The sequence below is a fragment of the Pseudomonas sp. PDM26 genome (assembly GCF_019219185.1).
In the GTDB taxonomy this organism is placed as follows: domain Bacteria; phylum Pseudomonadota; class Gammaproteobacteria; order Pseudomonadales; family Pseudomonadaceae; genus Aquipseudomonas.
Genome location: NZ_JAHUWC010000012.1, coordinates 112400 through 169802 on the forward strand (window position 1 = coordinate 112400; position 57403 = coordinate 169802).

Below are 57403 nucleotides of genomic sequence, written 5' to 3' on the forward strand. Positions count from 1 at the left end.
TGCAACAGCGCATGGCGCTGGACACCAGCCAGGTCGATGACGTGGTGCTCGGTTGCGTGACGCCGGTTGGCGATCAAGGCTCTGACATCGCCAAAACTGCTGCTCAGGTGGCCGATTGGGATGTCAGTGTGGCGGGGGTGCAGATCAACCGCTTCTGCGCTTCCGGGCTGGAGGCGGTCAACCTCGGCGCAATGAAAGTGCGCTCCGGCTTTGAAGACCTGGTGGTGGTCGGCGGTGTCGAGTCGATGTCGCGGGTGCCGATGGGCAGCGATGGCGGGGCCTGGGCGCTTGACCCGGCGACTAACCTGCACAGCCACTTCACGCCACAGGGTGTGGGCGCCGACCTGATCGCCACCCTTGAAGGCTTCAGCCGTCAGGACGTCGATGCCTATGCGCTGCATTCGCAGCAAAAGGCTGCGCGTGCGCGAGCCGACGGTTCGTTCAACAAGTCGCTGGTGCCGGTGCAGGACCAGAACGGCATCATCCTGCTCGATCACGATGAGTTCATCCGCGCCGAATCGACCCTGGAAGGCCTGGGCAAGCTCAAGCCAAGTTTCGAGATGATGGGGCAGATGGGCTTCGATGCCACCGCGCTGCGGGTCTACAGCCATGTCGAGCGGATCAACCATGTGCATACCCCCGGCAACAGTTCTGGAATCGTCGACGGCGCGGCGCTGATGCTCATCGGCTCCGAAGCCAAGGGCCGGGCGCTGGGCTTGCAGCCCCGGGCGCGGATTGTCGCCACGGCAGTCACCAGTACCGATCCAACCATCATGCTCACCGGCCCCGCGCCGGCAACCCGCAAGGCGCTGGCCAAGGCCGGGCTGCGGGTTGAAGACATCGATCTGTTCGAGGTCAACGAGGCGTTCGCGTCAGTGGTGTTGAAATTCATCAAGGACATGGCCGTCGACCCGGACAAGATCAATGTCAACGGTGGTTCCATCGCCATGGGCCACCCGCTGGGTGCCACCGGCTGCGCCATTCTCGGCACGCTGCTCGATGAACTGGAAGCCCGACGCCTGCGTTATGGCCTCGCGACCCTGTGTGTCGGCGGCGGCATGGGCATTGCCACCATCATCGAACGCCTCTGAGCCCGGACTTCAAGGAACCCAGTTATGAGCGAAGCCATTCGTTACGAAAAAGGCCAGGACCAGATCGTGGTCCTGACCATCGACATACCGGGCCAGAGCGCCAACACCATGAACGCGGTGTACCGCGAAGCCATGGCTGACTGCGTTGCGCGCCTGGTGGCCGACAAGGACAGCATCGTCGGTGTGATCATCACCTCGGCCAAGAAGACTTTCTTCGCTGGCGGCGACCTCAATGAACTGATCAAGGTCGGCAAGCCCGAAGCCAAAGCCTTCTACGACATGGTGCTGACCCTCAAGGGCCAGTTGCGCACCCTGGAAACCCTCGGCAAACCGGTAGTCGCGGCGATCAACGGCGCGGCACTCGGCGGCGGCTGGGAAATCTGTTTGGCCTGCCATCATCGCGTGGCGCTGGACAATCCTTCGGTGCAACTTGGCCTGCCGGAAGTCACCCTCGGCCTGCTGCCGGGCGGCGGTGGCGTGGTGCGCATGGTGCGCATGCTCGGCCTGGAAAAGGCCCTGCCGTATCTGCTCGAAGGCAAGCGGGTGCGGCCGCAACAGGCATTGCAGGCAGGGTTGATCGAGGAACTGGCGAGCGATCACGAAGACTTGCTGGCCAAGGCGAAGGCGTGGATTCTCGCTAACCCGACGGCGATACAACGCTGGGATGTGAAGGGCTACCAGATTCCGGGCGGTACACCGTCAAGCCCGAAAGTCGCCCAGATGCTGGCGATCGCGCCCTCGATCCTGCGCAGTAAAACCCAGGGCACGATGCCCGCGCCGGAGAAAATCCTCTGTGCGGCGGTCGAGGGTGCGCAGGTGGATTTCGACACGGCGCACCTGATCGAAACCCGCTATTTCACCGAACTGACCACCGGCCAGGTCTCGAAAAACCTGATTGGCACGTTCTGGTTCCAGCTCAACGAAATCAATGCCGGAGGCTCGCGGCCTCAAGGTTTTGAACCGTATGTCACTCGCAAAGTCGGCGTGCTCGGCGCCGGGATGATGGGCGCGGGGATTGCGTTTGTCAGCGCATCGGCAGGTATCGAAGTGGTGCTCAAGGACATCAACCTCGCCGCGGCAGAGAAGGGCAAGGCGCATTCGGCGGCGCTACTGGACAAGAAAGTCGCTCGCGGACAAATGAGCATCGAGCAACGCGACACCGTTCTGTCACGCATTCAAACCAGCGAAAGCGATGCCGACCTGGCCGGTTGCGACCTGATCATCGAGGCCGTGTTCGAGGACCGAGATTTGAAGGCCAAGGTTTCGTTGGCTGCGCAGAAGGTCGTCGGCGCGGACGCGGTTATCGCTTCCAACACCTCGACCTTGCCGATCAGCGGCCTGGCGTGCGCCGTGCCCGACCAGAGTAAGTTCATCGGCCTGCATTTTTTCAGCCCCGTGGAGAAAATGCCGCTGGTGGAAATCATCAAGGGCGCCAACACCAGCGACGAAACCCTGGCCCGCGGATTCGATTACGTCCTGCAAATCAGGAAAACCCCGATTGTGGTCAATGACAGCCGCGGTTTCTTCACGTCGCGGGTGTTCGGCACCTTCACCAACGAAGGCATCGCCATGCTGGGCGAAGGCGTGAGCGCGGCGATGATCGAGACTGAAGCGCGCAAGGCCGGCATGCCGGTAGGACCGCTGGCGATTTCTGACGAGGTTTCCCTCAACCTGATGAGCCATATCCGCCTGCAAACCGCCAAGGACCTGCAAGCAGAAGGGAAACCGCTGATAGAACATCCAGCATTTGCCGTGATTGACGTGCTGCTCAATGAGTTCAAGCGTCCAGGCAAGGCTGCCGGTGGAGGTTTCTACGAGTATCCGGTGGGCGGCCAGAAACACTTGTGGCCTGAATTGAAAACCCGCTTCGAGAAAGCTGACGGGCAGATTTCGCCCAAGGACGTGCGTGATCGGCTGCTGTTCGTACAAGCCATCGAAACCGTGCGCTGTGTGGAGGAGGGCGTTTTGACCTCGACGGCGGATGCCAACGTCGGCTCGATCTTCGGCATCGGGTTCGCCGCCTGGACCGGCGGTGCTCTGCAGTTCATCAATCAGTACGGCGTGCACGACTTTGTCGCCCGTGCCCAGTACCTGACCAGGCAATATGGAGAGCGGTTCGCGCCGCCTGCACTGTTGCTGGAAAAAGCGGCGAAAGGGGAGATCTTCTAAGGGCGCGATGACGCATTTCGGGGCTTGCCTTGTCACAGTGTTTCAAGGCAGGCTCTGGGGTGTGCATTATTCCCATCACGTGTCAGGTATTTTTTATGTCGTTACGCATCTGCATTCTGGAAACCGACCACCTGCGTCCGGAATTGGTTGACCAATATCAGGGCTACGGGCAGATGTTCAAACACCTGTTTTCGCAGCAACCGATTGCCGCCGAGTTTACGGTCTACAACGTGGTGCAGGGTGAATACCCAGGCGACGACCTGACATTCGACGCCTACCTGGTGACGGGCAGCAAGGCCGATTCCTTCGGCACCGACCCGTGGATCGAAACCCTCAAGAAGTATCTGCTGACCCGCTACGAGCGCGGCGACAAATTGCTGGGCGTCTGCTTCGGTCATCAGTTGCTGGCGTTGCTGCTCGGTGGCAAGAGCGAGCGTGCGACCCAAGGCTGGGGCGTCGGCACCCACAACTACAAATTGGCCGCCAAGGCGCCATGGATGAGTCCTGTGCGCGAAGAACTGACGTTGCTGATCAGCCACCAGGATCAGGTCACGTCGCTGCCGGAAAACGCCACGGTCATTGCTTCCAGCGATTTCTGTCCGTATGCCGCTTACCACATCAACGATCAGGTGTTGTGCTTCCAGGGGCATCCGGAATTCATCCACGACTACTCCCGCGCCCTGTTGGAGATTCGCCAGCAGGCACTGGGTGAGCAGGTCTACTCCAAAGGTATCGCGAGCCTGGAGCAGGAACACCACGGCGCCACGGTTGCCGAGTGGATGATGCGGTTTGTGGCGCACAAGCCGGCAGCTGTTTAAAACCTGTAGGAGCGAGCTCTGCTCGCGATGGTCGTGAACGATAACGCGCCAAACCTGACAGCCCACGGTGCTCTCAGGTTTTTCGCGAGCGAGCTCGCTCCTACAACCACCCCGACTTCTTGAAACTCGCCCACAACCCCAGACAACCCACCGTAATAAACCCCAGCACTCCGAAATACCCGTAGTGCCAGCTCAACTCCGGTATGTTCTGGAAATTCATTCCATAAATCCCCGCCACCGCCGTCGGGAAGGCCAGGATCGCCGCCCAGGCCGCAAACTTGCGCTGCACCACACTCTGGCGAGAGGCCTCCAGCAGCACCCCGACCTCAATCGTCTGGCTGGCAATATCAGCCAGGGTCGTCAGGTCTTCCATTTGCCGCGTGACATGGATCTGCACATCGCGGAAGTATGGGCGCATGTTTTTATCGATAAACGGGAAGCTCAGCCTCTGCAATTCCTCCCCGATCTCAATCATCGGTGCCACATAACGACGCAAGCGCAAAACATCACGACGCAGGCCATGCAGCTTCTGGATATCGTAGTCATTCAACGAGCCGCATAACACGTTGCGTTCCAGCTCATCGATTTCCCCGTGAATGGCTTCGCCCATCGGCTGGTAGTTCTCGATCACGAAATCGAGGATGGCATAGAGTACGAAATCTTCCCCGTGCTCAAGCAACAGCGGACGCGCCTCACAGCGTTGTCGGACATGGGCGTAGGACGCTGAGTGGCCGTTGCGCGCAGTAATGATGTAGCCATTGCCGGCAAAGATATGTGTCTCGATGAACTCGAGTTTGCCTTCATGGCGGATGGGCGAATAGGTCACGATGAACAGCGCATCACCGAAGGTTTCCAGCTTCGGCCGGCTGTGCTTTTCCAAGGCGTCTTCGATGGCCAGTTCGTGCAGGTTGAACTGGCGTTGCAGATTGTAGAGTTCCTCGGCGTTCGGCTCCTCAAGGCCGATCCAGACAAAGTGCCCTGGCTTTGCCGCCCAGGCTGCGCCTTCGTCGAGGGTGATATTGGTGACTCTCTTACCGGCGCTATAAACCGCTGAAGCAACAACTCTACCCATGATGGTGATTCACTTCTTTTGGCAGTTTTTAATTAGCAGCAAATGCAATGGCAGTGTTGATCAGCTTAGCCTTGTCAGTGTTTGAGAGTCAGTTAATTCTGCTGAGTTCGTCGGTAAAGACTTGCAGGCAAAAGAAAACCCGCACCAGGCGGGTTTTCTTTTTTCAGGCAGCTTGCAGTTGCCGGTCCATCGATTCGATGCATTCACGCATCTGTTCGCGGCACTGGGCAATCAGCAGGGGCATGTCGTCCAGGCTCAATCCGGCGGTGGGAATCGCCGGCAACGAACGAATCAGAATTTTCCCGCTGCGCCAACGGTTCAATCGCATGTGTTTGACGTAACTGCTGACACACACCGGCACGATCGGCACCCCGGCGGCAATGGCCATCTGGAAGGCGCCTTTCTTGAAGGGCAGCAAGTCCTCGCCCAGGTTGCGCGTGCCTTCCGGGAAAACCCAGATCGAGGTGTCTTTGTTTTGCAGGGTGTGGGTGGTGGTCAACATCGACTTGCGCGCCTTTTGTGCATTGCCGCGGTCGATCAGCACATTGCCGGCCAGCCAGAACAGTTGCCCGAACAGCGGTACCCATTTCAGGCTCTTTTTGCCGATGCACACGGTGCGGCGGGGCACCACGTTGCCAAACACAAACAGGTCGTAGTTGGACTGGTGATTGGCGATGATCACGCAACTGTCCGGTTTATCCATCAACGGCCCGACTTCGGCCTTCACCCGCAAACGCAAAATACACATGGCCGGCCATGCGTACAGGCGTGCGCACAGACGGCTGTTGTCCGGGTTGAATGGCCGGCACAGGCCGAGAATCACACCCAGCACACCCGCCACGATAAAGTGCAGGGCCATCAATGACATACGAAACAAAAACAGCATTTACAGGCCCCACCGGGACAAAAGGTGGCGCAGTGTACGGATGTGCACTGTTTTCGGCAATTACTGCCAGGGAAGTGGGAGATAGCCGATGTTTGTACTGATGTTTCCGACCAATCGGCCAGAAGCGATCTAGAGCGGTTACAGAGGTTTAACACAGATATGTATGAAAAAGCCCGACACGTCGGTCGGGCTTTTCGTTGTAGCAGATCCGGGCTTAACCCAAATGCTCCTGGTCCTGGATGATTGCGTTGTCCAGGGCCTCCAGCAGCGCTTTGCGTACTTTCAATTTGGTGTTCTTGTGCGCGGTCATGTTGATCTTCTTCAACTGGCGAGCCGCCGCCAGTGCTGCGCCTTGCAGTTCTTCAGCCGAGACCACGACATCAAGGAAACCGGCCGCCACGGCGCCTTGTGGACTGAACATCTCGCCGTTGACCACCGAACGCTGCAGCGCCACTTTGTTCAGGCGATCACGGGCGATCTCGATGCCTGCGTGGTGCATGGTCATGCCGATCTGCACTTCGTTCAGGCCAATGCTGAACGCACCGTCTACGCCAATGCGATAGTCGGCCGACAACAGCAGAAACGCGCCCTTGGCCACCGCATGCCCCGGGCACGCAACGATCACCGGGAAGGGGTGCGACAGCAGTCGGCGGGCCAGTGTCGAGCCGGAGGTCACCAGTGCCACGGCTTCTTTAGGGCCGGCCGTCATCACCTTCAGGTCATAACCACCGGAGAGAATGCCCGGCTGGCCAGTAATGATCACCACCGCACGATCAGTCACGGCCTGATCCAGCGCAGCGTTGAACTCGGCAATCACATCCGGGGAAATGGCATTGACCTTGCCATTGCTCAAGGTCAGGGTCGCGATACCGTCTTCGAGATGGTAGGAAATCAACTCACTCATGACGCTATTCCTTTCAATAAAGTTGGGCAGACGTTACCCACCGCCGCAGGCCAGGTAAAGCGCCGTGACTGACCCGCCAGTCACCCTTTGCCTGCCCGCCAGGCGTAGCCCGCCGTGCCTGCCGCGCATTCCCCTCTATATAGAAGAGGGCACGAAGCCGGAGATTGGCCGGTTTGCCATGGCCCCGAGCGACCGGAAACGCTGAATCGCGTTAACCGCATGAAAATTCTGAAAAAAATGTTTGCCATCGGAAAAGCTTTCGACTACATTAGCGCGCCTCGACAGACAGAACATGTTTGAAGAGATACGGTGAAGTGTCCGAGTGGCTTAAGGAGCACGCCTGGAAAGTGTGTATACAGGAAACTGTATCGAGAGTTCGAATCTCTCCTTCACCGCCACATTTATACGAAAAAGCCCTGATTATTCAGGGCTTTTTCGTTTCTGCGTTTCTGAAAAAACTCCAGCCCGGCAAATCATTCCATCAGGGATGAAATGGATTGTCGCCCCGTGCCCAATATTTGCCTCACATCCTGGTAGCGATCCGCGAGAATGTTTACCCTGGCATTGCCCAGGATTGCAGCGTGTAGCCCTCCTGGCTCAACTCGGCGCGTACCTCTTCCAGCAGGCTTTCCAGCTGTGCCGGGTCGGAATAGGTACTGGTTGGAATCTGTTTGCGACAAATGTGAGTGCTGGCCCGGTCGATGACAGTCAGACTCAGTTCACCATTACCGCCTTGCGCAGCCCAGGCGACGCATTGAAAAGGTTCGAATGCGTGGCCGGCAATCAGAAGTGCTTCGTTGATGCGCAACGCGGTGCTCATGGGGCCTCTCTCCTTGTACCGAAACAAATGATCCGCAGTTGACCTGCTGCATGAAGTCATGCAGCAGGGAATTTCAGTCTTTCATTGCTTTACATAACTGCCTGGCGCCGGCTCCAGCGGCGGGAATTTGTCATTCCCTATGTGCGCAACCGCTGGTTGGCGCTCGCCGGAGTGTCCCGCCAGCCAGTTGAACCAATCATTCCACCAGCTACCGGGTTGCTGCTCGGCATTCTTGAACCAGGTTTCCGGGTTTTTCGTGACCCGATTATTGGTCCAGTAATGGCGCTTCTGCTTGGCCGGTGGATTGATGACGCCGGCGATATGCCCTGAAGCTCCTAATACAAAACGCTTGGTCCCGGAGAGCAGGTTGGTGCTGGCGTAGGCGCTTTTCCAAGGCACGATGTGATCGTCATGGGTGGCGAGGATGTAAGCGGGAGCGTCAATAGCACGCAAATCAAGCTTGACCCCACAGCACTCCAGCTCGCCTGATTTCAAATCGTTCTGCAGATAGGTGTGGCGCAGATACCAGCAGTACATCGGCCCCGGAAGGTTGGTGCTGTCGTTGTTCCAGAACAGCAGATCAAGCGGGATCGGCTTCTGCCCCTTGAGGTATTTGTCGACGTTGTAGTTCCACCACAGCTCGTTGGGGCGCAGTAGGGAAAAGGTATTGCCCATGTCCTCACCGCGAAACAGGCCGATGGGACCATTCATGCCGCCGATGGTGCGCTCTCGATAGGCCACCAGTTCTTCGTCGACGAATATGTCGATGGGACCGGTATCCAGGTAGTCAAGGAACGTGGTGAACAGGCTCACGCTGGCGATCTCCCTGTCGCCGCGTGCAGCAAGTACCGCCAGTGCCGTGCTCAGCAGGGTGCCGCCGATGCAGAAGCCCACGCAATTGAGTCGCTGCTCGCCGCTGATTTCGCGGGTCACCTGCAAGGCGTCGATTACTCCGTGCTCAATCAGGTCATCCCAGGTGGTGCCAGCGTGTTCCTCGTCAAAGTTGCGCCAGGACATCAGGAATACGGGATGTCCCTGTTCCAGCAGGTGGCGGACCATCGAGTTGTCCGGGCGCAGATCAAGGATGTAGTACTTGTTGATCGACGGAGGTACGACGAATACCGGGTGTCGGTACTGGGTTTCGCTTTGCGGGTAGTACTGAATCAGCTGGAACAGGTGATTCTCAAAGACGATCTCGCCGGGGGTGTTGGCCAGATCGACGCCAACCTTGAAGGCGCCGCTATCACACTGGCGCATTTTGCCTTCGTTCATGTCGCTGGCCAGATGCTGCATACCTGTGAGCAGGCTGGCACCTTGAGTCTCAACCACACGCTGAAGCGCATCGGGGTTACTGACCAGGAAATTGCTTGGCGCACTGGCGGCAATGGCTTGCTCCACCAGATAGCGCAGGCGTTGGCGCGGTTTTTTTTCGTCGATCAGCAGCTTGTCGAGCAGTTTCAGAAGAAAGCTGGAATTGAGCAGATAAAACGCAGCGAGGGAGCCGAACAGTGGCTCGCTCCAGTTGCCGCTGGAGAAGCGTCGATCATCGAAGCTGAAGGGTTGGCCGGTCAGCAGTTTTTGGCCGAGTTGGACCCATTGAACCTGGTAGTCCGCTTGAAGGCTGTCCAGGGTTTCGCGAGGTAACTCGAACCAGGCGCCGTGCTCATGCCCGGAAAACCACGGATTGGTGCTGACCCATAGGCGTAATTGTTGCACTGCAAAGGAAGCGATGAACGGAACCTGGCCTGACCAATAGGTTTTGAATGTATGCGCGTTGTTGTCCATAAAGTTCCTTGCCCATACAGATGAGCCGGGCAGAAAAAAAGCCGCGCTTTGCCGGACTCCGGCGTAGCGACGGCAGGAATGCGGGCAGCGTTGTCTGGCGCCAACCTGACGCCAATCTGATGCGCGGAACAAGGGTCCCAAGTCCGCGCATGGGCTACCCGGATGCCGTTGGTTAGCGCTCGATAGCCAGGCCGACGCCTTGTCCGCCGCCGATGCACAAAGTGGCCAGCCCCTTCTTGCCGTCGCGACGGATCAGTTCGTGTACCAGCGACACCAGAATCCGTGCCCCCGACGCGCCGATCGGATGGCCAAGGGCGATTGCGCCGCCGTTGACGTTGACCTTGCTGGTGTCCCAACCCAACTCTTTACCAACCGCCAGCGACTGGGCGGCGAAGGCTTCATTGGCTTCAATCAGGTCCAGGTCCTCGACACTCCAGCCGGCCTTTTGCAGAGTCAGACGTGTAGCCGGGACTGGGCCGATGCCCATGATCGACGGATCCACGCCGGCGCTGGCATAGGCTTTGATTCGTGCCAGTACCGGAAGGCCCAGCGCTTGTGCTTTAGCGGCGCTGGCCAGCAACAGCACGGCCGCACCATCGTTGAGGGTCGAAGCGTTGCCGGCGGTCACGCTGCCGTCTTTCTGGAATGCCGGTTTGAGTTTCGCCAACGCTTGCGCAGTGCTGTCGATACGAGGCTGTTCGTCGGTGTCGAAGACCAGCGGTTCGCCCTTGCGCTGAGGAATCAGGATCGGGGTGATTTCGCTCTGGAAGCGCCCGCCCTCAATGGCTGCGGCGGCCTTCTGTTGCGAGGCGGCAGCGAAGGCATCCTGTGCTTCACGAGAGATCTCGTACTTCTGCGCCAGATTCTCGGCGGTGATACCCATGTGGTAGTCGTTGAAGGCGTCCCACAGGCCATCCTGGATCATGCTGTCTTGCAGTTGCGCATGGCCCATACGCAAGCCGGTGCGTGCCTTGGGCAGAACGTAGGGGGCCAGACTCATGTTTTCCTGACCGCCAGCGATGACCAGTTCCGCGTCGCCGCAACGGATTGCCTGGACGGCAAGATGGACCGCCTTGAGACCAGAGCCGCAGACCTTGTTCAAGGTCAGGGCAGGCGTGGTGTGTGGCAAGCCAGCCTTGATCGCGGTCTGGCGTGCCGGGTTCTGCCCAGCGCCGGCAGTGAGAACCTGGCCGAGAATCACTTCATCAATTTGAGCAGCATCGATACCCGTCTGCTCCAGCAAGCGGCGAATCACTGCGGCACCCAGTTCGGTTGCGGGAATTGCAGACAGAGCACCCTGGAAGCTGCCAATGGCGGTACGAGTAGCGGCAACGATTACGACTTCGTTCATGCGTGACCTCATCGAAAAGACAAAATTCGTCGAGCAAACCAGGGCATTCCTGCCCTGATCGGGGGTTATTGCATGTTCATGCCGCCGTTTACCGAGAAATCGGCACCGGTGCTGTAGGCGGACTCATCGGAAGCCAGCCAGGCTACGATTGAGGCGATCTCTTCGGGTTGGCCAAGGCGACCAACCGGAGTTGCTGCGATCATGCCTTCCAGAATGTCCGGGCGAATTGCCGCGGTCATGGAGGTCTGGATGTAGCCTGGGGATACGGTATTGACGGTCACGCCCTTGCCGGAGACTTCCCGGGCCAGTGCCATGGTGAAACCATGGATGCCAGCCTTGGCGGCGGAGTAGTTGGTCTGGCCGAACTGGCCACGCTGACCGTTGATCGAGGAGATGTTGATGATCCGCCCCCAGCCTTTGGACAACATGCCTTCAATGACCTGCTTGGTGGTGTTGAACAAGCCCGTCAGGTTGGTCCCGATCACGCTGTTCCAGTCTTCCGGGGTGAGCTTGCGAAAAGACGCGTCGCGGGTGATGCCGGCGTTGTTGACCAGCACATCGATCGGGCCGAATTGTTCACGGGCCATCTCGAAAGCCTTGCGGGTTGACTCCCAATCGGTGACGTCGCCATAGATGAACTCGAACTCGTAACCCGCCTCCAGTTGGCTGGCGCGCCAGTCGTTCTTGCGGCTGGAATCGGAGCTGCAGCCTACGATTACCTTGAATCCTTCCTTGTATAGACGTTGGCTGATTGCCGTACCGATACCGCCCATACCACCCGTTACCAAAGCAATGCGACTACGCGATTCCATACATCTACTCCATTTTTTTGCGCTGCAGGAGAGAGGATTGTTCGATATCGACGGGCCGTGCGGAAGTGTTTGAAGGTGACGTTCTCCTGTCCATCGGTGCCACGCGGGTGTTTTGGCCTGCTGGCAAAAAAATGAGGAGCACCCATACTTGGATCAACTCTTAAAACTCAATGGATAGTTAATATTCCTGAAACACTGTTGAAATATGTTCAGTGCATGTCAGTATCGGCTCCGGACAGGACGTTCGGTTCCATTGGTCAATGAGGACGCCATGTATAGAATGAGTTCGGGTTATGCCAGCATGCTGGCGAATACGTTTTTGGCCCAAGGACTGGATCTTGCCGGTCTGTGCCAGGAGGCGGGACTGGATGTCGGGTTCGTGGGTAGACCAGGGGCATTCTGCGAGCGAAGCATTATCTATAGTCTTTGGGACTTGGCTGCTCAGGCTTCGGATGATCTGAATATCGGTTTGAAAGCCTACGGGGAATTCCATCCCAGTAGTTTTCAGATCGTGGGCTACACGATGATGTCCAGTTCGAATCTGAAAAGAGCGCTTGAACGTCTGGTTCGTTTCAGCCCGTTGATTGGTACCGGATTCAGCCTTTTCCTTGTCAAGGAGCAGCAGCATTACCGATTGGCCAGTCTCGATCATCAGCAACATGGCTCGGTCAAACCCCGGCAATACACGGATGCAGCCTTGGCTTCGCTGCTGGGTTTCTGCCATTGGCTGGCAGGTGGCAAGTCACCGCAACCGTTGAGTGTGGAGTTCACTTATCCCGAACCTGAAGACACGTCGGAGCATCAGCGGCTTTTTGGCTGTCCGCTGAGTTTCGGGGCGGCTTATGACAGCATCTTGTTCGATGGCCAGGAGCTTCTGAGTCCGTTGAGCATGGCCAACGAGGCGTTGGCCACACTCCATGACAGTTTTGCCGAGGCTCAATTGGACCTGTTGTCCGGTTACTCTATGGTTGGCAGGATTCGCGCGCTGATTACCGAGCGCTTGAGCCAGGGGCAAGGCCAAGGGCAATGTGATATGGAATCGATTGCGGCGGCACTGAATATCAGCAAGCGAACGCTTCAACGAGGCCTTGAGAAGGATGGCACGCAATTCAAGGACGTCCTGAACGATGTGCGCCGGCAGATGGCTGACTTCTATTTGCGCCATTCTCATTTCAACTTGAAGCATGTGACTTGCCTGCTCGGCTTCCATGATCACAGCAGCTTCCATAAGGCATGCATCCGTTGGTTCGGTATGACCCCCGGTCAGTATCGAACCGACGAGTTGTCGCCTGTGGTCGAAAAAGTCGCGCGGGTCCGATCCATGAACCTTATCGGTCTGTCCAGAGATCATAAGGTCGCAGGCTTCACCGAACGGATTCACCGCTAATCCCTTGTGAAGTGTCATTGAGGCTTGGGGCCTGTTGTCCCTTTGCTCGCTTTGCGCTTCGGGGCTTTAACTACGATGGCGGGAGCGGGCAGTGGTGTAATCTGCGGCGCCGCAGGTGGCTGCGAAGGGGGCTCCTGCGCGATGACAACTGTTTCACTGGGTGGTTGAGTCAGGCTGAAACCTGGCAGGGGGACTTCGAGCAACGCGTGCAGTTCACGCCAGAATTCGCCTTCAGCTCCAACGGTCGCCAGCAGTTCAGGCATCAATTGCCCAACGGCTGTCAGGACCTGTTGGCGTTCCTTTGCCTCAGGCAGCAACAAGGGCAGGCTGCGCAAGCTTTCTTGCGGGTGGGCGAATACCAGCAGGTTCTGCAATCGGATGGCTTCGCGCAGGGCAGTGGGCTCATTGCTGTAATCCTGGACCAGCAGGTGCACCTGCTGGATCAGCTTCTCGATGCTTTCCTTGCCCGCCTTGTCGCTGTCGCGGCCCAGCAAAAACAGAATCCGCACCAATGCTTCCAGAGGGCCGCCATGAGGCAGCGCATCCTGCAGGCGTTCGATCAGGGCCTGGTCCAGCTGGTCGGCATGTGCCTGGAGATTTCGCACAGGCTTGTTACCGGTGAAGGCACTCAGTGCGCCGTAAATACCGTAAAAACACAGCTCCTGAGTGGCGTCACGCACATCGCGATAAGCATTCAGGGCGTCTTGCATCTGGTTGGAGAACAGCTCCTGCCAGGCCAGCAACGGGTTGTCTTTGCGTGCGGGACGACGATCGCTGCTCACTTGGGAGGCGGTCCCGGCTAACCACCACAGCGCCGGATTCAGGCTGCTCCATAGCACTTGCTGCTGATGGAAGGGGTGCGCCCTGCGCAACAGTTCGGCAATTGGCTCGTTGACGATCTGACGCAGCCACGGACGTATGAACCCGTCGTAAAACGCGCTGTTGATTTCAGAGGCGCGCTCCACCAGAGAAAACTCGCGATCGTCATCACGGGCCGGCTCGACGTCATCATGGATATCGGCGATTCGCCTTGATTCGAAACGCACTCGGTATTGCATGTCATCGCTGCCTGAGGAGGTTGGCAGATCGTCAATCAGCATTTCATACAGTCCCGCCGGCAGCGCCTTGATGGTTTCGACCGCGCCGAGCATCCCACGGTGTTCGCGCCGCGCCACCTTGCCGGAAACAAAAATGCCTAAATGGCCGATGCTGGCGTGCCGCAGGTAGACGATGGTACGTCCTGCGTCATGCAAAGCGAGATCGCTGGGATAGGCATCGGCGATCCAGTTCAATGCCTGCTGGGGAGGGGTGATGTTGTCTCCGTAGGAACAGAACACCACCACCGGTGCTTCGATACGTTTCAGGTCAATGCCGGTGCTCTTGCGGCCGAGACCGCCAGACAACTGGTTGCCGATGAAAAGGTCATCGACAATCATCTCGATCTCTTCGCCATTGAGCAGGGTCGGGCTGCCCCACCAGCGTTCGAAGTCGAGGAAGCGCGCAGCCTCGCTGTCGACCTGGCTGAACAACTGGTAGTACTTGCCCCAATAGGTGTTGGCCGGGTCCAGGTTTTCGAAATTGCTGACCAACCAGGTACCGTCGAAACGGCCATTGCCCAGGTCGCTGCCCAAGCGAGCCATCCAGCCGCCACCCAGCAGGCCACCGGTGTAGCGCATCGGATTGCGTCCATTGACACCGGCCCAGTATGACAAGGGGGCACCATTGATAATGATCAATCCCGGCAGTTCCGGCCGTGTTGCCGCCAGCCCCATCAAGGCCCAGCCGGCCTGGCAGTTACCGATGATGATCGGCTTGCTGTTGGCCGGGTGAAGGGCGCTGACGACTTCGATGAACCGGGCCTGGGCTTCGACGATATCGGCCAGGGTTTGCCCAGGCTGTGGCGAGTGACTGAAAGAGATGAAATAGGTGGGGTGGCCGGCTCTGAGGCTTTCACCTAATACCGAATCCTGTTTGAAGCCGCCGATTCCGGAGCCGTGGCCGCCGCGTGGGTCAATGATGATCACCGGCTGGCCGTTGCTGTCGATTCTTTGCTCTGGTCCGGGGAGGATTTGCAGCAGTGAATAGTTGACCGGGCGTGGGAGATCGGAGCCGGCGATCAGGGTTTCATGATCGAACTTGAGCAGCAGTGGATACCCGGCGCGTTCATGGGCCTGCGTATTGTCGCCGCGCTGGCGCAGGGTGTCCCAGAACAGCAGGCTGCGTTGGCCGAGGTCGGTGAAGTATTCCTGCCAGTCAGTGGGCGTGGGTTGTCTGAGCTGACCCCGCTTCAGAGGCGCGAGGGTTTTTTCCTGGCGCTGGCGCAAAGCATCAAGGACGTTCAGGGCATTGAGGTGCTGCAGATGACTCAGGTGTTCGAACAGGCCGCGTTGAGAGGAGGGTTTTTCATATTGCGATGCAATAATATCTTCCTGACCCATGGTGATCTCCTGGCGTTATGCATGAGAAGAAGCTGCCTGCGCCTCATTAATGAAGAGGGTTTGGCTGGCTGTTCGATGTTAGGAGTCTATAGCGAAAAGAGGCAGGAGAAGAAATTTTTTTGTGCACCGCACAAGAAATCATTGCCAAACGGATTTGTGCACTGCAATATCAAGGCTAGCGCGATGACCGGCAGGATCGCTATCGCGTCCTCTGGCCCATGTAGGCCTTCCAGCATCAGGAGATTCAAGCATGTCTTTTTTTAACTCGGAAAAATTGCAAGACGCTCAGAAAGCCAACCTAGACCTCCTGCAGCAAATCAGCGGCAAAATCTTCTCCAGTGTTGAACAGTTCAGCCAATTGCAGTTCAAGACATTGCAGGCCGCCACCGAGGAGCAGTTCGACGGCTTTCGCAAGCTGCTGGCAGTCCGTGATCTACAAGGGCTCGCCGAGCTCCAGACTTCTTTCACCCAGCCAAATGTGCAAGTTGAACGCCTGGCTGAGTTCAATCGCCAAGTGCAAGCGTTGATTGTCGGCACTCACTCGGAAATCGCCAAACTGACCTCGCGTCAGGTCGAGGCGGGCACCCAGCAGGTGCAAGAGTTCGTTGAAGTGATCAGCAAGAATGCACCGGCTGGCTCCGAGCCTGTTGTGGCCGCGTTCAAGTCGTCGCTGGCGAATGCCGGTACCGTTTTTGAAAGCGCACAGAATGCCGTAAAACAGGCTGCTGACGTTGCCCAGAGCAGTTTTGACGCAGCGACCGCCGCAGCCGGCAAAACCGCTCCTGGTGCCAAGGCTACAAGCGGTAACAAGTAAGTCACATTAAAGCGGATACACTGATGGCGATGGGTTTACTCCCCATCGCCATTTTTTTTCGGCCCGCTACCGGCACCTGGCTTGCCTGGTGGCATGCCGCCGAACAGGCCGAAGAGGTTCTGAGTGTTCAGGTAGAGGGCTTTTGACTGGTCGACATACTGGCGCATCAAATCCTGCATGACCGGTGCTTGCTGGTGCATGAACTCGCTCCAGGCTTCAGATGACTGAGCGCCGGTCTGGGACTGGATGTCGATGACCGTCTGGATGCTTTTATCCAGGTAGCTGCCGAGGACGCTCTGGTAGGGACCGTAGAACTGGATAATCCCCATGAGCATCTCGCTGGAGAATATCGGCTCACCGCCACTTTCGGCTTCCAGAATGACCTGCAGCAAAATACTTCGGGTCAGATCCTCGCCAGTCTTGGCGTCGACCACCTCGAACGGGATTTTATCGACGACCAATTGGCGTATATCCGCAAGGGTCAAATGACTGCTGGTGTGCGTGTCATACAGACGGCGATTCGGGTACTTCTTGATCAGACGGGTGGTGTTCCGACTGTTATCTGTCATGCGGGGCTACTCACGGCAAGCCTGATTTGCAGGCATCTTATCCTACTCTGATCACTGCCACTCCAATGCGTCGCCTCACGCGACACGTGCTGGGTGATCAGCGTAAGAACTTTCTTCATCTTTTGAGTGCTGAGCTTGCGAGGTTGGCCACTTCGAGGCAGGGTCGTTCAATCTCTCAAATGGATAAGCGGTGTTTTTTTACGCACGCGTTAGAGGCTTCTCCCGCGCATCAGCGATGTCATTCGCGGTTGCTAAATCTTGTACGGTATCATGATGTAATACCGCTAATAATAAACAACTCAGCACCCTCAAAGCCTTATTTCCAAGACCCACCCCGGCCACCTTGGAGTGGTCCCGCATTGAATCCTTGTTCAGCGCTGCCGGGGCCATAACCATCGAAGGTAATGGATCGCGGGTACGTTTTGAACTGAACGGAGTGGTCGCCACCTTCCACCGGCCGCACCCCGACAAAGAAGCCAAGCCCTATCAGGTGCTTGACGCCCGGGCTTTTCTTGAACAAGCAGGAGTTACCCCGTGAACGTAATGAACTACAACGGCTACTCAGCCCGGATCGAATACAGCGATGAAGACGGTCTGTTCGTCGGCCACATTGCGGGCATCAAGGATGTTGTCGGGTTTCACGGCGAGTCAGTCAAAGAACTTCGCACCGCACTCGAAGAGGCCGTCACCGATTATCTGGAGACTTGCGCCAAACTCGGCCGCACCCCACAGAAACCCTATTCAGGCCATCTCAGTCTGCGCCTGGCCCCAGCCCTTCACGCGACGGTTGCCGTGAAAGCTCAGCTAGCCCGCAAAAGTATCAATCAGTGGGTCGCTGATGTTCTTGATCGCGAAGCCCATGCTTAAACAGTGAACAAGCCTGTCCGGCTGTAGAGCGCTCTAACTCTTCGAACAGAATCGACATCATGCAGCGTATCTACGTCGACCCGAAGGCCGATATGGTCATCGTCCGCTACGCATCCCATCCGGTGGCCAGCAACTCGGCCAACGATTCCGTCACGTTGCCGGCGTTTGATGCACTGGCTGAATTTCTGAACAGGAAGGAACACCCATGATCACCACCACAACCCACTCCATTGAAGGCCGACAAATTACCGCCTACCTGGACATCGTCAGCGCCGAGTCGGTGCAAGGGATCAACGTCGTCCGTGACGTGTTTGCCGGGATGCGCGACTTTTTCGGCGGGCGTTCCCAGACACTGGAGCGGGCGTTGAAGGAGGCGCGCATTCAAGCCACCGATGAGATCAAGGAGCGGGCGCAGGCGCTTGAGGCGGACGCGGTGGTCGGGCTTGATTATGAGATCAGTATGCCGGCCGGCAAAGGCGGGATGGTCGTGGTGTTTGTGACCGGGACTGCGGTCAAGTTGAGGTGAAAGGTGAAAGGCCATTCGTCGGTCACGGGGAAATCCGAACGGCAGGTCCATTGGTGACCGGCTAGTCTCAAAAACCTTGGCGATCGATATTCTTTCAGGCAAAGGGCTTGCCAGTGTCGATCCCGTTTGTTGAAAAGGGGTGAAGAGATGGCTGATCCGTATATCGAGGACGATGGCGCAGAGTTTCCGATCAACAATTGCGTGCAGTGTGGCCAGACCCAGTATGTGGCCAGCTTCGGCGAGGACCAGACTGAGGTCGACAAGATCAAGACCAGGGCGTGCCGGATACTGAAGGGCAAATTCTTACCCAGGGTGACAGCACCGGTCAGGAAGTAATGGAACGTCAGGCAGACCCCGTCATTGAGCGGGGTTTTTAATGTCTGAAAGGGTTTTATGACAATTTCTTCAAAGTGGTGATCTTTCACAAACTTTTCACAGCAGTCTGCGTAATCTCGACTCATCCGTTAGAAAGCAACACCTGGCCCGTTTCCCCAGCGGGCTTTTTTTTGTCCGTCATAAAACCTTTTCCTAAAGTGCTGTCCAACTGTCGCCAACCGCGAAGTTGGACCGGCGTGCTGGACTTTATCCGTGCAAAAGCATTCAATCTCGCCCCCATTTTTGTTTACCCCTATTTTCGAGGTTTTTGTCATGCGTTTAACACTGCCCGCTCTGGTTCTGGGGCTTCTGGTTGCTCAAGGTGCAATGGCTGGTGACGGCACTGCCGCGTTGGGCGGTGGCTTGGGCGGCGCATTGGGTAACGTGGTCGGTCAGAAGATGGGCGGCAGCACTGGCGCAGCGATTGGTGCAGGTGTCGCTGGCGCGGCGGGCAGCGCTGTTGCCGCCAAAAAAGGTCATCGTACCAGCGCTGCTATCGGTGGCGGTGTCGGCGCCGCCGGTGGTTCGGTGATCGGTAACAGCCTTGGCGGCAAGTCCGGTGCCACCATCGGTGCAGGCCTGGGCGGCGCATTGGGCGGCGGCGTGGGCAGCAATCTGGCCAATGGTCACAAGCGTCACTGATCCTGATCCAGATTTGAACAGAGCCCGGCTTGATGCCGGGCTTTTTCATTTATGAACGTTTCACGCAGCAGCCGCTCAAATCTCCCATACTCCTGAAGAATGCGAGGCGTGCCATGAATCCGAAAACCAACGGCAATAAAACCACAAGCCTGAGTGCTCGACGATTGATGTTGCCTGCGATTGTTTTCGGATTGCTGGTCTCTCAGGTGGCGCTGGCGGGAGGTAATGGAGATGCCGCGGTGGGCGGTGGTCTTGGTGGGGTGCTGGGCAATGTGGTCGGTGGCCAGTTGGGCGGCAGTACTGGTGCAGCGGTTGGTGCGGGTGTCGGCGGAGCGGCCGGCAGTGCCATTGCCGCGCCCAGGCACAGTCGCACCGAGGCGGCGGTAGGCGGTGGTTTGGGCGCGGCGGGTGGATCGGTGGTCGGCAACAGTCTTGGCGGTTCGACCGGATCGGCCATCGGTGCAGGCCTGGGCGGTGCAGCCGGCGGTGCGGTCGGCAATGATCTGGGAAGTGACAGCGGTCACTCCCATTCCGGTAACGGTTATAAACATTCGAACAAGCACCACAAAAAGCATCACTAGTTGAGCGAGGCATCCCATGACTGCGAAAAGCGAAGGCAAGGAAGAAAAGGGCCCGAGCGGACGGCCATCTATCAACGATCCCGGCAATGAAGATCCGGGATCGCTGATGGATGATGCGACGGTGCCGCTTAACGATGCTGATGATTTGGGCGATGTGGGGAATATTGAGTTGGAAGATGAGGAAGAGGACGAAGATTGATCGAGTCGTGTTGCCGGATTGACTGGTTGTCTAGCTGATCGAATGCGTCCATTACTCAGTCCTCGATATGTCGTGGCCTGAGTCTGCGTGATGCAAGTATCGGTTTGGAGGTTTTGGAGAGGGCGCATGGGGTCCTCCCTCATCAACCTTTGCCCCACCCACCCCATTTGTCGCCGAGCCCCCGGCCTTGTTCGCCAGTGGACAGTTCCCCCTCGACCCCAGCGGATCAACCCACCCGGTCGGGTTTCGGGTGTACCGATACGGGTTCAACCCTGCGGCCAACTTGACCGGATTCGGCGTCAGATAACGACCGATGTCCGGATGGTAATAGCGATGCCGATTGTAGTGCAGGCCGCTCTCAGCATCGAAGTATTGCCCCTGAAACCGTAACGGCTGTTCGAGTCGTTCGCCGTCGCCGTCGCCGTCGCCGTCGCTCAGTTCGCGCAGTTTGCCGTGGGCGGTGTATTTGGCCGACCAGACGACGCCGCCGCCGTAGCTGGTCAGTTCCTGCGGGGTACCGAGGTGGTCGAGTTGGTAGTAGAGCGGGCAGGCGCCTGCTCGGCCTTTGCCGTCGAGCAGCGCCAACGGGCGGAAGCTGCCGGGCTCATAGACGTAGCTGCGGTAGTGTCGGGGACTGCTTTCGGCGATGAGTTGATCGCCTTGCCAGAAGAATTGCGTGGTCTGGCCGTCGACGGTTTTGCCGATACGCCGGCCGAACGCGTCGTAGCAGTAGCTGACACGTTTACCGTCCGGGGTGCTGACGCCGATCAGGCGGTGCTGGCTGTCGTAGGTGTATTCGGTGACCTGGGTCGGCATACCGCGGCGTTCGCGGATCAGGTTGCCGAAGGCGTCGTAGTCGTAGTGGCTGTCGTAACGGCGACGCAGACAGTTGCCCTGGAGCACACACGGGCCGGGGCGGTCGTGGATCAGCAGGTTGCCGGCCGGGTCGTGGGTGAAGTTCTCCGCGAACTGGTCGCGGGTGTGGCGTACGCCGGTCAGGCGGTCGAGCGCATCGTATTGGTAGCGACGTGAACCGTGGCGGCTGTCGGTAATCTGCAGGAGGTTGCCCTTGATGCTGTAGGCATACTTGCGGCGATACAGCGGTCGTTGCTTTTGGCTGACGGCATGGGCCTGCAAACGACCTTGCTCGTCGTAGGTGTAATCGCTGAGCAGCAGACCCTGTTGGCGTTGCTGTTCGCGCCCGCCGACAAAGCGATGGCTGGTCAGGCGCGTGCCGTTGAGGTCGATGGCCGTGAGGGCGCCTCCCTTGGCGTGGTGGTAGACGAGGACACAGGCGTCCGGCAGGCGCAGGCGCTTGAGCCGACCGCAGGCGTCGTAGCCGTAACGCAGGGTGCCCCGGCCCTGATGTTCGGTGATCAGCCGGTCCTGGCGGTCGTATTCGAACGCCAGCGGATGGTTCTGGCCGTCATCGACACTGACCAGCCGCCCGAGACTGTCGTAGCGGTACTCGACCTTGACCCCATCGGGCAAGGTTTTGACCAGTAACCGCCCAGCGCTGTCACGTTGATAACCGGTAACCAGCAGCGAACCGTCGTCGCCAAACTCGGTTTTCTCCAGCAATTGGCCATTGAGGTCGTAGCTGTAGGCGGTACGACGGCCATCAAAGCCGGTTTCCTGTCGGATCAATCCGCCTGGGGTGTAATCCAGCCGGTAAATGTCGCCAACCTCGTTTTCGATCTCGGTGAGCAACAATTGCGCATGTTCGTAGCGGTATTTCAGCGCGCTTCCGTCGGGGTTGATCCGACGGCTGACCAGGCGCAGGTCGTCGGCGTATTCGTAACGGGTTACCCGTCCCAGTTCGTCGGTGTCGGCGGTGACCTGGCCATAGGCGTTGTAGCGATAGGCTCGACGGGCACCGGAGGGCCGCGTGGTCCGGGTCAGTCGACCCACGGCGTCCCATTCATAACCGGTGACGGCACCGTGTTCGTCCTGCCGGCTAATCCGCCTTCCTAACGCATCGTAGGAAAAAGTGCGCTGGGCACCGTCCGGCAGGGTCTCTTCCAGCAATTGTCCCAAGGCGTTCCAGACAAACCGGTGACCGCTCTGGTCGGGGAAACGGATCGTCAGCAAGCGCCCCTGCGAATCGTAGAAATAGCGGGTGATCTGCCCGTCGGGATCGGTGACGGCAGTGATGTCGCCCTGGGCATTGCGCTGGTAACTCCATGTCGCCTGACCGCAGGTGCGGGTATGCAGGAAACCGTTGCGATACTCGTAGGACGTGAGCGCCTCATCCGGCGCAAGCCGCGCGATCAGCCGGCCGACCTCGTCATAATGGTATTCGGTGACAGCGCCGAGGGCGTCCTGCTCGGCGATCAGGCGGCCCTGATCGTCGTAGGCCTTGTGGCGCTCACCGCCGTCCAGCCCGACGTGGTGTAGCAACGGTGCGCGGTCGTCATGAACGTAAACCTCTTCGCTACCGTCGGCGTTGTTCACCGTCACGCCGCCTTTATCGTCCCAGACGTAGCGCGCCTCCATCTGCGCAAACGAGGCCCAGTGATGAATGCAGCGGGCCGCCTTGCCGGAGCGTTCCCAAGCCCAGAAGAAACTCGCGCCGCCAGCCAATTGCCGTTGCAGGATGACGTGCCGCTCGTCGTAGTCATAGCGCTCGCTTTCACCCGCGGCATTGGTCGCCTCGATCAGACGCTGGCGGGCGTCGTAGCGGTAGCTGACCAGTGTCTGTTCGGTGCGCCAGGTGTACGCCTCGGGGCCGCTGCGCTGAAACACCTGATAATCGACGGCCATCAGGTGCTTGAGGTCGTAACGCAGCAGCAAGGCGCGGTCAGCGCCGTTGTCCAGGCGTTGGATCCGGTCAAGGCGGTCCCGCTGCACCGTCACGTGGTTGCCGTAGGCGTCGCTGATCGCACTGAGCCGGCCGTCATGAAAGTGGTAGAACCGCGCGCGGTCGCCGGCCAGGGCGAGGATCAGTTCATCCGGCTCCTCGCCGAGGTAAATCGCCGCCCGCGACAGGCTGTTGTGGATCACCGGGCGCGTCGCCGTCGGCCGTGGAAATGGCGTGCGGTGGTTTTCGGGGTCGATCCACAGCACCTGTTCGTCGTGGAGCACCAGGTGCTGGGACAGCGAATGGCTCCAGCCAAAACCGAGGCCGGTGTCGAGTTCGACGGCACTGGTGCGATAGATGCGGGTGAAGTCGAACGGCAAGATCCCGTCGAGGGTGCTGTCCGTGAGGGTCAGCAATACCTCGCCAGTGACCATCGAAACCGGGCAGTTGTGGGTGGCGGTGTGCTCGACGGTGTCGGTGCTGGCGGCGGTTTCGACCCTGTGCATCCGTGTCAAGGGGCCGCTGGCGGGGCATGCCAATACCTTTTTGGGATCGAACATCTGCAGACTTTCGCTTGGCGGAATGTGGGACGTGAAACTCTGCGGAGGATTTTCAAGGAAAGAAGTCGGGAAAGTTGGCGTTTTCTGTAGGGCGATTCACCAAATCACGCAGTGCCATTCGACGTGGATCAGGATTTCATCGTTGCTCTAAGCCAGCGGCGCTCGTTATGCTGCTGAATCCTTTAATCCATCCGGGAGTCGGCCTCAGCTGCGTCGGCCGGGATGCCTTGGAAAACGGATCAGATGCGATGAATGCACCACTAAAAGCATTCGGCCCGATCAAGGCCGTGATTTTCGATATGGACGGCTTGTTGCTGGACACGGAGGGCATCTACACCGAAGTCACGTCCATCATCGCCGCACGTTACGGTCGAACCTTCGACTGGAGCATCAAACAGAACATCATTGGCCGGGGCGCGGGCGATCTGGCGCGCTATGTGGTTGAAGCGCTGGATTTGCCGATTACGGCACAAGAGTTTCTGGTGATCCGTGAGCCGTTGATGCGCGAGCGCTTTCCTACAGCGCAAGCGATGCCTGGTGCACAGGAACTGGTACGGCATCTGAAGGCCAACAACATTCCCATTGCCGTGGGCACTAGTTCTTCGAGCCAGTCGTTCGGCCAGAAAACCACCCTGCACCGCGACTGGTTCGCCTTGTTCGACTTCATCGTCACTGCCGATGACCCCGAGGTGGGCGCGGCCAAACCGGCACCGGATATTTTCCTGACGGCGGCGCGGCGTCTGGGTGTTGCACCTGAAGATTGCCTGGTGTTCGAGGATTCGCCCTTTGGTGTTACGGCGGCGAAAGCTGCGGGGATGACGGCGATTGCAATTCCGGATGCGGCGATGGCCGATGCCAGGTACGCACACGCCGATGGCATTCTTCGTACGTTGAAGGCGTTCGAGCCGGGCGTATTTGGATTGCCGGCGCTTGAATGGGCCTAGCTAAATAGACGGTCGACAATGGCAAGTGTGGGAGCGGCGGTGCGGCGATCCCACAGTTATTGGCAGTTGGCTGACACGCATCAGGCGCCGAAACCGCCGTCGATGGTCAGGCTCGCGCCGGTGATGTAGCCAGCCTCGGGACCTACGAGGTAAGCGACGAAACTGGCGATCTCTTCGGCCTTGCCGTAACGGCCCACGGCCATCAACGGGATCAGGCTCTCCGCAAAGTCACCGTGGGCCGGGTTCATGTCGGTGTCGACCGGACCCGGTTGCACGTTATTGATGGTGATGCCTTGCGGGCCGAGATCACGGGCCAGGCCTTTGGTCAGGCCGACCAGTGCCGACTTGCTCATGGCGTATGGGCCCCCACCGGCGAAGGGCATGCGGTCGGCGTTGGTGCTGCCGATGTTGATGATGCGTCCGCCTTCGGTCATGTATTTGGCGGCGGCCTGGGTGGCGATGAACACGCTGCGCACGTTGATGGCCAGGGTCTGGTCGAAGTCTTCGAGTTTGAACTCGGCCAGCGGTGCGACGGCCAGTACGCCGGCATTGTTGACCAGGATATCCAGGCGACCGAAAGCGTCTACCGTGGCGGACACGGCGCCGCGAATGGCGTCGGCGTCGGCGCTGTCGGCCTTGATGGCCAGGGCCTTGCCGCCTTTGGCGGTGATGCTGTGTTGCAGTTCTTCAGCTTTCGCCGTGGAGCTGACATAGGTGAAGGCAACGGTCGCGCCTTCAGCAGCCAGGCGCTTGACAATGGCTGCGCCGATGCCGCGGGAACCACCTTGAATCAATGCCACTTTGCCGCTGAGGTTCTGAGTAGTCATGTCGATCTCCAAGTCCCGAGGCGAGATGTCCCGGTTGATGGAGGCTAGTATCGATTCAGGATTCCATGCTGTGTAGACCATAGTTGCGATAGTCTGTGTAAACCAAAAGTTTATAGTGGCTCCTATGGAAACCTTCAGCAGTATCGAATGCTTTGTGCGCAGCGCTGAGGTCGGCAGCTTCGCCGAAGCCGCGCGGCGTCTGAGCCTGACACCGGCGGCGGTAGGCAAGAGCGTCGCCAAGCTCGAAGCGCGGCTGGGCGTCAGATTGTTTCAGCGCAGCACTCGCAGCCTGACGCTGACGGAAGCCGGCCAGTTGTTTCTCGGCGAAGTCAGCGGCAGCCTGCACACCATCCAGAATGCCGTGGCCAATCTCGCCAGTGCCGGAGGGCGTCCTGCCGGAACATTAAAAGTCAGCATGGGCACGGTGTTCGGGCGCTTGTACATCGTGCCGTTGCTCGGGGAGTTTCTGCGGCGCTTTCCGGCAATCAACCCGGACTGGCATTTCGACAACCGACAGGTCGACCTGATTGCCCAGGGCTTCGACGCCGCGATTGGCGGCGGATTCGAACTGCCTCAGGGCGTGGTGGCACGCAAGCTGACACCGGCCCATCGCGTGTTGGTGGCTTGCGCAGAGTATCTGGCGGCGCGGGAGGCAATCGTCGAGCCGGACGATCTCAAGTATCACGATGGCATCCTCATTCGCTCGCCGCAGACCGGTCGCGTGCGTTCCTGGCAGTTGACCAGTCGTAGTCAGCAACACAGTCCATTGACCCTCAAGGCGCGGATGACCATGAGCGATTCGGAAGCTGCCTGCGCCACGGCGACCCAGGGTTTGGGCATTGCCTTGGTGAGCATGCCGTTTGCCGTGGGTTATCTGGAGGCGGGGACATTGCAGCGGGTGTTGCCGGACTGGTATGTCGACGACGGCAACATTTCTATCTACTACGCCGAACACAAACTGCTGCCCGGCAAGACCCGGGCGTTTGTTGACTTCGTCATCGAGAAGTTTGCCGAGCGGGGGTTGGGGCAGCGGTTCAGTGCGGTTTGAGGTAGGCTCAAGACCGAGGTGCGGCCATCGCGGGCAAGCCACGCTCCCACAGGACTTGCGTCGTATGACGATAAGGTGAACGACGCAGAACCTGTGGGAGCGTGGCTTGCCCGCGATGAACGATAACGCGGTCTACCGGGCAAACCGCCCCGGCCAGCCAATGATGTTCTTCGGCCGCGGTGTCGCATAAGTCCGCACCTTCGAGGTCGACAATCCAAGGCGCACCAACGATTCGGCAATGGTCACTGCCGCCGTCACGCCATCCACCACCGGTACCCCGGTACGCCGGCGAATCTGCTCATCCAGCCCGGCCATGCCACCGCAACCCAGGCAGATCACTTCGGCCTTGTCATGGGTTACCGCCAACTCGGCCTGATGCACGATGGCCTCCAGCGCCCGCTGTGGTTCGTGTTCCAGTTCCAGAACTGCCAGCCCACTGGCGCGCACCGAGGCACAGCGGTCCCAGAGCCCCGAGAGTTTCAGCCGATCCTCGATCAGCGGCACAGTGCGATCAAGGGTGGTAACAACTGAGTAGGCATGACCCAGAAACATCGCAGTGCTCGCTGCCGCATCAGTGATGTCCACCACCGGCACATTGAGCAGTTCCTGCAAGCCTTCACGGCCGTGTTCGCCATAGCCGGCCTGGATCACGGCGTCGAATGGCTGGTCGTAGGACATCACCCGATCCATGACCGCGATGGCCGCCAGGTAGCTTTCGAAATTGCCTTCGATGGAGTCGGCGCCGAAGTACGGGGTGAGACCGACGATTTCCGTGCCGGGCGACGCGACGGCTTGCGCCGAACGCGCGATGGCCTGGGTGATGGATTCGGTGGTGTTGACGTTGACCACGAGAATGCGCATGGGAGTCCTTATTGCAGTTGGTTCTGCGGCCCGACAACGCCGGGCCGCAACAGGATCAGTGGCTGACGTTGTCGACGGCGATGGCTTCGCCGCTGACATCGGCGTAGTGCGGTTGGCGCTTGGCGATGATCAGGTAGAGCATCCCGGCGATGCCGGCACCAATCAGCCAGGAGAACGGCGACACGCTGTGGAACCCTGGCACCAGGGCCAGGACGATGGCGATCAGCGCGGCGGGAATGAACGCCGCCACAGCGCGCAAATTGACCCCGCGGCTGTAGTAATAGGGGCCGTTCGGGTCTTCGCTGTACAACTGCGGCACGTTGACCTGGCCTTTTCGAATCAGCCAGTAGTCGACCATGATCACCCCGTACAACGGGCCGAGCAGGGCACCGAGGCCGGACAGGAAATACACGATCACCAGCGGGCTGTTGTAGAGGTTCCACGGCAGGATCAGCACGGCGATGGTCGCGCTGATCAGCCCGGCGCGGCGGAAAGTCAGGTACTTCGGCGCCAGGTTGCTGAGCACGAACGCCGGGGCGACGAAGTTGGCCATGATGTTCACCGCCACGGTGACGATCAGGAACGCCAGGCAGCCGAGCACCAGGAAGAAGGTGTTGGGGATCGAGGCGATGATTTCGGTCGGGCTCTCGATGATCCGGCCATTGATCTGAAATTGCGCGCCGCACAGCAGGACGGTGATGCTGGCGAACACCAGGATATTCACCGGCAAGCCCCAGAAATTTCCGACCTTGATGGTCTTGCGGCACGGCGAAGAGCGGGCGAAGTCGCAGAAGTTGAGGATCAGCGTGCCGTAGATCGCCAACCACAACGCGCCACCGGCAAAGATGTTGCGCCACATCTCAGCGCCAGTCAGCGGCTCACGGATCGACCAGGCAATGGTCGCATCGGCCTGGGTGTACATCCACGCGGCGAGGGCGGCGACGGTCAGCAGAATCACCGGGCCGGCAAATGCCTCGTAGCGTCGCACCATTTCCATGCCGTAGGCGAGGATCGCCAGTTGCACGAACCAGATGGCGACGAAACACACCCAGCCCAGGGTCGACAGGCCGAGGATGGAGTTGTGGTCGTAGTCGGCGAACCCGGGATGGACCGCCGTCAACAACACGCGAAACACCACGGACGCAAGGTACGTCTGAATACCGAACCAGGCGATGGCGATCACGGCGCGGATCAACGCAGGAATCTGCGCCCCATGGATTCCGAAACTGATCCGGCTGATGACTGGAAACGGCACCCCGGTTTTCTGGCCCATGTAGCCAGACAGGTTCATGAAGCAATACACCAGCGCCGCACCGATCCCCAGGGACAACAGGATCTGCCAGCCGCCAAGGCCCAGGGCATACAGACCGATGGCGAAGGAGTAGTTGGCAATGTTGTGAACGTCGTTGGTCCACAGGGCGAAGATGCTGTAGCGACCCCAGCGCCGGCCTTCGGTCTTGGTCGGGGCGAGATCCTTGTTGTGCAGTCGGGGGCTGAGCACGACAGGGGCGTGATGCGCCTGGTTGTCGGCAGTGTGGGTGGAATGGGAGGAGGGTAGATCCAGCGCGATGTTGTTATTGGAGAGACTAGTACGCATTCCGGCAGGCTCCTGATGCTCGACATCGCGATGACTGTGCATGAGCGTTGGCTCGACAAATCTTCGTCGCGGGTGGCGAATATCACTGGTTACGGGGCATCTGCAGCCTGTACGGGATAGGGCGCTTCAGGCTTGCGGATCTAAAGTGTGTGTATGTTTTGATTTGATTGTATACAAAACATGCATGCACTTAAGCCAGATCCATGCCAGTCGCGATTCTATAAAAAACAGTGCTCATTTCGTATTGTTATAGAAAACGAATAACTGATTGAAAAATAGAAAATTTAAATTGACCGATTGAACAAGTATTTATTTTTTGAGAGGGAAGATGTGGGCGAGGTGATGAGAAAGGAGATGTAACTTTTTGGGGCATGAAACTAAAAGTGCACACAAAAATGGCACCGATGGTGACATTTCTGTGTACACATTTTTTTGAAGCTGCAGATAACACTGTAGGAGCGAGCCTGCTCGCGATGAACCCGAGAACGCAGCGGGGTATCAGGCACCCCGCGTTATCGTTGGCGACCATCGCGAGCAGGCTCGCTCCTACAGTGGGTTTACGTTTTGGATTTACTGATGATATTCCCCGCATGCAGCCCGCATTCCTTCTGCGTCGCTTCTTCCCACCACCAGCGACCTTCACGCTCATGCTGGTTTGGCAGTACCGGGCGGGTGCAGGGTTCGCAGCCGATGCTGATGAAGCCGCGTTCGTGCAGGCTGTTGTACGGCAGTTCCAGCATGCGGATGTAGCCCCAGATCTCTTCGCTGGTCATTTGCGCCAGCGGGTTGAACTTGTACAGGGTGCGTTCCGGGGTGGAGAACGCGGTGTCGATTTCCATCACCGCGACGGCGCTGCGGGTGCCGGGGCTCTGGTCGCGGCGCTGGCCGGTGGCCCAGGCTTTCACGCCGGACAACTTGCGGCGCAGCGGTTCGATCTTGCGGATGCCGCAGCATTCGCCATGGCCGTCCTTGTAGAAGCTGAACAGGCCTTTTTCCTTCACGAAGGGTTCAAGTTTCGTGTGGTCCGGCGACACCAGTTCGATGTCGATCTTGTAGTGCTCGCGCACCTGATCGATGAAGCGGTAGGTCTCGGGGTGCAGGCGGCCGGTGTCGAGGCTGAACACCTTGACGTTCTTGTTCAGCTTCCAGGCCATGTCCACCAGCACCACGTCCTCGGCACCGCTGAAAGATATCCACAGGTCATCGCCGAACTCGGCAAACGCGAGCTTCAGGATGTCCTGGGCGGATTTGTTGGCATAGGTCGTGGCGAGTTCCACGACGTCGAACGTTGGGCTCATCAGGGCGGCTTCCTACAGGTCAGTGGCGCTGGGCGCTCTCTATGGGGTCGATGGTAACAAAAAGCTGCGCGGGCCGGGGCATCCTCTGCGTTGCGCAGGCAGGTCCGAGTCGCTAGAGTTCGGCAGGCTTTATGCTCGCTCGACTCAATAATCAATACAAATGGGAGTGTCTTGTGGAAATTGCCTGTCTGGATCTTGAAGGTGTGCTGGTCCCGGAAATCTGGATCGCCTTCGCCGAAAAAACCGGGATCGAATCCCTCAGGGCCACCACTCGGGACATTCCCGACTACGACGTGCTGATGAAGCAGCGCCTGCGGATTCTCGACGAGCACGGCCTGAAACTTTCCGACATTCAGGAAGTGATCGCCACGCTCAAGCCACTGGACGGCGCCATCGAGTTCGTCGACTGGCTGCGCGAGCGCTTCCAGGTAGTGATCCTGTCGGACACCTTCTATGAGTTCTCCCAGCCACTGATGCGCCAACTGGGCTTCCCGACCTTGCTCTGCCATCGTCTGATTACCGACGACAGCGGGCGTGTCACTGGCTACCAGTTGCGTCAGAAAGATCCCAAGCGTCAGTCGGTCCTGGCCTTCAAGAGCCTCTACTACCGGGTGATCGCGGCGGGGGATTCCTACAACGACACCACGATGCTGGGCGAGGCCGATGCCGGGATTCTGTTCCATGCGCCGGAAAACGTGATTGCGCAGTTCCCGCAGTTCCCGGCGGTGCACACGTTTGAAGAGCTGAAGCAGGAGTTCATCAAGGCTTCGAACCGAACTTTGAGCCTGTAAACCCGATCCCTGTAGGAGCTGCCGCAGGCTGCGATCTTTTGAACTTGATCTTAAAAAACAAGATCAAAAGATCGCTGCGCAGGGTGTCAGAGGTTTTGCAGGGTATCGAGCAACACCTTCACCTTGGTAATCGATTCCTGATACTCAGCCTGCCACTCCGAGTCCGCGACAATCCCGCCACCGCCCCAGCAACACACCTGCCCGTCCTTGACCAGCAAACTGCGGATGGCGATGGAGCTGTCCATCTCGCCGCGCACGTCCAGGTACAGCAACGAACCGCAATACAGTCCACGTCGGGTCGGTTCCAGCTCATCGATGATCTGCATGGCGCGAATCTTTGGCGCGCCGGTAATCGAACCGCCGGGAAAGCTGCCGGCGATCAGGTCCAGGGCATCGCGCCCATCCGCCAGTTCACCGGTTACGCTGCTCACCAGGTGGTGCACGTTCGGATAGCTTTCCAGGCTGAACAGTTCCGGCACCCGAACCGAACCGGTGCGGCAGGTCCGGCCGAGGTCATTGCGCAGCAGGTCGACGATCATCAGGTTTTCCGCGCGATCCTTAGGGCTGGCCAGCAGTTCGGCGGCGTTCGCGGCGTCTTGCTCAGGTGTCAGGCCCCGCGGGCGAGTGCCCTTGATCGGGCGGGTTTCCACATGACCCTGGCTGACTTTGACGAAGCGTTCCGGCGACAGGCTGAGTACGGCATCGCCGTCAGGCAGGCTCTGAAAACCGGAAAAAGGCGTCGGGCACGCTGCGCGCAGCGCACAGTAGGCGGCCCACGGATCACCTTGGCAGGGTGCGCGAAACCGTTGGGCGAAGTTGACCTGGTAACAGTCGCCGGCCTGAATGTATTGCTGGATGCGCTCGATTGCCTGTTGATACTGGTCAGCGCTCAAGTCGGCAGTTATCGAGGTGAGCAGTTTGAAGGGCGCGACCACTTCCGGTGCAGGCTGGCTGAACAGATCGATCAGGCGCTGGCGCTCGCCGGTGGGCAGTGTCGGGTGGAACACCAATTGGCTGGTCAGCGAAAGGTGATCACTGACCAATGCCCAGCCGTACAGGCCGAAACGTGCGTCAGGCAGTTGCAGGTCGTCCCGTGCCTGGCTCGGCAGGCGCTCCAGATGTCGGCCGAAATCGTAACTCAGGTAGCCGATCAAACCGCCGGCAAAGGGCAGCTCATAAGGTGCTGGCAGAGTGGCCTCGCCCAGGCGTGTCAGGTTGTCGCGCAGGCGTTGCAGGAAGGCGTCGCCACTTTCGTCGGGCGATACCGTCAGTTGTTCCAGTGGCCAGGCGCTGAGCAGGTCATAGCGACCGCGATCAGCACTGGGGCGGCCGCTGTCGAGCAGCACGGCGCCGGGGGCATGGCGAATCGCCGCGAAGTACTCGGCGGGGTTGGCGCGATAGGGCAGCGGGTGTACGGAACAGGTCAGCATGGGCGAGGGAGATCAGCCATTGAGGCGGGGTGGCGATTGTAGTCCCCTCGGAGAATTGCTCCTAGAGGGGATGTCGGGGAATGGCTGGTTGGGGGGGGGATTGAGGGATGCGGTGACTGTGAAACCGCTATCGTCGGAACGCCGCCCGGAGCAAGCTCGCTCCCACAGGGAATGGCGCCGTCCTTGTGGGAGCGAGCTTGCTCGCGATAGGCGCAACTCGGTTTCGGATCAGCCTTCAACCGCAGGAATATGCCCAAACATCTCTTGCACAAACGCCACACGCTCTTTGACCGATTCGGTCACGCCACGAGCCTTCAGGTCTTCCAGTCGTGCTTCCACCGCATGAGTACGCAGCGTTAACCCGCAATCGTTGGCAATCTGGATATTCAGCCCCGGCCGGGCGTTGAGTTCAAGAATCAACGGGCCTTTTTCCTGGTCCAGGACCATGTCGACACCGATGTAGCCCAACCCGCACAACTCATGACAGCCAGCGGCGAGTTTCATGAAACCGTCCCAGTAGGGCAGTTGCACGCCATCCACTGCATTGGTGGTGTCCGGGTGTTTGTTGATGATGTTGTTCAGCCAGGTGCCGCGCAGGGTCAGGCCGGTGGCCAGATCCACACCGACGCCGATGGCGCCCTGGTGCAGGTTGGCCTTGCCGTTGGACTGACGGGTTGGCAAGCGCAACATGGCCATCACCGGGTAGCCCATCAAAACAATGATGCGAATGTCCGGCACGCCTTCGTAACTGATGCTCTTGAAAATCTGGTCCGGAATCACGCGGTATTCGATCAGCGCCCGGTCGCGGTGGCCGCCCAGGGAATACAGGCCGGTCAGGATGCTGGAAATCTGATGCTCGATTTCTTCATGGCTGATGATTCGACCGGACACCGAGCGATAGCGGCCTTCAAAACGGTCGGCGATGACCAGGATGCCATCGCCGCCAGCGCCCTGGGCCGGTTTGATCACGAAGTCACTGCGTGTACCGATGATCTCTTCGAGATTGTCGATTTCCTTCTCGGTGGAGATTACGCCATACAGCTCGGGCACATGGATGCCGGCGGCGATGGCGCGCTCCTTGGTGATGATCTTGTCATCGACGATCGGGTACAGGCTGCGCTTGTTGTACTTGAGCACGTAGTCTGCGTTGCGCCGATTGATCCCCATGATGCCCCGGGCTTCCAGGGCCTTCCAGGTCTTCCAGAGGCCGAACATCAGGCGTCAGCCTTTTTCAGGAAAGCCTTGAAACGCATCAGTTCGGTCAGGCGATAACCGCGATAACGCCCCATGGCCAGCATGAAGCCCACCAGGATCAGCAGGATCGCCGGGAAGGTGAACACGAAGTAGACCAGTTCCGGCACGGTCATGATCAGGTGCGCCAGGGACGCGGCGAACAGAGTGCCAATAGCGACTTTCATCGCATGGCCGCCGCCTCGCTCTTCCCAGGTGATCGACAGGCGTTCGATGGTCATGGTCAGGATCACCATCGGGAACAGCGCCACCGACAAGCCGCGCTCCAGGCCGAGTTTGTGGCTGAACAGGCTGATGGCTGCGATCAACACCACCACAAAGGTCAGCACCACCGACAGTCTCGGCAACATTTGCAGCTTCAGGTGTTCGAGGTAGGACCGTAGCGAGAGCCCCAGCGCCGTGATGATGGTAAACAGCATGATGCCGAAGCCGAGCTGGGTTTCGCGGAAGGCCAGGGCGATCAGCACCGGGGTGAAGGTACCCAGGGTCTGGATGCCGATCAGGTTGCGCAGGATCAGGATCACCAGCACGCCGATCGGGATCATCACCATGATCATGAAGGTCTGCTGGGTTTGCAGCGGCAGGCCGTACAGCGAGTATTCGAGGAAGTTTGCGTCGGTGTTTTCGTCGGTCAGCTTGGCCAGGCGAATGGCGTTCATTTCGCTGTTGTTCAGGCTGAAGGTCACGTTGGCTTTCTTGCCGCCGTCGACGGTGATCAGGTTTTCGTCGCCGGTCCACCACAGCAGGCGGTCGGTCGGCAGGCCCTGTTCACCGGTTTCCGGGTTGAAGTACAGCCAGTCGGTGCCATTGAAACTGCGCAGCCACAGTTCCGGTATTTGCGGCTGGTCGGCCACCAGACGAATGGTGTGGACCTTCTCGATGGGCACGTGGGCGATGGACAGCAGCAACTCGACGATTTTTGCCTTGTGTGCGGTGGACGGATCACCGGCCAGCAACAGCTTCACGTTGTCGTCGTTGAGGTTGTTGACCCGCTTGATGGATTCGCCGACGAAGGTTTCGACGTCGGCCGAGTGCTGGCGAATCGGTGCGAGCAGGGCTTCGGCGGCGATTTTTTCCGGACCTTCGATGGTCATGCTGTCGCGAAAGGTCGGGCCTTTGATCTTGGCTTTCTCACCGGAGTAACGCTTGGTCAGCACCAGGCGGTAATACAGCGTCTGATTGCCTTTGGCCCGGCGCGCCGACCAGGTGACCTTGCGGTTGCCATCGACCCGGTTCACGGCCACGCCGTAGTTATTGGAGATGAAGCTCTCGTTGAGGCTGACGAAGTCGCGGCTCAGCGGTGGCACGAACATCTGGATCTTGACCGGGTCCTTGGCACTGGCGACGAACTCGACCTTGGCGTCGATGTTCCACAGGTCGTCAGTGGCGTCTTCGGTCACCGGGATGCCCAGCACGAAGATCTGATAGGCCGTAACTGAAATGCCCAGCACCACCAGGATGGCGATCAGCAGTTTCAGATGAAGGGTAAGAGAGCGCATTTGAATTACTCGGCGGTATAAGCGTCGGTGGTGCAGGCGGGTTTGCCGGCAGCATATTTAAGGCTGGGGTCGACCAGTGCATCGAAGCGCTTGAGGGCTTCGGAGCCAATCAGTAGCGGGTATTGGAAAGCGCTGCGGTCGGTCAGGTTCACTTCGATGCTGCGCAGGGCCGAGCCCATGCAGATATCCAGTTCGATCACCGGACGGGCGGTGTACTTTTTGCCTTCTTCGGGAGCGTAGTCGCCGGCCCGGCGCTTGATCTTGCTGACACGGGCCAGCGGGCGTTCGATCGGATGCGAATGGGCGGTGTCGATGGCCAGATAGAAACGCACCCACGACTCGCCGTTGCGTTTGAAGCGTTTGATATCCCGCGCACTCAGGGACGCGGTTTTCGCCCCGGTGTCGAGTTTGGCCGCCACTTCCAGGTCAATGCCATTGAGCGACGCATACTCATTGAGGCCATACAGGGTCTTTTCGCCGGCCATTGTAAAACCGGGCAGGCAAAGGAAATAAAGGAAGGCAGGGAAGGGCTTGAGTCTCATAAATCCTGGTGCGCAGCGGTCCGACTTGATTCAAGGCCCTGGCATCGCTGCGCAAGCTCCCTCGTATGCCTGTCAGGTTTTCATGACAGGCAGTGCAGATGTGACAAACAAATGCGGGCGGCATTCTAGCACGGTAGTTTGATGGCGCCAGCGCTGGCCGGTGGCTATAAACAGAGGGGTTGCTTCGTTATGGTGCAGCCGGTTATCAGAAGATTGTCGACAATATCGATTTAACCTTTGACTGTGTCGCCTGTATTCGTTAGTTTTTGCGGCATTGGCTCACAAGGTGTCGACAATATGCTGGATCAACTCGATCCCCCCGTTTCAACGCAAGACGATACGGAGACCCTGTCCGAGAACGTCTTCCGTCGCATCCAGGCGGCTATCGTCAAAGGCGAGATTGCGCCGGGCAGCAAAATCTCCGAACCGGAGCTGGCGCGCACCTACGGCATCAGCCGGGGCCCGTTGCGCGAGGCCATCCACCGTCTGGAAGGCCAGCGCCTGTTGGTTCGTGTGCCGCATGTCGGCGCTCGGGTGGTGTCGCTCAATCACGCCGAACTGATTGAACTCTACGAAATCCGCGAATCCCTGGAAGGCATGGCTTGTCGCCTGGCCGCCGAGCGCATGAGCCTCGAAGAAATCGACGAGCTGCGTCGGGTCCTGGAAACCCACGAGCGCGATGAGGCGTTTCAGGCAGGTAGAGGCTACTACCAGCAGGAAGGCGATTTCGACTTCCATTACCGAATCATCCAGGGCAGCGGCAACCGCACGCTGACCCAAATGCTCTGCGGCGAGCTCTATCAACTGGTGCGCATGTACCGCATCCAGTTTTCCACCACGCCCAATCGCCCGCACCAGGCGTTCGCCGAGCACCACCGGATTCTCGATGCCATCGCCGACCGTGACGGTGAACTGGCCGAGTTGTTGATGCGCCGTCACATCGGCGCCTCCAAACGCAATATCGCCCGTCATTATCAGGACGGCGCTAACCCGACAGCCAAACGAGGTGAGTCATGAGTTTGAACAAGAGCACACCAGGCCAGCGTTTCCGCGATGCGGTCGCCAGCGAACACCCACTGCAAGTGGTCGGTGCGATCAACGCCAACCACGCGCTGCTGGCCAAGCGCGCCGGTTTCAAGGCGATCTACCTGTCGGGTGGCGGGGTGGCTGCCGGCTCCCTCGGCGTGCCTGACCTGGGCATCACCGGCCTGGATGACGTGCTGACCGACGTGCGCCGTATCACCGATGTTTGCGACCTGCCATTGCTGGTGGACGTGGACACCGGTTTCGGTTCCTCGGCGTTCAACGTCGCTCGCACCGTCAAATCGATGATCAAGTTCGGCGCCGCGGCGATTCACATCGAAGACCAGGTTGGCGCCAAGCGCTGCGGCCACCGTCCTAATAAAGAGATTGTGACCCAACAGGAAATGGTCGACCGCATCAAGGCCGCCGTCGATGCGCGTACCGATGACAGCTTCGTGATCATGGCCCGTACCGACGCCCTGGCGGTGGAAGGCCTGGAGTCTGCCCTGGATCGCGCTGCTGCGTGCATCGAAGCCGGCGCCGACATGGTGTTCCCGGAAGCCATCACCGAGCTGGACATGTACAAGCTGTTCGCCAACCGCGTGAAAGCGCCGATCCTGGCCAACATCACCGAATTCGGCGCGACGCCGCTGTACACCACCGAGCAACTGGCCGCTGCCGACGTATCGCTGGTGCTGTACCCGCTGTCGGCGTTCCGTGCCATGAACAAGGCCGCAGAAAACGTCTACACCGCGATCCGTCGCGACGGCACTCAACAAAACGTCATCGACACCATGCAGACCCGCATGGAGCTTTACGATCGCATCGACTATCACACTTTCGAGCAGAAGCTCGATGCGTTGTTCGCCGCGAAGAAGTAATCGAACCTTTTATATGTAGGAGCGAGCCTGCTCGCGATGGACGTCAACGATTACGTGGTGTCCCTGATGCACCGAGGTGTTACATCCACCTTCGCGAGCAGGCTCGCTCCTACAGGTTTCTCTGACAAAAAGAATATTGGAGACAAAAATGGCCGAAGCAAAAGTACTCAGTGGCGCCGGGCTCCGTGGCCAGGTAGCCGGGCAAACCGCACTGTCCACCGTGGGCCAGTCGGGTGCCGGTCTGACTTATCGTGGTTATGACGTTCGTGAACTGGCGGCTGACGCACAGTTCGAAGAAGTCGCCTACCTGCTGCTGTATGGCGAGCTGCCGAACAAAGCACAACTGAACGCCTACATCGACAAGCTGAGCAAGCTGCGCGACCTGCCGCAAGCCTTGAAGGAAGTGCTGGAACGTATCCCCGCCGACGCCCACCCGATGGACGTTATGCGCAGCGGTTGCTCGTTCCTCGGCAACCTGGAACCGGAGAACGACTTCTCTGAGCAGCACGACAAGACCGACCGCCTGCTGGCCGCGTTCCCGGCGATCATGACTTACTGGTATCACTTCAGCCACGAAGGCAAGCGCATCGATTGCGTAAGCGACGAGCAGTCCATCGGCGGCCACTTCCTGCACCTGCTGCATGGCAAGAAGCCGAGTGAGCTGCACGTCAAGGTGATGAACGTTTCGCTGATCCTCTACGCGGAGCACGAGTTCAACGCATCGACCTTCACCGCACGTGTTTGCGCGTCGACCCTGTCCGACCTGTATTCGTGCATCACCGCGGCCATCGGCTCGCTGCGCGGCCCGCTGCACGGCGGCGCCAACGAAGCGGCGATGGAAATGATCGAGCGTTTCTCGTCGCCGGAAGACGCGATCAAAGGCACCCTCGGCATGCTCGAACGCAAGGACAAGATCATGGGCTTCGGCCACGCGATCTATAAGGACAACGATCCGCGTAACGAGGTGATCAAGGGCTGGTCGAAAAAGCTCGCTGACGAAGTGGGTGACAAGGTGTTGTTCCCGGTGTCCGAAGCCATTGACAAGACCATGTGGGAGCAGAAGAAACTGTTCCCGAACGCCGACTTCTACCATGCCTCGGCGTACCACTTCATGGGCATTCCGACCAAGTTGTTCACGCCGATTTTCGTCTGCTCGCGCCTGACCGGCTGGGCCGCCCACGTGTACGAACAACGTGCCAACAACCGCATCATCCGTCCAAGCGCCGAGTACGTCGGCGTTGAACAGCGCAAGTTCGTACCCATCGAACAACGCTGAATGGTGAGGGCCGGCACAGGTTACTGAATGAACCGGTAACCCTGTAGGAGCTGGCTTGCCAGCGAAGACGATCTGTCATTCAACATGTTCGTTGACTGATCCACCGCATTCGCTGGCAAGCCAGCTCCTACAGAGGTCCGTTTCCATTTGGTACTGGTACCAGGCCCCACCTAATGTAACTACCGTGACCGAGTCCTGACGATGAACACTGAATTCCGTAAACCGCTGCCCGGCAGCCACCTGGATTATTTCGACGTCCGCGCAGCGGTCGAGGCGATCCAGCCTGGCGCCTACGACACCCTGCCGTACACCTCCCGCGTGCTGGCGGAAAACCTTGTGCGTCGCTGCGACCCGGCCACGCTCACCGAATCCCTGAAGCAATTCATCGAACGCAGGCGCGACCTCGACTTCCCGTGGTTCCCGGCCCGCGTGGTGTGCCACGACATTCTCGGTCAGACCGCGCTGGTCGACCTCGCCGGCCTGCGTGACGCCATCGCCCTGCAAGGCGGCGATCCTGCACAAGTCAATCCGGTGGTGCCGACGCAACTGATCGTCGACCACTCCTTGGCCGTCGAGCGCGGCGGTTTCGATCCAGAGGCGTTCGAGAAGAACCGCGCCATCGAAGACCGTCGCAACGAAGACCGTTTCCACTTCATCAACTGGACCAAGAAGGCGTTCAAGAACGTCGACGTGATCCCGCCGGGCAACGGCATCATGCACCAGATCAACCTGGAGAAAATGTCTCCGGTGATCCAGGTGCGAGACGGCGTGGCCTTCCCTGATACCTGCGTCGGCACCGACAGCCACACCCCGCACGTCGATGCGTTGGGCGTGATCGCCATCGGTGTTGGTGGTCTCGAAGCCGAAAGCGTGATGCTCGGCCGCGCATCGTGGATGCGTCTGCCGGAAAGCGTTGGCGTCGAATTGACTGGCAAGCTGCAACCGGGCATCACCGCCACCGACATGGTGCTGGCGCTGACCGAGTTCCTGCGCAAGCAAAAAGTGGTCGGTGCATGGCTGGAATTCTTCGGTGAAGGCGCATCAAAGCTGACCCTCGGCGACCGCGCGACCATCTCCAACATGGCCCCGGAGTACGGCGCCACCGCGGCGATGTTCTACATCGACCAGCAGACCATCGACTACCTCAAACTCACCGGCCGTGAGGACGAGCAGGTGCAGTTGGTCGAGAACTACGCCAAGCAGACCGGCCTGTGGGCTGACAGCCTCAAAGGCGCGCAATACGAGCGCGGCCTGACCTTCGACCTGTCTTCGGTCGTGCGCAACATGGCTGGCCCGAGCAACCCGCACGCTCGTGTCGCGGTTTCGGATCTGGCAGCCAAAGGCATCTCCGGCCAATGGGACGATGTGCCGGGTCAAATGCCGGATGGCGCGGTGATCATCGCCGCCATCACCAGTTGCACCAACACCAGCAACCCGCGCAACGTGATCGCCGCCGGCCTGCTGGCGCGCAATGCCAACAAGCTCGGCCTGACTCGCAAACCATGGGTCAAGTCGTCCCTGGCACCGGGTTCGAAAACCGTCGCGCTGTACCTCGACGAAGCCGGCCTGACCGATGAGCTGGACAAACTTGGCTTCGGCGTCGTGGCCTTCGCCTGCACCACCTGCAACGGCATGTCCGGTGCACTGGATCCGGTGATCCAGCAAGAGATCATCGACCGCGACCTGTACGCCACTGCGGTGTTGTCCGGCAACCGCAACTTCGACGGGCGGATTCACCCGTACGCCAAGCAGGCGTTCCTCGCGTCGCCGCCATTGGTCGTTGCTTACGCCATCGCTGGCACCATCCGTTTCGACATCGAAAAAGATGTGCTGGGCGTGGTGGATGGCAAGGAAATCCGGCTGAAAGACATCTGGCCGAGCGATGAAGAAATCGACGCAGTGGTCAAGGCGTCGGTGAAACCGGAGCAGTTCCGTCAGGTCTACATTCCGATGTTCGCCATCCACGAAGACACCGGCCCGAAAGTCGCGCCGCTGTACGACTGGCGCGAAATGAGCACCTACATCCGCCGTCCGCCGTACTGGGAAGGTGCGTTGGCCGGCGCACGTCCGCTCAAGGGCATGCGCCCTCTGGCGGTACTGCCGGACAACATCACCACCGATCACCTGTCGCCGTCCAACGCGATCATGCTGGACAGCGCCGCCGGCGAATACCTGGCGAAAATGGGCCTGCCGGAAGAGGACTTCAACTCTTACGCGACTCATAGGGGCGACCATTTGACCGCGCAACGCGCGACGTTTGCCAACCCGAAACTATTCAACGAAATGGTTCAGGAAAACGGCAAGGTCAAGCAGGGTTCGCTGGCCCGTGTCGAGCCGGAAGGCAAAGTGATGCGCATGTGGGAAGCCATCGAGACCTACATGGATCGCAAGCAGCCGCTGATCATTATTGCCGGCGCCGACTACGGTCAGGGTTCGTCCCGCGACTGGGCGGCGAAAGGCGTGCGTCTGGCCGGTGTGGAAGCGATTGCCGCCGAAGGTTTCGAACGCATTCACCGCACCAACCTGGTGGGCATGGGCGTGTTGCCGCTGGAATTCAAAGCGGGCACCAACCGCCACACCCTGGCCATCGACGGCAGCGAAACCTACGACGTGATTGGCGACCGCACCCCGCGTGCAGACCTGACGCTGGTGATCCATCGCAAGAACGGCGAACGCGTCGATGTGCCGGTGACCTGCCGCCTCGACACCGCTGAAGAAGTGTCGATCTACGAAGCCGGTGGCGTGCTGCAACGCTTCGCCCAGGACTTCCTCGAAGAATCGGCGGTTGCCGTTTAACACGCGCTTTGCAGACACGGGACTTTGAGTCCCGTGTCTGTTTTCAGAAATGGAGTAACGAGCACCATGGCTCACGCAACTATTTTCCCAAAGCAAATAAGGATACCCGCCACCTACATGCGCGGCGGCACCAGCAAAGGCGTGTTCTTCAGCCTCAAGGATTTGCCAGAAGCGGCACAGGTCCCGGGTCCGGCCCGCGACGCTTTGCTGCTGCGGGTGATCGGCAGCCCCGATCCGTACGACAAGCAAATCGACGGCATGGGTGGCGCGACCTCCAGCACCAGCAAAACCGTGATCCTGTCGAAAAGCATCAAGGCCGATCACGATGTCGACTACCTGTTCGGTCAGGTATCCATCGACAAGCCGTTCGTGGACTGGAGCGGCAACTGCGGCAACCTGTCGGCGGCGGTCGGTTCGTTCGCCGTCAGCAACGGTCTGGTCGACGCCAGCCGCATCCCGCACAACGGCGTGGCCGTGGTTCGTGTGTGGCAGGCCAACATTGGCAAGACCATCATCGCCCACGTGCCGATCACCAATGGTGAAGTGCAGGAGACCGGCGATTTCGAACTCGACGGCGTGACCTTCCCGGCGGCCGAAGTGCAGATCGAGTTCCTCGATCCGGCAGCGGACGAAGAGGGCGGCGGCGGTTCGATGTTCCCTACCGGCAACCTCGTGGATGACCTGGAAGTACCCGGCGTCGGTACCGTCAAGGCGACTATGATCAACGCTGGCATCCCGACGATTTTCGTCAATGCCGAAGACATCGGCTACAAGGGCACCGAGTTGCAGGGCGCGATCAATGGCGACCCGAAAGCCTTGCTGATGTTCGAAACCATCCGTGCCTACGGCGCGCTGCGCATGGGGCTGATTTCGAACATCGACGAAGCGGCCAAGCGGCAGCACACGCCGAAGGTGGCCTTCGTGGCCAAGCCTGCGGACTACGTAGCCTCAAGCGGCAAGGCGGTTGCGGCAGGCGATGTCGATCTGCTGGTGCGTGCACTGTCCATGGGCAAATTGCACCACGCAATGATGGGCACGGCGGCGGTGGCGATCGGCACGGCAGCAGCGATTTCCGGCACCCTGGTGAACCTCGCGGCGGGCGGCATCGAACGCAACGCGGTGCGCTTCGGCCACCCGTCCGGCACCCTGCGTGTCGGCGCCGAGGCCAGTCAGGTCAATGGCGAATGGACCGTGAACAAGGCGATCATGAGCCGCAGCGCACGGGTGTTGATGGAAGGTTATGTCCGTGTACCGGGTGATTCTTTCTAGACTCACCCAAAACCCTGTGGGAGCGAGCTTGCTCGCGATAGCGGAGTGTCAGGCGACATCAATGCTGGATGTGCCGACGCCATCGCGAGCAAGCTCGCTCCCACAGTTGGGCCGCATTTCAAATTAAGAGTGTGCCATCCGTTGCGATTGCCCTGAACCGAGGTCCCATCAACGACCCATTTCACAGAGTGAATCGAACATGAGTGCCAACGTCGACCTGAATAACCGCCCCGACTACGACAAGGTCCTGCAGGACATTGCCGATTACGTTCTCAACTTCAAGGTCGAGTCCGAAGAGGCGCTGGATACCGCGCGCAACTGCCTGATCGATACCTTGGGTTGTGGCTTGCTGGCCCTGCGTTTTCCGGAGTGCACCAAGCATCTGGGGCCTGTGGTCGAAGGCACCGTCGTACCTTTTGGCGCCCGTGTGCCGGGCACCAATTACCGGCTCGATCCGGTGAAGGCGGCGTGGGACATCGGCTGCATCGTGCGCTGGCTCGACTACAACGACACCTGGCTCGCCGCCGAGTGGGGACATCCGTCGGATAACCTCGGCGGCATTCTCGCGGTGGCCGACCACCTGTCGCAAAAGCGCCTGGCCAATGGCGAGGCGCCGCTGACCGTTCGCACGGTGCTTGAATCGATGATCATGGCTCACGAGATTCAAGGGGTGATCGCCCTTGAGAATTCGTTCAACCGCGTCGGCCTCGATCACGTGATTCTGGTGAAAGTCGCCTCGACCGCGGTTACGGCCAAGCTGATGGGCGCCAATCGCGAGCAGTTGTTGTCGGCGTTGTCCCACGCCTTTGCCGACGGTCAGGCCTTGCGCACGTACCGGCATGCGCCGAATGCCGGCTCGCGCAAGTCCTGGGCGGCGGGCGATGCGTCCAGTCGTGGCGTGCGCCTGGCGGACATCGCGATGCGCGGCGAGATGGGCATCCCCGGCGTATTGAGTGCCAAGCAGTGGGGTTTTTACGACGTACTGTTCAGCCACACCAATAGCGATCTGGCACTCAAGCCTGAAGACAAGCGCGGGTTCAGTTTCTCGCGGCCATACGGCAGTTATGTGATGGAAAACGTGCTGTTCAAGATCAGTTTTCCGGCCGAGTTCCATGCGCAAACGGCCTGCGAAGCGGCGGTGACCTTGCATCCGCAAGTGCGTAATCGCCTGCACGAAATCGCCAGGATCGTCATCACCACCCATGAATCGGCGATTCGCATCATTTCCAAAGTCGGTCCATTGGCAAATGCCGCCGACCGCGATCACTGCATCCAGTACATGACCGCTGTGCCGCTGGCCTTCGGCAATCTGGTGGCGGAGCACTACGAGGACGATTTCCACAAGGCGCATCCGATCATCGATGTGCTGCGCGACAAGATGGTTATCGTCGAGGAACCACGTTACACCCGTGAATATCTGGAGGCCGACAAGCGCTCCATAGCCAATGCGGTGCAGGTGTTTTTCAAGGATGGCTCCAGTACCGAGAGCGTCGTGGTGGAGTACCCGATCGGGCATCGTCGACGCCGGGTTGAAGGTATCCCGTTGCTGGAGGAGAAATTCAGGGCGAACTTGCTGACACGATTCACCGGTCAGCGCAGCGAAGAGATTTTTGCGCTGTGCAAGGATCGGGCGCGGCTAGAGGCTACGCCGGTGAACCGGTTTGTGGATCTATTCGTGATTTAGAGAGATCCCTGTAGGAGCTGCCGCAGGCTGCGATCTTTTGACTTTGATTTCAAAAAACAAGATCAAAAGATCGCAGCCTGCGGCAGCTCCTACAGGGGGCGTGTCGAGAGTTACTTGAACCGCCGCTCCACACCTTTCTCCACCAGAATCTTCGCAGAGATTTCTTCCACGGAAAAATGCGTGGAGTTGATGTGCGGGATGTTTGCGCGGCGGAACAGGTTCTCGACCTCGCGCACTTCGAACTCGCACTGGGCGTAGCTCGAATAGCGGCTGTTGGGCTTGCGCTCGTTGCGGATCGCGGTGAGGCGGTCCGGGTCGATGGTCAGGCCGAACAGCTTGTGCTGGTGGGCGCGCAGGGCGTTTGGCAGTTGCAGGCGTTCCATGTCGTCTTCGGTCAGCGGGTAGTTGGCTGCGCGGATACCGAATTGCATCGCCATGTACAGACACGTCGGCGTCTTACCACATCGCGACACGCCCACTAGTATCAGGTCGGCCTTGTCGTAATAGTGCGTGCGGGCGCCATCGTCGTTGTCGAGGGCGAAGTTCACCGCTTCGATACGCTCCATGTAATTGGTGCTGGAGCCGATGGAGTGGGATTTGCCCACGGTGTAGGAAGAATGCTCGGTCAGTTCCTGTTCAAGTGGTGCCAGGAACGTCGAGAATATGTCGATCATGAAACCATTCGAGGTTGCGAGAATCTCACGAATGTCCTGATTGACGATGGTGTCGAAGATAATCGGACGGAAGCCGTCTGTTTCGGCGGCTTTGTTGATTTGTTGTACCATGGCCCGCGCTTTGTCCACGTTGTCGATATACGGCCGCGTGACTTTGCTGAAGGCAATGTTTTCGAACTGCGCCAGAAGGCTTTGACCCAGGGTTTCGGCGGTAATGCCGGTACCATCGGAGATAAAGAAAGCAGATCGTTTCATTTGCACCTTGGGCCTTAAGCTAGTGACGAATCTTGGATATGATAGGCGCGATTTGCCGGCCGCCATTGGCCCGCATTCTCACTTATTTTCCAGGTCCAGGCCATATGGCCGGCAAACGCTCCCCCGAGTAGCCGGTTTTGAGCTTTTCCAACACAGTTAGTGGAGAGATCACCTTGGTAGAGTACGTAGTTTCCCTCGATAAGCTCGGCGTCCATGATGTAGAGCATGTGGGGGGCAAGAACGCATCCCTCGGCGAGATGATCAGCAATCTGGCAGGCGCCGGTGTATCGGTGCCCGGTGGCTTCGCCACGACCGCTCAGGCTTATCGTGATTTCCTGGAGTTGAGCGGCCTGAACCAGCAGATTCATGATGCCCTCGATGCCCTGGACGTCGATGACGTGAATGCCCTGGCCAAGACTGGCGCCCAGATCCGCCAGTGGATCATGGAAGCCGAGTTCCCTGAAAAGCTGAATGCCGAAATCCGCACCGCGTTCGCCACGCTGTCCGCCGGCAACCCTGACATGGCCGTGGCCGTGCGTTCTTCCGCCACCGCCGAAGACCTGCCGGATGCTTCCTTCGCCGGCCAGCAGGAAACCTTCCTGAACATCCGTGGTGTCGAAAACGTCATTCGCGCCGCCAAAGAGGTGTTCGCCTCGCTGTTCAACGACCGTGCCATTTCCTATCGCGTGCACCAGGGCTTCGACCACAAGCTGGTTGCCCTGTCCGCTGGCGTGCAGCGCATGGTCCGTTCCGAAACCGGCACCGCCGGCGTGATGTTCACCCTCGATACCGAATCGGGCTTCCGTGACGTGGTGTTCATCACCGGCGCCTACGGCCTGGGTGAAACCGTCGTACAAGGCGCGGTGAACCCGGATGAGTTCTACGTCCACAAGGGCACGCTGGCGGCCGGTCGTCCGGCCATCCTGCGCCGCAACCTGGGCAGCAAGGCCATCAAGATGATCTACGGCGACGAAGCCAAGGCCGGTCGTTCGGTGAAAACCGTCGATGTGGACAAGGCTGAACGCGCGCGTTTCTGCCTGACCGACGCCGAAGTCAGCGAGCTGGCCAAACAGGCGATGATCATCGAGAAGCACTACAAGTGCCCGATGGACATCGAGTGGGCCAAGGACGGTGACGACGGCAAGCTGTACATCGTGCAGGCCCGTCCGGAAACCGTGAAGAGCCGCACCCAGGCCAACGTCATGGAACGTTACCTGTTGAAAGAAACCGGCACCGTGCTGGTGGAAGGCCGCGCCATCGGCCAGCGCATCGGCGCCGGCAAGGTCCGCATCATCAAGGACGTGTCCGAGATGGACAAGGTCCAGCCAGGCGACGTACTGGTTTCCGACATGACCGACCCGGACTGGGAACCGGTCATGAAGCGCGCCAGCGCGATCGTCACCAACCGTGGCGGCCGTACTTGCCACGCAGCGATCATCGCCCGTGAGCTGGGTATCCCGGCCGTAGTGGGTTGCGGCAATGCCACCCAGCTGTTGAAAGACGGCCAGGGCGTGACCGTTTCCTGTGCTGAAGGCGACACCGGTTTCATCTTTGAAGGCGAACTGGGCTTCGACATCAAGAAGAACTCCGTGGACGCCATGCCTGAGCTGCCGTTCAAGATCATGATGAACGTCGGCAACCCGGACCGCGCCTTCGACTTCGCGCAGTTGCCGAACGCCGGTGTGGGCCTGGCCCGTCTGGAGTTCATCATCAACCGCATGATCGGCGTGCACCCCAAGGCACTGCTGAACTACGACGGCCTGCCGCTGGATATCAAGGAAAGCGTCGACAAGCGCATCGCCGGTTACGACGATCCGGTCGGCTTCTACGTCGAGAAACTGGTCGAAGGCATCAGCACCCTGGCCGCTGCGTTCTGGCCGAAAAAGGTCATCGTGCGTCTGTCGGACTTCAAGTCCAACGAATACGCCAACCTGATCGGCGGCAAGCTGTACGAGCCGGAAGAAGAGAACCCGATGCTGGGCTTCCGCGGTGCGTCGCGCTACATCAGCGAATCGTTCCGCGACTGCTTCGAGCTCGAGTGCCGCGCTCTGAAGCGTGTGCGCAACGAGATGGGCCTGACCAACGTAGAAATCATGGTACCGTTCGTCCGTACCCTGGGCGAAGCGAGCCAGGTGGTCGATCTGCTGGCAGAAAACGGTCTGGCTCGTGGCCAGAACGGTCTGCGCGTGATCATGATGTGCGAACTGCCGTCCAACGCGATCCTGGCGGAAGAATTCCTCGAGTTCTTCGACGGTTTCTCCATCGGTTCCAACGACCTGACCCAGCTGACCCTGGGCCTGGACCGTGACTCCGGCATCATCGCCCACCTGTTCGACGAGCGTAATCCGGCAGTCAAGAAGCTGTTGGCCAACGCCATTGCCGCGTGCAACAAGGCCGGCAAGTACATCGGCATCTGCGGTCAGGGTCCTTCGGACCACCCGGACCTGGCCAAGTGGCTGATGGAGCAGGGCATTGAAAGCGTTTCGTTGAACCCGGACTCCGTACTGGAAACCTGGTTCTTCCTGGCGGAAGGTCAAGCTTCGGCCTGATAGCGTGTGAACGGCCCGCTCACATACCTTTTTAGGAGCGAGCTTGCTCGCGATGGACGCAAACGATAACGCGTTTATTCTGGATAAACGCGGTGTCCTGAAGTTTTTCGCGAGCAAGCTCGCTCCTACTGGGGGCGACGTAGCGTCAGGGAGCGGTCTTTTTGAGATTCAAGCAGGGCGGGCTCCATCTGGATGCCGCCCTTTTTTGTGCAAGAGATTATGCAAAGCAGCAGCAACCTATTTCCTGTCGCTCTGATCAGCGCCGAACGGCGCGGTGATCTGAGCGAAGATGTCTATCGTTTGAAACCCGGTAACAGCCCCGACTTCACCGTCGAACTGGCTGTGACGCGTCTTGGCATGGCCGATGAGTCGTCATTCCGTGGCGTGCCGGTGATCCTGCTGCACGGCAGCTTTTCCAATCGCAGGTTCTGGTTTTCCCCCAAAGGCATCGGGCTTGGCGCTTACCTGGCTCGCCTGGGGTTCGACGTCTGGATTCCGGAAATGCGCGGTCACGGCTTGTCCCAGCGCAACCACGATTACCGCAAGAATCGTGTTGCCGACTACGCACGCTATGACCTGCCGGCCATCGGTGCATTTGTCCGTGAACAGAGCGGGCAGGTGCCGCACTGGATCGGTCACTCACTGGGCGGTACTACACTGGCCGCAGCGCTGGGTGGCGAGTACATCGGTGAGCCGGTGGTGGCTTCCGCCGCGTTTTTCGGCACCCAGGTGAGTCGCACTTACTGGCCATTGAAGATTCCACCGGTGGAGTGGAGCGGTCGCTTCATTCTCAAGCGTTTTGCTCAGTTGTCCGGCTCAAGGCTCAAGCGCGGCCCGGAGGACGAGCCCATCGGCCTGGCCCTGGAAAGCATGCGCTGGTTTGGCTTGTTCGGGCGCTTCGGCGATGCCGACAAGGACTGGTGGGCAGGCCTGGCCGAGGTCAAGTTGCCCGTACTGGCGGTCAGCGCCGCGGGTGATCATCAGGACCCGGCCTGGGCGTGTCGCAAATTGTTCGATCAGGTCGGTTCGCAGCACAAACAATTCATCAATCTGGGGCGTGAGCAGGGCTTCGGCGACAATTTCGGTCACGTGGAAATGCTCGTCAGCAAGGCAGCCCAGGCTGAAGTCTGGCCATTGGTGACTCGTTGGTTGGCTGATCAGCAGACACCTTTGCCGGGAGCGCAACAGGATTTGGTCGCGGCAATCTGAGCCTGACGCTCTAACAAGGGCATTTCGCTCTGATCGGCTTGCGGCTAAGATATGACGCATTGAGCTGTTCTGGTCACTTTCCGTGGCTGAGCCATCACCGATGTTCGTGCTGTCTTCCTCTTTTCAGGAGTTTCTCGATGATCCATTACCTCACGCCTGACCTGTGCGATGCCTATCCGGAACTGGTGCAGGTGCTGGAACCGATGTTCAGCAATTTCGGCGGACGTGATTCGTTCGGCGGCGAAATCGTGACCATCAAGTGCTTCGAAGACAACTCGCGGGTCAAGGAGCAAGTCGAGCTCAAGGGGGATGGCAAAGTGCTGGTGGTAGACGGTGGCGGTTCCCTGCGTCATGCGTTGCTGGGTGACATGCTGGCCGAGAAAGCCGCGAAAAACGGTTGGGAAGGGCTGGTGATCTACGGTTGCATCCGTGACGTCGATATCATCGCACAGACCGATCTGGGCGTTCAGGCCCTCGCCAGCCACCCGAGGAAATCCGACAGGCGCGGGCTCGGCGATCTCAACGTTGCCGTGACCTTCGCCGGCGTGACCTTCCACCCGGGTCATTACATCTATGCGGACAACAACGGCGTGATCATCTCGCCCAGCCCGCTGAAAATGCCTGAATAAAGCGCTGGTCGACCAAAGGAGTGCGGATGTTCGAGGAAGAAAACGCGCAATGGGGGCTGGTGCATGCCCTGGTGCTGGACGGTAGAGGCGGCGCGCGTTCGATTGCCCGGACTGAACTCGATGACTTGCAGTTGCAGGCCCATGAAAGCCTGTGGCTGCATTGGGATCGCAGTCATCCGCAAACCCGGACCTGGTTGCGCAAATCCAGCGGTCTGAGCGAATTCAGCTGTGACCTGTTGCTCGAAGAAAACACCCGTCCACGACTTTTACAGCTTTCAGACAGCGAACTGCTGCTATTTTTGCGCGGGGTCAATCTGAACCCCGGTGCCGAGCCGGAAGACATGGTGTCGGTGCGGATCTTCGGCTCTGCCCAACGCGTCATTTCCCTGCGCCTGCGTCCATTGCGGGCCACTGACGAGCTGCTGGTGCAGTTGGCAGACGGCAAAGGTCCGAAAACAGCCTCCGAACTCATCCTGTGCATGGCGCAGTACCTCACCAACAAGGTGCAGGATCTGGTCAGCTGTCTCTCGGAAGTGGTCGATGAGGAAGAAGAAAAACTGGATGCCGACGAACGGTATACTCCAGAGCACGGATCGGTTTTGCAGATTCGTCGACGGGCGGCTGCGTTGAAGCGCTTTCTTGCTCCGCAGCGGGATATTTTCGGGCAGTTGACGCGGATCAAATTGCCCTGGTTCGTCGAGGACGATGGTGATTACTGGAACGAATTGAACAACAGCCTGACCCGCTACCTCGAAGAGCTGGAATTGACCCGGGAGCGGGTGGGGCTGGTCCTGGAGGCGGAAGATCGCCGGTTGAGCGTGCGCATGAACCGCACGATGTATCGCTTTGGCATCATCACCGGGATCTTTTTGCCGATGAGTTTTCTGACCGGGCTTTTGGGGATCAACGTCGGTGGAATTCCATTCTCTGCCAGCCCTTATGGCTTTCTGATCGCCTGCCTGATGATGGTCTCGGTGGCGCTGGGGCAGTGGTGGTTATTCCGACGTTTGCGCTGGGTCTGAGGGAAACCATGTGACCCGAGCAAACCTGACCGCGTCTCCCACAGACATCACGAGAGGTGCGTATGCACGATCCGTTTGAACAGTCTTTACGCGACATGCTCAAGGCCTCACCGTCCACCCGGGACGACGATGCATGCCTTGGCCGTGTACTGAAAACCGCCAACCGCCAGGTCGGCGCCGGTGATCTGTTCAGCCTGCTGGGGCGCTGGTTGCCCGCACTGATGATCGCCCTGAATAACGGATCGGCCCATGTCGCGCCGGTATCCCGTCTTCGTAAACCTGCTGCCCGCACTGCTGATAAGGCTGATTGAATATGGAACTTGATCTCTGGACTCAGAGCCTCGTCACTGCAATGACTGCGTTGTGGACCAAGGTTGCGAACTTCATTCCGAACCTGTTCGGCGCACTGGTTGTGCTGCTGTTGGGTTTTGTCGTGGCCAAACTGCTGGACACCCTGCTCTCCAAGTTGCTCGCCAAACTGGGCCTTGATCGCTTGATGGGCGGCACTGGCCTGACCAAGCTGCTGTCCCGCGCTGGATTGCAAGTTCCTATCTCGACCCTGATCGGCAAGATCGTCTATTGGTTCATTCTGCTTATTTTTCTGGTTTCTGCCGCAGAATCTCTTGGGCTTGAGCGGGTTTCAGCTACGCTGGATATGCTTGCGTTGTATCTGCCGAAGGTTTTCGGCGCGGCGCTGGTGTTGCTGGTAGGTGTTTTGCTGGCGCAACTGGCCAACGGGCTGGTGCGCGGAGCGGCAGAAGGCGTGGGCCTGGACTATGCTTCAGGGCTTGGACGGATTGCCCAGGGCCTGGTGATCATCATTAGTATTTCGGTTGCGATCAGCCAGTTGGAGGTCAAGACTGACCTGCTGAACCATGTGATCGTGATTGTGTTGATAACCGTTGGTCTGGCGGTAGCGCTGGCCATGGGGTTGGGAAGCCGGGAAATTGCCGGCCAGATTCTTGCGGGAATCTACGTGCGTGAGCTGTACCAGGTTGGGCAACAAGTGCGTGTTGGCGAGGTCGAAGGCCAGATCGAGGAGATCGGCACGGTTAAAACCACATTGCTGACCGATGAGGGTGAGCTAGTCTCTCTTTCCAATCGGATTCTCCTTGAGCAGCATGTGAGTAGCCGCTAACCCGGCAAACTCTGCTAATGTATGCCGCCGCAAAATGCCTGCTGAAGCTGGCAGCGGCGGACATTGACCTGACTGTCGGCCCGACTTGTTTTGAATAAAACCCAATCGTTATCCATGCGCTACGACCCCCGCGAGCTCTCTGATGAGGAGTTGGTCGCGCGCTCGCATACCGAATTGTTTCACGTAACACGCGCCTATGAAGAACTGATGCGGCGTTACCAGCGGACATTATTTAACGTATGTGCACGATATCTCGGGAACGATCGCGACGCAGACGATGTCTGTCAGGAGGTCATGTTGAAGGTGCTGTATGGCCTGAAGAACTTCGAAGGTAAATCGAAGTTCAAGACATGGCTATATAGCATCACGTACAACGAGTGCATCACACAATATCGAAAGGAACGGCGAAAGCGTCGCTTGATGGACGCATTGAGTCTTGATCCCCTCGAGGAAGCGTCCGAAGAAAAGGCGCCGAAACCTGAGGAAAAGGGCGGACTTGATCGCTGGTTGGTGTATGTGAATCCGATTGACCGCGAAATTCTGGTGCTACGTTTTGTCGCAGAGCTGGAGTTTCAGGAAATCGCAGACATCATGCACATGGGTTTGAGTGCAACAAAAATGCGGTACAAGCGCGCTCTAGATAAATTGCGTGAGAAATTTGCAGGCATTGCTGAAACTTAGTTCAGCGCAAATATCTCTTACGCGTAGGCAAGTTCTGTTAGACTTGCCGCCGAGTTGTCCCCCGGTTTGCGGGACTGCTTCACAATCACCAGATGGGGATTTAACGGATGAAACTGAAAAACACCTTGGGCTTGGCCATTGGTACTCTTATTGCCGCTACTTCGTTCGGCGCACTGGCACAAGGCCAAGGCGCAGTTGAAGGCGAGCTCAACTACGGGAAGAAGTACAACGACAGCGTTAACAACGTTGAAGACGGCTACACTCCTGGCGCCTCCATCGGTTACTTCTTGACCGACGACGTATCGTTGAACTTCACCTACAACAACGATGACTACACCCGTTCGAACAACAACACCGGCAACCAGAAAATCGAAGGCGACCAGTTCGGTCTGAACGCCCAGTACCACTTCAACAACGCTGGCGACGCTCTGCGTCCTTACGTTCAAGGTGGTGTCAAGCACGGCAGCCTGACCAACGTAGCCGCTGACGGCCACACCGGTCGTGACCAGTCGACTTTCCTGACTGCTGGCGCTGGCGTTAAGTACTACTTCGTTGAAAACGTTTACGCTCGTGCTGGCGTAGAAGCTGACTACAAACTGGACAACGGCCGTTGGGACTACATCCCGTCCGTAGGTCTGGGCGTGAACTTCGGCGGCGGCAACAAGCCTGCTGCTGCTCCGGTTCCAGCTCCAGAAGTCTGCTCCGACAGCGACAACGATGGCGTTTGCGACAACGTTGACAAGTGCCCGGACACCCCAGCCAACGTAACTGTTGACGCTGATGGCTGCCCAGCAGTTGCTGAAGTCGTTCGTGTAGAGCTGGACGTGAAGTTCGACTTCAACAAGTCGGCAGTCAAGCCAAACAGCTACGGCGACATCAAGAACCTGGCTGACTTCATGAAGCAGTACCCGTCCACCACCACTACTGTTGAAGGTCACACCGACAACGTCGGTCCTGACGCTTACAACCAGAAACTGTCCGAGCGTCGTGCAAACGCCGTTAAGCAAGTTCTGACCAACCAGTACGGTGTTGAGTCGTCCCGCATTCAGTCCGTTGGCTACGGCGAATCCCGCCCGGTTGCTGACAACACAACTGAAGCTGGTCGCGCTGTTAACCGTCGCGTAGAAGCGCAGGTTGAAGCTCAAGCTAAGTAATTAGCTCGCAGCTCTGAGAAAAGCCCGGCTTAGGCCGGGCTTTTCTTTGTCTGCGATTTGGGTTTCAGCGAGGGTTTGGCGCAGGTTGCGAAAAGATCGCAACCTGCGGCAGCTCCTACAGTGGTTCGACGTTCATCCCTGTAGGAGCTGCCGCAGGCTGCGATCTTTTAATCCCTACAAGGATGAACACCGAGCCAATGCAGTCTGCGATCTTTTGCTCTCATCACAGGTCGCTACAGCACCGATCACGAGGACTGCCGGGCTTTTGAGCTGGAAGTCGCAGGCATCTTCTTCCATGGTTGTCAGGTCGCTCCGACATTCCCGTTGGTGCGGCAGGGAAGCATTTTCGATCATTGCCACAGGCGTAGCGGGAGCCATTCCGCCGGCCAGCAGTTGCTCGCGAATTTCACTAAGCTTCGCCACCCCCATGTAGATCACCAGCGTGGTGCCCCCTTGAGCCAGGGCCTGCCAGTTCAGGCTGCTGTCATCCTGAGTGTGCGCCGTGACCAGTGTCACGCCACGTGCAACGCCCCTTAGCGTCAGCGGAATATCGCATTGGGTCGCGCCGGCAAGGCCCGCCGTGATGCCGTTGACCAACTCGACTTCGACCCCGCGCTCACGTAACCACTGCGCCTCTTCACCACCTCGGCCGAAAATGCACGGATCGCCGCCCTTTAGCCGCGCCACGCATTTACCCTGCCGGGCATAACGATGCATCAGGCGATGGATAAATGCTTGCGGAGTGGAACGGCAGCCGCCGCGCTTGCCCACCGGGATGATCCGCGCCTCTGGGCAGTGCTCGAGTACCGCGACATTGACCAGATCATCGATCAGCACCACATCAGCCTCGCGCAAGGCACGTACTGCTTTCAACGTGAGTAACTCCGGATCCCCCGGGCCTGCACCCACCAGCCAGACTTTTGCACTCATAGTGTTTTCCTCACGAGATGACAGTGACTGGCCGCGCCTTGGCAGCCAGCAGGCGTTTGATTTCCGGAACGCAGGACCCGCATTGCGTGCCGCAACCCAGTTCTTGCTTGAGTTCCTGCAAGTCCAGGCCACGGTCGATGCCGGCGCAGATCGCGTTCTGGCCGACGTTCTTGCAATTGCACAGGATCTTGTTCGCGTTGACGGGCGCGTCGAGATTGCCCGGTGGTGCGCTCAGCGGCGCCAACAACCAGCGCCGTAGTTGCTCGTCTGCGCGACCTTCGAGCCACAGCCCCTGCAACCAGTGCTGGGCGAGGGTTTCACCGGCCAATCGAATGGCGGTGATCCGGCCATTTTCGATTCGCACCCGCTTGCCAATGGCCCGTCGAGGGTCGTCGTAAGCCAGCACCGGGCCGTCATTGAGTGCCAGGCTTTGATCGATTTCGCTGAGCAACTCTGCCGAAGGCGCTGAAGTATTGGCCGTCCGTACAAGCAGAGCAGGGCGTTCACGGCCAACAAGGCTGAAGCTGACGTAGGAAAACGCCTCACAGAGCGGTCGTAGCGCCTCAAAATGCCGTTGAACATCACCCTCGATCAGTGCGAACAGTTTCCAGGGCAAATCCACCGGCTCCAGGCGTACGCCGCTGTGCTTGAGTTCGGGCTGTTTCGACAAAGGATCGAATGCGGACAAGGTCAGGCTGTTCACCCCGCCCTTGAGAAAACGGTCGCCCCAGTGCATTGGCAAAAAGGCCTGGCCAGGGCGCACGCTGTCATCGCTGGCGACTGCGACGATGACTGCGCCGCGCCGGCTTTTCAGGCTGACCAGATCCCCAGGCTGCAAGCGATGGCGGCGCAATTCGTCAGGGTGCAGGCTCACCTGCGCTTCGCTGACATGGCCGAACAGCTGCGCGGCGGTGCCGGTGCGGCTCATGCCATGCCATTGATCGCGCAAGCGGCCGGTGATCAGGGTCAGCGGGAAGCGTGCATCGCGTTGCTCTTTGGCGGCGCGGTACGGATCGGCCACGAACTGCGCGCGCCCATTGGCAGTGGCAAATATCCCGTCGACATAGAGCCGTGCCGTGCCTTCGACGGCACCCGCAGGGAAGGGCCACTGCTGCGGGCCGAGACGATCGATCAGTGCATGGCTGATACCGGACAGATCCAGATCGCGACCGTGAGTCAGGTGTTTGTATTCATCAAAGACCTGAGCGGGGTTATCAAATGCAAACAGGCTGGTTTGGCCGGGGCGCAGGTATTTCTCCAGGCGTTGTGCGAAATCTACCGTAATTGCCCAGTCCGGCCGTGCCTCACCCGGTGCGACGATTGCCTGGCGTACGTGGGAAATGCGCCGTTCGGAATTGGTCACGCTGCCTTCCTTTTCTCCCCAGCTGGCCGCGGGCAGCAGGAGGTCGGCAAACTTCGTGGTTTCAGTGGTGCGAAAGGCTTCCTGCAATACCACGAACGGGCAAGCTTGCAAGGCGGCGCGCACGGTCGTCTGGTCCGGCATGGATTGCGCGGGGTTGGTGCAGGCGATCCACAACGCCTTGATCTTGCCGCTGCGCACTTGCTCGAACAGCTCAATCGCCGAGAGCCCGGGATTTTCCGGCAGTTGCTCGACGCCCCAATAGGACGCCACTTGCTCACGGTGTTGCGCATTGGCGGCGTCACGATGGCCGGGCAGCAGGTTGGACAAACTGCCGGTTTCCCGCCCGCCCATGGCATTTGGCTGACCGGTGAGGGAGAAAGGTCCGGCGCCGGGGCGACCGATCTGCCCGGTGGCAAGGTGCAGATTGATCAGTGCACTGTTTTTCGCGCTGCCGGCAGTGGACTGGTTCAAGCCCATGCACCACAGCGACAGAAAGCTAGGGGATGTGCCGATCCACTCGGCACATTGCTGCAATTGCTCGATGCTGATTCCGCAGAGCTGCGAAACCATGTGCGGGGTGTAGTCACGCACCAGGCTTTTCAGCTCAGCCAGACCTTCGGTGTGGTCTTTGATGAAGTCACGATCGATCCAGTCTTCCCACAGCAGCAAATGCAAAATCCCATGGAACAAGGCGACATCGGTGCCCGGCAAAATCGCCAGGTGCAGGTCAGCCAGATCACAGGTGTCTGTACGACGTGGGTCAATGACGATGACCTTCATCTGCGGCCGGCGGACTTTGGCTTCTTCCAGCCGGCGAAACAGCACCGGATGGGCGTAGGCCATGTTGCTGCCCACGATCATCACGCAATCGCTCAATTCCAGGTCTTCGTAGCTGCAGGGCGGCGCGTCGGCACCCAGGCTGCGCTTGTAGCCGACCACCGCCGAGGACATGCACAGCCGCGAATTGCTGTCGATGTTGTTGGTACCCACCAGGGCACGTGCCAGCTTGTTGAAGGCGTAGTAGTCCTCGGTCAACAGTTGCCCGGAAATGTAAAACGCCACGCTGTCCGGGCCATGTTCGGCAATGGTTGCGGCAAATACGCTGGCGGCGTGATCGAGGGCGGTATCCCAGTCGGTGCGGTGGCGGGCCAGGCCTTTGCCGAGGCGCAGTTCGGGGTACAGCGCCCGCGCGGTCTCGTCGCCGGTCAGGTGCAGGGTCGAGCCCTTGCTGCACAGTTTGCCGAAATTGGCCGGGTGCGCCGGATCGCCGCTGACGCCGAGGATGCGTGAACCGTCATGCTCGATCAGCACCCCGC

50 protein-coding genes, 1 tRNA gene and 1 pseudogene (2 of these 52 cut by a window edge) are annotated in these 57403 nt (G+C 59.1%); 31 read left to right on the plus strand and 21 right to left on the minus strand.

The window, feature by feature from the left end; translation table 11 throughout:
- The 3 genes from KW849_RS22550 to KW849_RS22560 all read left to right on the plus strand — a co-directional run.
- Nucleotides 1-1091, plus strand: the 3' portion of a protein-coding gene (locus tag KW849_RS22550) for an acetyl-CoA C-acetyltransferase (RefSeq protein ID WP_218431331.1). Its footprint begins 115 nt before the window's first position; only the last 1091 of its 1206 coding nucleotides appear in the window; the start codon falls outside the window, past its left edge; its stop codon occupies nt 1089-1091.
- Between the two features lie 24 nt (nt 1092-1115).
- Nucleotides 1116-3260, plus strand: a complete 2145-nt coding sequence (locus KW849_RS22555; RefSeq protein WP_218431332.1) for a 3-hydroxyacyl-CoA dehydrogenase NAD-binding domain-containing protein — start codon at nt 1116-1118, stop codon at nt 3258-3260.
- Between the two features lie 95 nt (nt 3261-3355).
- The gene (locus KW849_RS22560; RefSeq protein WP_218431333.1) at nt 3356-4078 is read left to right on the plus strand and encodes an amidotransferase; all 723 of its coding nucleotides are present in this window, start codon (nt 3356-3358) and stop codon (nt 4076-4078) included.
- 100 nt (nt 4079-4178) lie between these two features.
- Here the strand turns inward: KW849_RS22560 and KW849_RS22565 are convergent, their stop codons facing one another.
- From KW849_RS22565 to KW849_RS22575, 3 genes are all read right to left on the minus strand, one after another.
- Nucleotides 4179-5150 (minus strand): magnesium and cobalt transport protein CorA, encoded by a 972-nt coding sequence (locus KW849_RS22565; protein WP_218431334.1) that lies wholly within the window; start codon nt 5148-5150, stop codon nt 4179-4181.
- Nucleotides 5151-5313: 163 nt separating this feature from the next.
- Nucleotides 5314-6036 (minus strand): 1-acyl-sn-glycerol-3-phosphate acyltransferase, encoded by a 723-nt coding sequence (locus KW849_RS22570; protein WP_218431335.1) that lies wholly within the window; start codon nt 6034-6036, stop codon nt 5314-5316.
- A gap of 214 nt (nt 6037-6250) precedes the next feature.
- A complete protein-coding gene (locus KW849_RS22575; protein WP_218431336.1) occupies nt 6251-6940 on the minus strand; it encodes a crotonase/enoyl-CoA hydratase family protein in 690 nt (229 codons plus the stop codon).
- A gap of 308 nt (nt 6941-7248) precedes the next feature.
- Here KW849_RS22575 and KW849_RS22580 point away from each other — a divergent pair.
- Nucleotides 7249-7338, plus strand: a tRNA-Ser gene (locus KW849_RS22580).
- 155 nt (nt 7339-7493) lie between these two features.
- On the opposite strand, the gene KW849_RS22585 is transcribed toward KW849_RS22580, so the two are convergent.
- The 4 genes from KW849_RS22585 to phbB all read right to left on the minus strand — a co-directional run bounded on the left by KW849_RS22585 (nt 7494) and on the right by phbB (nt 11708).
- Nucleotides 7494-7760 carry a hypothetical protein gene (locus KW849_RS22585; RefSeq protein WP_218431337.1) on the minus strand — a complete coding sequence of 89 codons (267 nt, stop codon included), beginning with the start codon at nt 7758-7760 and terminating at the stop codon, nt 7494-7496.
- Between the two features lie 81 nt (nt 7761-7841).
- A complete protein-coding gene (gene phaC, locus KW849_RS22590) occupies nt 7842-9545 on the minus strand; it encodes a class I poly(R)-hydroxyalkanoic acid synthase (RefSeq protein ID WP_218431338.1) in 1704 nt (567 codons plus the stop codon).
- Nucleotides 9546-9717: 172 nt separating this feature from the next.
- Nucleotides 9718-10896: an acetyl-CoA C-acetyltransferase gene (locus KW849_RS22595; protein WP_218431339.1), complete on the minus strand. Its 1179-nt coding sequence runs from the start codon at nt 10894-10896 to the stop codon at nt 9718-9720.
- Nucleotides 10897-10961: 65 nt separating this feature from the next.
- Nucleotides 10962-11708: an acetoacetyl-CoA reductase gene (phbB, locus tag KW849_RS22600; protein ID WP_007988010.1), complete on the minus strand. Its 747-nt coding sequence runs from the start codon at nt 11706-11708 to the stop codon at nt 10962-10964.
- Nucleotides 11709-11979: 271 nt separating this feature from the next.
- Between phbB and KW849_RS22605 the strand changes: the two genes are divergently transcribed.
- Nucleotides 11980-13095, plus strand: coding sequence for an AraC family transcriptional regulator (locus KW849_RS22605; RefSeq protein ID WP_218431340.1), 1116 nt, complete (start codon nt 11980-11982; stop codon nt 13093-13095).
- Between the two features lie 14 nt (nt 13096-13109).
- Here KW849_RS22605 and KW849_RS22610 read toward each other — a convergent pair whose 3' ends face one another.
- Nucleotides 13110-15533, minus strand: a complete 2424-nt coding sequence (locus KW849_RS22610) for a DUF3141 domain-containing protein (protein ID WP_218431341.1) — start codon at nt 15531-15533, stop codon at nt 13110-13112.
- A 250-nt stretch (nt 15534-15783) separates the two neighbouring features.
- Here KW849_RS22610 and phaP point away from each other — a divergent pair, with 250 nt between their 5' ends.
- The gene (gene phaP, locus KW849_RS22615) at nt 15784-16347 is read left to right on the plus strand and encodes a TIGR01841 family phasin (RefSeq protein ID WP_115948105.1); all 564 of its coding nucleotides are present in this window, start codon (nt 15784-15786) and stop codon (nt 16345-16347) included.
- Nucleotides 16348-16382: 35 nt separating this feature from the next.
- Here the strand turns inward: phaP and phaR are convergent, their stop codons facing one another.
- Entirely contained in the window at nt 16383-16916 is a 534-nt protein-coding gene (gene phaR / locus KW849_RS22620) for a polyhydroxyalkanoate synthesis repressor PhaR (protein WP_218431342.1), read from the minus strand.
- A 343-nt stretch (nt 16917-17259) separates the two neighbouring features.
- Between phaR and KW849_RS22625 the strand changes: the two genes are divergently transcribed.
- The 8 genes and pseudogenes from KW849_RS22625 to KW849_RS22660 all read left to right on the plus strand — a co-directional run bounded on the left by KW849_RS22625 (nt 17260) and on the right by KW849_RS22660 (nt 20106).
- Entirely contained in the window at nt 17260-17454 is a 195-nt protein-coding gene (locus tag KW849_RS22625; RefSeq protein WP_218431343.1) for a type II toxin-antitoxin system HicA family toxin, read from the plus strand.
- Nucleotides 17451-17783, plus strand: coding sequence for a type II toxin-antitoxin system HicB family antitoxin (locus KW849_RS22630; RefSeq protein WP_218431344.1), 333 nt, complete (start codon nt 17451-17453; stop codon nt 17781-17783). The genes KW849_RS22625 and KW849_RS22630 overlap by 4 nt, the downstream gene beginning before the upstream one ends.
- A 62-nt stretch (nt 17784-17845) precedes the next feature.
- A pseudogene (locus KW849_RS22635) lies at nt 17846-17992 on the plus strand (6-aminohexanoate hydrolase); the annotation flags it as partial.
- Entirely contained in the window at nt 17989-18309 is a 321-nt protein-coding gene (locus KW849_RS22640; RefSeq protein WP_108218940.1) for a YbjQ family protein, read from the plus strand. The pseudogene KW849_RS22635 and the gene KW849_RS22640, both read left to right, overlap by 4 nt.
- 147 nt (nt 18310-18456) lie before the next feature.
- The gene (locus KW849_RS22645; RefSeq protein WP_218431345.1) at nt 18457-18645 is read left to right on the plus strand and encodes a hypothetical protein; all 189 of its coding nucleotides are present in this window, start codon (nt 18457-18459) and stop codon (nt 18643-18645) included.
- A 312-nt stretch (nt 18646-18957) separates the two neighbouring features.
- Nucleotides 18958-19326: a hypothetical protein gene (locus KW849_RS22650; protein ID WP_007988063.1), complete on the plus strand. Its 369-nt coding sequence runs from the start codon at nt 18958-18960 to the stop codon at nt 19324-19326.
- 113 nt (nt 19327-19439) lie between these two features.
- Nucleotides 19440-19907: a glycine zipper domain-containing protein gene (locus KW849_RS22655; RefSeq protein WP_218431346.1), complete on the plus strand. Its 468-nt coding sequence runs from the start codon at nt 19440-19442 to the stop codon at nt 19905-19907.
- A gap of 16 nt (nt 19908-19923) precedes the next feature.
- Entirely contained in the window at nt 19924-20106 is a 183-nt protein-coding gene (locus KW849_RS22660; RefSeq protein WP_218431347.1) for a hypothetical protein, read from the plus strand.
- Between the two features lie 51 nt (nt 20107-20157).
- Here the strand turns inward: KW849_RS22660 and KW849_RS22665 are convergent, their stop codons facing one another.
- Nucleotides 20158-23466, minus strand: coding sequence for an RHS repeat-associated core domain-containing protein (locus tag KW849_RS22665; RefSeq protein WP_218431348.1), 3309 nt, complete (start codon nt 23464-23466; stop codon nt 20158-20160).
- 248 nt (nt 23467-23714) lie between these two features.
- Between KW849_RS22665 and KW849_RS22670 the strand changes: the two genes are divergently transcribed.
- Entirely contained in the window at nt 23715-24410 is a 696-nt protein-coding gene (locus KW849_RS22670; protein WP_218431349.1) for an HAD-IA family hydrolase, read from the plus strand.
- An 80-nt stretch (nt 24411-24490) separates the two neighbouring features.
- On the opposite strand, the gene KW849_RS22675 is transcribed toward KW849_RS22670, so the two are convergent.
- On the minus strand, nt 24491-25237 hold the full coding sequence (locus KW849_RS22675; RefSeq protein ID WP_218431350.1) for a 3-oxoacyl-ACP reductase family protein: 747 nt from the start codon (nt 25235-25237) through the stop codon (nt 24491-24493).
- A 124-nt stretch (nt 25238-25361) separates the two neighbouring features.
- Here KW849_RS22675 and KW849_RS22680 point away from each other — a divergent pair, with 124 nt between their 5' ends.
- Nucleotides 25362-26285: a LysR family transcriptional regulator gene (locus KW849_RS22680; protein ID WP_218431351.1), complete on the plus strand. Its 924-nt coding sequence runs from the start codon at nt 25362-25364 to the stop codon at nt 26283-26285.
- 132 nt (nt 26286-26417) lie between these two features.
- Here the strand turns inward: KW849_RS22680 and KW849_RS22685 are convergent, their stop codons facing one another.
- The 3 genes from KW849_RS22685 to KW849_RS22695 form a co-directional block, all read right to left on the minus strand.
- A complete protein-coding gene (locus KW849_RS22685; RefSeq protein WP_218431352.1) occupies nt 26418-27146 on the minus strand; it encodes an aspartate/glutamate racemase family protein in 729 nt (242 codons plus the stop codon).
- A gap of 55 nt (nt 27147-27201) precedes the next feature.
- A complete protein-coding gene (locus KW849_RS22690; RefSeq protein WP_218431353.1) occupies nt 27202-28743 on the minus strand; it encodes an NCS1 family nucleobase:cation symporter-1 in 1542 nt (513 codons plus the stop codon).
- A gap of 557 nt (nt 28744-29300) precedes the next feature.
- Entirely contained in the window at nt 29301-30041 is a 741-nt protein-coding gene (locus KW849_RS22695; protein ID WP_218431354.1) for a phosphoadenylyl-sulfate reductase, read from the minus strand.
- Between the two features lie 173 nt (nt 30042-30214).
- Here KW849_RS22695 and thrH point away from each other — a divergent pair, with 173 nt between their 5' ends.
- Nucleotides 30215-30832 carry a bifunctional phosphoserine phosphatase/homoserine phosphotransferase ThrH gene (gene thrH, locus KW849_RS22700; protein ID WP_108218929.1) on the plus strand — a complete coding sequence of 206 codons (618 nt, stop codon included), beginning with the start codon at nt 30215-30217 and terminating at the stop codon, nt 30830-30832.
- An 86-nt stretch (nt 30833-30918) separates the two neighbouring features.
- Here the strand turns inward: thrH and pabB are convergent, their stop codons facing one another.
- From pabB to KW849_RS22720, 4 genes are all read right to left on the minus strand, one after another.
- Nucleotides 30919-32262, minus strand: coding sequence for an aminodeoxychorismate synthase component I (pabB, locus tag KW849_RS22705; RefSeq protein WP_218431355.1), 1344 nt, complete (start codon nt 32260-32262; stop codon nt 30919-30921).
- 228 nt (nt 32263-32490) lie between these two features.
- On the minus strand, nt 32491-33477 hold the full coding sequence (locus tag KW849_RS22710) for an alpha-L-glutamate ligase-like protein (RefSeq protein ID WP_218431356.1): 987 nt from the start codon (nt 33475-33477) through the stop codon (nt 32491-32493).
- A complete protein-coding gene (locus KW849_RS22715) occupies nt 33477-35012 on the minus strand; it encodes an inactive transglutaminase family protein (protein WP_218431357.1) in 1536 nt (511 codons plus the stop codon). The genes KW849_RS22710 and KW849_RS22715 overlap by 1 nt, the downstream gene beginning before the upstream one ends.
- A 5-nt stretch (nt 35013-35017) precedes the next feature.
- Nucleotides 35018-35554: an ATP-dependent zinc protease gene (locus tag KW849_RS22720; RefSeq protein ID WP_108218925.1), complete on the minus strand. Its 537-nt coding sequence runs from the start codon at nt 35552-35554 to the stop codon at nt 35018-35020.
- A 297-nt stretch (nt 35555-35851) separates the two neighbouring features.
- On the opposite strand from KW849_RS22720, the gene KW849_RS22725 reads away from it, so the two are divergent.
- From KW849_RS22725 to prpD, 6 genes are all read left to right on the plus strand, one after another.
- Entirely contained in the window at nt 35852-36571 is a 720-nt protein-coding gene (locus tag KW849_RS22725; protein ID WP_218431358.1) for a GntR family transcriptional regulator, read from the plus strand.
- Nucleotides 36568-37458: a methylisocitrate lyase gene (prpB, locus tag KW849_RS22730; protein ID WP_108218923.1), complete on the plus strand. Its 891-nt coding sequence runs from the start codon at nt 36568-36570 to the stop codon at nt 37456-37458. Before KW849_RS22725 ends, prpB begins: the two co-directional genes overlap by 4 nt.
- A gap of 148 nt (nt 37459-37606) precedes the next feature.
- Nucleotides 37607-38734 (plus strand): 2-methylcitrate synthase, encoded by a 1128-nt coding sequence (gene prpC, locus KW849_RS22735; protein WP_218431359.1) that lies wholly within the window; start codon nt 37607-37609, stop codon nt 38732-38734.
- Between the two features lie 201 nt (nt 38735-38935).
- The gene (gene acnD / locus KW849_RS22740; RefSeq protein ID WP_218431360.1) at nt 38936-41530 is read left to right on the plus strand and encodes a Fe/S-dependent 2-methylisocitrate dehydratase AcnD; all 2595 of its coding nucleotides are present in this window, start codon (nt 38936-38938) and stop codon (nt 41528-41530) included.
- Between the two features lie 66 nt (nt 41531-41596).
- A complete protein-coding gene (gene prpF, locus KW849_RS22745) occupies nt 41597-42799 on the plus strand; it encodes a 2-methylaconitate cis-trans isomerase PrpF (protein ID WP_218431361.1) in 1203 nt (400 codons plus the stop codon).
- A 199-nt stretch (nt 42800-42998) separates the two neighbouring features.
- The gene (gene prpD, locus KW849_RS22750; RefSeq protein WP_218431362.1) at nt 42999-44483 is read left to right on the plus strand and encodes a 2-methylcitrate dehydratase; all 1485 of its coding nucleotides are present in this window, start codon (nt 42999-43001) and stop codon (nt 44481-44483) included.
- Between the two features lie 110 nt (nt 44484-44593).
- Here prpD and KW849_RS22755 read toward each other — a convergent pair whose 3' ends face one another.
- A complete protein-coding gene (locus KW849_RS22755; RefSeq protein ID WP_218431363.1) occupies nt 44594-45412 on the minus strand; it encodes a pyruvate, water dikinase regulatory protein in 819 nt (272 codons plus the stop codon).
- 173 nt (nt 45413-45585) lie between these two features.
- On the opposite strand from KW849_RS22755, the gene ppsA reads away from it, so the two are divergent.
- From ppsA to KW849_RS22795, 8 genes are all read left to right on the plus strand, one after another.
- Nucleotides 45586-47961: a phosphoenolpyruvate synthase gene (ppsA, locus tag KW849_RS22760; RefSeq protein ID WP_218431364.1), complete on the plus strand. Its 2376-nt coding sequence runs from the start codon at nt 45586-45588 to the stop codon at nt 47959-47961.
- Nucleotides 47962-48180: 219 nt separating this feature from the next.
- On the plus strand, nt 48181-49170 hold the full coding sequence (locus KW849_RS22765; RefSeq protein ID WP_218431365.1) for an alpha/beta fold hydrolase: 990 nt from the start codon (nt 48181-48183) through the stop codon (nt 49168-49170).
- Between the two features lie 140 nt (nt 49171-49310).
- The gene (gene rraA, locus KW849_RS22770; protein WP_177318800.1) at nt 49311-49799 is read left to right on the plus strand and encodes a ribonuclease E activity regulator RraA; all 489 of its coding nucleotides are present in this window, start codon (nt 49311-49313) and stop codon (nt 49797-49799) included.
- A 26-nt stretch (nt 49800-49825) separates the two neighbouring features.
- Nucleotides 49826-50821 carry a zinc transporter ZntB gene (locus KW849_RS22775; protein ID WP_218431366.1) on the plus strand — a complete coding sequence of 332 codons (996 nt, stop codon included), beginning with the start codon at nt 49826-49828 and terminating at the stop codon, nt 50819-50821.
- A gap of 62 nt (nt 50822-50883) precedes the next feature.
- Nucleotides 50884-51132 (plus strand): hypothetical protein, encoded by a 249-nt coding sequence (locus tag KW849_RS22780; protein ID WP_007996720.1) that lies wholly within the window; start codon nt 50884-50886, stop codon nt 51130-51132.
- A gap of 2 nt (nt 51133-51134) precedes the next feature.
- Entirely contained in the window at nt 51135-51959 is an 825-nt protein-coding gene (locus KW849_RS22785; RefSeq protein WP_007996721.1) for a mechanosensitive ion channel domain-containing protein, read from the plus strand.
- Nucleotides 51960-52049: 90 nt separating this feature from the next.
- Nucleotides 52050-52640 carry an RNA polymerase sigma factor SigX gene (sigX, locus tag KW849_RS22790; RefSeq protein WP_081501652.1) on the plus strand — a complete coding sequence of 197 codons (591 nt, stop codon included), beginning with the start codon at nt 52050-52052 and terminating at the stop codon, nt 52638-52640.
- A gap of 107 nt (nt 52641-52747) precedes the next feature.
- Nucleotides 52748-53794, plus strand: coding sequence for an OmpA family protein (locus KW849_RS22795; protein WP_218431367.1), 1047 nt, complete (start codon nt 52748-52750; stop codon nt 53792-53794).
- A 174-nt stretch (nt 53795-53968) separates the two neighbouring features.
- On the opposite strand, the gene cobA is transcribed toward KW849_RS22795, so the two are convergent.
- Nucleotides 53969-54724, minus strand: a complete 756-nt coding sequence (cobA, locus tag KW849_RS22800; protein ID WP_218431368.1) for a uroporphyrinogen-III C-methyltransferase — start codon at nt 54722-54724, stop codon at nt 53969-53971.
- Nucleotides 54725-54734: 10 nt separating this feature from the next.
- Nucleotides 54735-57403, minus strand: partial view of a nitrate reductase gene (locus tag KW849_RS22805; protein ID WP_218431369.1) — the 3' portion only. It continues 49 nt past the right edge of the window; only the last 2669 of its 2718 coding nucleotides appear in the window; the start codon falls outside the window, past its right edge; its stop codon occupies nt 54735-54737.

Excerpts from the sequence above, each read along its gene's own strand:
- KW849_RS22775 (WP_218431366.1), top strand. The coding sequence starts at position 49,826 with ATGTTCGAGGAAGAAAACGCGCAATGGGGGCTGGTGCATGCCCTGGTG.
- prpB (WP_108218923.1), top strand. The coding sequence starts at position 36,568 with ATGAGTTTGAACAAGAGCACACCAGGCCAGCGTTTCCGCGATGCGGTC.
- KW849_RS22675 (WP_218431350.1), bottom strand. The coding sequence starts at position 25,237 with ATGACTACTCAGAACCTCAGCGGCAAAGTGGCATTGATTCAAGGTGGT.
- KW849_RS22725 (WP_218431358.1), top strand. The coding sequence starts at position 35,852 with ATGCTGGATCAACTCGATCCCCCCGTTTCAACGCAAGACGATACGGAG.
- prpC (WP_218431359.1), top strand. The coding sequence starts at position 37,607 with ATGGCCGAAGCAAAAGTACTCAGTGGCGCCGGGCTCCGTGGCCAGGTA.
- KW849_RS22655 (WP_218431346.1), top strand. The coding sequence starts at position 19,440 with ATGAATCCGAAAACCAACGGCAATAAAACCACAAGCCTGAGTGCTCGA.
- acnD (WP_218431360.1), top strand. The coding sequence starts at position 38,936 with ATGAACACTGAATTCCGTAAACCGCTGCCCGGCAGCCACCTGGATTAT.
- KW849_RS22660 (WP_218431347.1), top strand. The coding sequence starts at position 19,924 with ATGACTGCGAAAAGCGAAGGCAAGGAAGAAAAGGGCCCGAGCGGACGG.
- KW849_RS22555 (WP_218431332.1), top strand. The coding sequence starts at position 1,116 with ATGAGCGAAGCCATTCGTTACGAAAAAGGCCAGGACCAGATCGTGGTC.
- KW849_RS22665 (WP_218431348.1), bottom strand. The coding sequence starts at position 23,466 with ATGTTCGATCCCAAAAAGGTATTGGCATGCCCCGCCAGCGGCCCCTTG.
- KW849_RS22645 (WP_218431345.1), top strand. The coding sequence starts at position 18,457 with ATGGCTGATCCGTATATCGAGGACGATGGCGCAGAGTTTCCGATCAAC.
- KW849_RS22605 (WP_218431340.1), top strand. The coding sequence starts at position 11,980 with ATGTATAGAATGAGTTCGGGTTATGCCAGCATGCTGGCGAATACGTTT.
- KW849_RS22670 (WP_218431349.1), top strand. The coding sequence starts at position 23,715 with ATGAATGCACCACTAAAAGCATTCGGCCCGATCAAGGCCGTGATTTTC.
- KW849_RS22685 (WP_218431352.1), bottom strand. The coding sequence starts at position 27,146 with ATGCGCATTCTCGTGGTCAACGTCAACACCACCGAATCCATCACCCAG.
- KW849_RS22680 (WP_218431351.1), top strand. The coding sequence starts at position 25,362 with ATGGAAACCTTCAGCAGTATCGAATGCTTTGTGCGCAGCGCTGAGGTC.
- prpF (WP_218431361.1), top strand. The coding sequence starts at position 41,597 with ATGGCTCACGCAACTATTTTCCCAAAGCAAATAAGGATACCCGCCACC.
- KW849_RS22610 (WP_218431341.1), bottom strand. The coding sequence starts at position 15,533 with ATGGGTCAGGAAGATATTATTGCATCGCAATATGAAAAACCCTCCTCT.
- KW849_RS22695 (WP_218431354.1), bottom strand. The coding sequence starts at position 30,041 with ATGAGCCCAACGTTCGACGTCGTGGAACTCGCCACGACCTATGCCAAC.
- KW849_RS22785 (WP_007996721.1), top strand. The coding sequence starts at position 51,135 with ATGGAACTTGATCTCTGGACTCAGAGCCTCGTCACTGCAATGACTGCG.
- phaC (WP_218431338.1), bottom strand. The coding sequence starts at position 9,545 with ATGGACAACAACGCGCATACATTCAAAACCTATTGGTCAGGCCAGGTT.
- phaR (WP_218431342.1), bottom strand. The coding sequence starts at position 16,916 with ATGACAGATAACAGTCGGAACACCACCCGTCTGATCAAGAAGTACCCG.
- KW849_RS22575 (WP_218431336.1), bottom strand. The coding sequence starts at position 6,940 with ATGAGTGAGTTGATTTCCTACCATCTCGAAGACGGTATCGCGACCCTG.
- KW849_RS22765 (WP_218431365.1), top strand. The coding sequence starts at position 48,181 with ATGCAAAGCAGCAGCAACCTATTTCCTGTCGCTCTGATCAGCGCCGAA.
- KW849_RS22560 (WP_218431333.1), top strand. The coding sequence starts at position 3,356 with ATGTCGTTACGCATCTGCATTCTGGAAACCGACCACCTGCGTCCGGAA.
- phbB (WP_007988010.1), bottom strand. The coding sequence starts at position 11,708 with ATGGAATCGCGTAGTCGCATTGCTTTGGTAACGGGTGGTATGGGCGGT.
- KW849_RS22650 (WP_007988063.1), top strand. The coding sequence starts at position 18,958 with ATGCGTTTAACACTGCCCGCTCTGGTTCTGGGGCTTCTGGTTGCTCAA.
- KW849_RS22755 (WP_218431363.1), bottom strand. The coding sequence starts at position 45,412 with ATGAAACGATCTGCTTTCTTTATCTCCGATGGTACCGGCATTACCGCC.
- KW849_RS22595 (WP_218431339.1), bottom strand. The coding sequence starts at position 10,896 with ATGAACGAAGTCGTAATCGTTGCCGCTACTCGTACCGCCATTGGCAGC.
- prpD (WP_218431362.1), top strand. The coding sequence starts at position 42,999 with ATGAGTGCCAACGTCGACCTGAATAACCGCCCCGACTACGACAAGGTC.
- KW849_RS22710 (WP_218431356.1), bottom strand. The coding sequence starts at position 33,477 with ATGTTCGGCCTCTGGAAGACCTGGAAGGCCCTGGAAGCCCGGGGCATC.
- KW849_RS22585 (WP_218431337.1), bottom strand. The coding sequence starts at position 7,760 with ATGAGCACCGCGTTGCGCATCAACGAAGCACTTCTGATTGCCGGCCAC.
- cobA (WP_218431368.1), bottom strand. The coding sequence starts at position 54,724 with ATGAGTGCAAAAGTCTGGCTGGTGGGTGCAGGCCCGGGGGATCCGGAG.
- KW849_RS22690 (WP_218431353.1), bottom strand. The coding sequence starts at position 28,743 with ATGCGTACTAGTCTCTCCAATAACAACATCGCGCTGGATCTACCCTCC.
- KW849_RS22570 (WP_218431335.1), bottom strand. The coding sequence starts at position 6,036 with ATGCTGTTTTTGTTTCGTATGTCATTGATGGCCCTGCACTTTATCGTG.
- KW849_RS22565 (WP_218431334.1), bottom strand. The coding sequence starts at position 5,150 with ATGGGTAGAGTTGTTGCTTCAGCGGTTTATAGCGCCGGTAAGAGAGTC.
- KW849_RS22795 (WP_218431367.1), top strand. The coding sequence starts at position 52,748 with ATGAAACTGAAAAACACCTTGGGCTTGGCCATTGGTACTCTTATTGCC.
- KW849_RS22780 (WP_007996720.1), top strand. The coding sequence starts at position 50,884 with ATGCACGATCCGTTTGAACAGTCTTTACGCGACATGCTCAAGGCCTCA.
- pabB (WP_218431355.1), bottom strand. The coding sequence starts at position 32,262 with ATGCTGACCTGTTCCGTACACCCGCTGCCCTATCGCGCCAACCCCGCC.
- KW849_RS22720 (WP_108218925.1), bottom strand. The coding sequence starts at position 35,554 with ATGAGACTCAAGCCCTTCCCTGCCTTCCTTTATTTCCTTTGCCTGCCC.
- phaP (WP_115948105.1), top strand. The coding sequence starts at position 15,784 with ATGTCTTTTTTTAACTCGGAAAAATTGCAAGACGCTCAGAAAGCCAAC.
- KW849_RS22640 (WP_108218940.1), top strand. The coding sequence starts at position 17,989 with ATGATCACCACCACAACCCACTCCATTGAAGGCCGACAAATTACCGCC.
- KW849_RS22715 (WP_218431357.1), bottom strand. The coding sequence starts at position 35,012 with ATGCGCTCTCTTACCCTTCATCTGAAACTGCTGATCGCCATCCTGGTG.